Source organism: Sphingomonas sp., assembly GCF_017304635.1.
Classification (GTDB): Bacteria; Pseudomonadota; Alphaproteobacteria; order Sphingomonadales; family Sphingomonadaceae; genus Sphingomonas.
Genome location: NZ_JAFKMA010000001.1, coordinates 899,182 through 956,405 on the forward strand (window position 1 = coordinate 899,182; position 57,224 = coordinate 956,405).

Consider the following 57,224-nt stretch of genomic DNA (forward strand, 5'->3'; position numbering starts at 1 on the left):
GCCCCCGAACTGCCGGAAGCGCCGGCGATCGCCCGCATCCTGACGACGCGCGGGGTCGCCGTGCCGACCCTGCCGACGCAGCAGCGACTGATCTGGCGCAACGGCGCCTCGGTTCGCACGCGCGCCAAGGCGACGAAGCTCGACCTTGCCGCCGCCGATCTGACGCTCAAGATGCAGCCTTATATCAAGGGTGACATGGGCCCCGAGGCGCAGGCGCTGCTGGAGGCGACCCCCAACCTCACCCCCGACGCGCAGACCGAATGGCAGCAGCGCATCGCGTGGATCTATTTCCTGCAGGGCGACAATGCGAACGCGCGGTCGATGGCGGCGAAGGCGCGCGTTGGCAGCGGCGACTGGGCCGTTCAGGGCGACTGGGTCGGCGCGCTCGCCGCGTGGCGCCAGCATGACTGCGCCGCCGCCGGGGCCGGCTTCGTCGACGTCGCCGCCCGGGCGAGCGACGTCGAACTGCGCGCGGCCGGGCTATATTGGGCATCGCGCGCCGACATGCAGTGCGGCCATCCCGAGCGGGTCGAGGCGCGGCTCAAGAACGCCGCCCAGCTCGACGAAACCTTCTACGGCATGCTCGCGCGCCAGCAGCTCGGCATCCAGGATCGCCCGCGCGGCGGCGACGAGCTGATGCTCGCCGATTGGGACAAACTGTCGAACCGCCCGAACGTCCGTGTGGCGGCTGCCCTGGTCGAGATCGGCGAGACCGACCTGGCCGATGACGTGCTGCGCCAGCAGGCGAAGATCGGCCCGGCGACCGAATATTCGTCGCTGGTCCGCCTGACCGAAAGCCTCGACCTGCCCGAGACGCTGATGTGGCTGGGCAACAATTGCCCGCAAGGGACGACGCCGCCGACGATCGCGCGCTTCCCCGCGCCGAAATGGGCGCCGGACGGCGGCTGGCGCGTCGACAAGGCACTGATCTACGCCCACGCGCTCCAGGAATCGCGGTTCCGCCGCAACGTCATCAGCCCGGCCGGCGCCTATGGCGTGATGCAGATCGTGCCGGCGGCGGCGACCGATTATGCGCGCGAGCGTGGTATCACGATCGATCGCGGCGCCCTCGCCCAGCCCTCGGTCAACATGGCGGTCGGCCAGCGCACGCTCGAACGGCTGAGCACCCAGAGCTTCAGCGGCGGCCTGCTGCCCAAGGTGATCGCCGCCTACAATGCCGGCCCGCTGCCGGTGACCGAGTGGAACACGATCGTGCGCGACGGCGGCGATCCGCTGCTGTGGATCGAATCGATCCCCTATTGGGAAACGCGCGGGTACGTGACCACGGTGCTGCGCAATTACTGGATGTACGAGAAAAAGGACGGCCGCACAACCTCCGCCAGCCGTGCGGCGCTGGCGCAGGGGATGTGGCCGAAATTCCCGGGCCTGCCGGGGCCGAGCGCGGTGCGGTTGATCAAATAGGATTTCGTATTCCCGCGAAAGCGGGAATCCAGAGTCGCGTCCGATCCGCTTAGAGACCCTGGGCTCCTGCTTTCGCAGGAGCACTGAACGATGATAAGGCAGATTAGCATGCCCATCGATGAAACCCGCATCTTCCAGCCTGTCGCCATCGCCGTCCTGACCGTCTCCGACACGCGCGGACCCGACGACGATCGGTCCGGCGACACGCTGGTCGAGCGGCTGACGAGCGCCGGCCACACCCTCGCCGCCCGTGCGATCGAACGCGACGACCTCGACGCGATCGTGGATCGGCTGGCGCACTGGATCGACGAACCGGCGATCGACGTGATCCTGACGACCGGCGGCACCGGCGTCACTGGCCGCGACGTGACGCCCGAAGCGATCGAGGCGGTTGCGGAGAAGATGATCCCCGGCTTCGGCGAACTGTTCCGCTGGCAGAGCTATGCGACCATCGGCACCTCTACCATCCAGTCGCGCGCGACCGCCTGCGTCGCCGGCGGCACCTACATCTTCGCGCTGCCCGGCTCGACCGGCGCGGTGAAGGACGCGTGGGACGGCATCCTCCGCGACCAGCTCGACAGCCGCTTCCGTCCCTGCAACTTCGTCGAACTGATGCCGCGCCTGACCGAGCGGTAGGCCGCGTCAGCTCTTGGCCGGCAGAGCGCCGAGATACTGATCGACATCGCCGATCGTCGACCCCAGCCACTCGATCAGGTCGAGGAAATTCGCCTTGTTGAGGCCGCCGATCGTCGAGACGTCATGATCGAAGATCATCCGACCGTCGTCCAGCACATACGCGCGAAAGAGCCGCTTTTCGACGTTCCATTTGTTGGCGACCGCGAGCGAGAAAGTGGGATCGGTCTTGAACGTGATGCGAAACTGGATCGCCTTGCACTGCTTGTGCTCGGTACAGTCATAGAACAGGATCGCGACGTTGCGGCCCTTGATAAGGCTGTCGATCTCCGGATCGCCGTCACGGTCAACGGTCAATGCCGGCTTGTATCCCGCCGATTGCAGTGCCGCCACGATCGTTCCCGGATCACTTGCGCAGATCATGCCGGTCGGACACGTCGCGGTATCGCTAGCCGTCGCCGAACCAGCATTGCTCGCCGCCAGCGTCATCGCCAGCAGCGCGAATCGATATTTCCGTCGCATGATCCCCCCTCGATGCCGTGCCCCAACCTATCGGCAATGGAGACGACGGCAAGCGTTCCGCTAGCGCGCCGCCTGCATCGCCGCCAGTTCGTTGCCGCTCGGGTCGCGGAAGTGGAAGCGGCGGCCGCCGGGAAAGGCGAAGATCGGCTGCGTCACCGTGCCGCCCGCCGACGTCACCGCGGTCAGCGTCGTGTCGAGATCCTCGACCTCGATCACCGGCAACGGCGCCGTGGTCCATTCGGCGCGATCGCCTTGCAGCCCGAGATCGGCGGGACCGCCGCCGGTCGCGGCATAGGTCGGGCCGTAATCGGTGAAGTCCCAGCCAAACGCGCTCGCATAGAAATCCTTGGCCGTCGCGGTGCTCTGCACCGGCAGTTCGACGTAATTGAGCTTTGCCATCCTTGCCTCCCGATGTTCTTGCTATGTTCTAGAGATGCGACTAGCCTTGGGCAATGGTAAAATTCCGTCCCGTTCGCGGCGCGACCGTCAATCGCGAAAGCACGCGGTTCGGCCTGGCCGAGCGGCTGGCGGACGGCGACTGGCTCGATGCGGTCGCGGATATCGACGGCGCCCCACCGCCGCTGCGCACGACGGTGACGGTCGAGACGCCGCGCACGATCATCGCGCGGAACCAGTCGCCCGACGTGCCGTTCGATCGCTCGGTCAATCCCTATCGCGGCTGCGAGCATGGCTGCATCTATTGCTTCGCGCGGCCGAGCCACGCCTATCACGACCTCTCGCCCGGTCTCGATTTCGAGAGCAAGCTGTTCGCCAAGCCGACCGCGCCCGATCTGCTGCGCGAGGAACTGGCCAAGCCCGGCTATGTCTGCCGCCCGATCGCGTTCGGGACGAACACCGATCCCTATCAGCCGATCGAATCGCACTGGCGGATCACGCGTAATTGCCTGAAGGTACTGGCGGAGACCGATCATCCGCTGACCATCACGACCAAGTCCGATCGGGTCACGCGCGACATCGACCTGCTCGCGCCGATGGCGGCGAAGGGGCTGGTGGCGGTCGCGCTGTCGGTGACGTCGCTCGACAGCCAGATCGCGCGAACGGTCGAGCCGCGCGCGCCACATCCGGAGCGGCGGTTGACCGCGGTGCGGCGGCTGACCGATGCCGGTATCCCGACCTTCGTGTCGATCGCTCCGGTCATCCCGGCGATCACCGACCACGAGATCGAGCATATCGTCGAGCGCGCGGCCGAAAGCGGCGCGCGCGGCGTGTTCTTCCTGCCGGTGCGTCTGCCGCACGAAGTCGCGCCGCTGTTCCGCGCGTGGCTCGACGCGCATTTCCCCGATCGCGCTGGCAAGGTGATGGCGATCATCCGCTCGATCCGCGGTGGGCGGGACAACGACCCCGATTTCTTCTCGCGGATGAAGGGGCAAGGACCGTGGGCGGAACTGCTGCGGACCCGGTTCCAGATCGCGATGCGCAAGCACGGTCTCGGCAACGAGCGGATCGCGGTGCGCACCGACCTGTTCCGTTCGCCGCGCGGCGCGCAGGGCGAACTATTCTGACGGATCGAAAGACAAGTCCGCTCGTTCTGCCAAAGTCCGGACATTTCAGATACTAACCGAGATCAGGAGACCAACGTGGCTGACGACAATCAGGCCGGCGGTGCCGGCGCGCGCAACGACGACGATATGACCAACGCCGGCACGACCGGTGCGGACCAGGGCGGCCAAGGTGGTGCCGGCGGCATGGGCAGCGGTGGCGCGACGGGCAACGATTTCGGCCAAAGCAGCGGGATCGGTTCGTCGGGCGGCCAGGGTGGCGCGGACACCGGTGCCGGCAACGACATGGACGATGACGACGAGTCGAACGACGGCGACCGGGACGACATGGTCACCGGCGGCGATGGAGACAATCCCGGCGGAACGTCGGGTAGCGCCGCCGGCCAACCGGGAACCGACCGATAACGAAAGATCGGGAGCCGCCGCGCGGCGGTGGCTCCCCTTCCCCTCAAGCGGCGGTCGCCAACTTGTAATCCTTGTACCGCGCGCGCAGTTCGGTCTTGAGCAACTTGCCCGTCGCCGTGTGCGGCAAATCGTCCACGAACACGATCTCGTCGGGCAACCACCATTTGGCGACATGCTTGGCGAGGTGCGCGGTGACTTCCTGCGCCGTCACGTTGCTACCTGGCTTGCGCACGATCAGCAGCAGCGGCCGTTCGTCCCACTTCGGGTGCTGCACGCCGATCGCCGCCGCCTCCCCGACGCCAGGACAGCCGACCGCGGCATTTTCGAGATCGACCGAGCTGATCCATTCACCGCCCGACTTGATGACGTCCTTGGCGCGATCGGTGATCTGCATCGTGCCGTCCGGATGCAACAGCGCGACATCGCCGGTGTCGAACCACTGATCGGCATCGACTGCCTCGCGCTCCGCTTTGAAATAGCGCTTCACCACCCACGGGCCGCGGACCTGCAACCGGCCCGAGGTAATACCGTCGCGCGGCAGGACGGCATCGGCGTCGTCGACGATCCGAAGCTCGATGCCGAACGGAATCTGTCCCTGCTTCGACACGTGATCGAGCTGCTCGTCGCGGCTGAGATCGTCCCAGTGCGGCGGTGGCGCGCCGGCGGTGCCGATCGGCGAGGTTTCGGTCATCCCCCACAGATGCTTGACCGTTGCGCCCATTCCCATGATCCGCTCGATCATCGCGCGCGGTGCCGCCGATCCGCCGATCACGACCTGTTGGATATGCTCAGGGCGCTGGCCGGTCGCGTCGATATGCTGGAACATTGCCAGCCACACGGTCGGCACCCCGGCCGAATGCGTCACCTTCTCCTGGTTCATCAGCCGGCACAGCACTGCGGCGTCGTTGGTCGCGGCATAAACTAGCTTCGCTCCCGACAGCGCGCACGCGAACGGCAAGCCCCAGGCGGCGGCGTGGAACAGCGGCACCACCGGCAGCACCACCGCACGCGACGACAGGTTGAGGAGGTCGGGCGCCACCGCGGCCATCGCGTGGATGACGGTCGAGCGATGTTCGTATTGCACACCCTTCGGATTGCCGGTCGTCCCGCTGGTGTAACAGATCATGCACGGATCGCGCTCCGGCCCCTCGTGCCAGCGGTAGTCTCCATCCTCACCGTCGAGGATCGCCTGGAACCCCGCCGGCCCTTCATCGTCGAACGCGACATAATGCTCGATCGAGGTCCATTGCGGCTTGAGCCGATCGACCAGCGGCTGGAACTGCCTGTCGTAGAACAGCACCCGGTCCTCGGCATGATTGGCGATATAGACCAGTTGCTCGTCGAACAGCCGCGGGTTGATCGTGTGGATGACGCCGCCCATGCCGATCGTGCCGTACCAGGCGGTCAGGTGGTGGTGATGGTTCATCGCCAGCGTGGCGACGCGATCGCCCGGCACCAGGCCCTGTTTCTCCAGCCATTGCGCGAGCTTGCGCGCGTCGTGGTGGATGCCGGCCCAGTCCGTCCGCGTCTCGCGCCCGTCCGCCCAATAACTGACGAGCTCGCGTCCCCCATGTTCGCGCGCGGCGTGATCGAGCAGCCGCATCACGCGCAGCTCGAAATCCTGCATCGCCCCCAGGGTCATCGTCACTCTCCGCTCCGTGCTTATCCCGCGCACTATTCCGTGACGGCCGAGCGGTGTCTACCCTACCAGTGCGAGACGCTGTGGCGGAGCGATCGACACCTCGGCGCCGGTGACGCCGGGGATCGTGGCGAGCCGGTCGGCAAGTTCGACGTCGAGCAGGAAGTCGCGTCCCAGCAGGATCGTCGCGTGGCCACCATCCGGCAACGTCGCGGTCAGCCGCGCCTCGCCCCGCGCACCACGCGCCTCGGCCAGCAGCGCGGCGATGCCGCCGATCGCCGCAATGTCGTCGATCGCGATGGCGAGCGTCATGCGAGTCGAGGTGGCGAGGCTCTCGAACGGCTGGATTCGCTTGACCGTGACGCGCGGCGTCTCCTCACCCGCCCGGCGATCGAGCTCGACCGTCAGCAGCCCGCAGCCGCCGTTGCGCGCCGCTTCCTCCAGGTCCCCCGCGACCATGTCGTCGAAGCAGGTCACGATGAACTGGCCCGACGGATCGGACATCGTCGCCATCATGTATCGCCGCCCCTTGGCGGAGGTGCGCCAGCGCGCTTCCTCGACCAAAGCCGCCATCACCGCGCCGGCGCGCCCGCCCTCCGGGATCGGCACATCGCCCAGATCGGCGAAGCGCCGCGCGCCGTGCATCTTCGCCAGTTGCGCGAAACGATCGACCGGATGGGCGGAGAAATAGAAACCGAACGCCTCCTTCTCCTGCTCCATCCGCTCGGCCAGCGTCCAGCGCGCCGACAGCGGCAGCTTGATGTGCGTGCCCGAAGCCTCGCTCTCGCCGAACAGGCCGCCCTGCCCGCTCGTCTTCTGCTCGTGGACGCGCGCCGCCGTCGCCAGCACGGTTTCGGCACACGCGTAGATGCCGGCGCGATTGGCGTCGATCGCATCGAACGCGCCGGCCGCAGCCAGCGTCTCCAGCTGGCGCTTGTTGAGCAGGCGCGGATCGACCCGATGCGCGAAATCGTCGAGGCTGGCGAACGTGCCGCGCCCCTCGCGCTCCTCGACCAGCTTCTCCATCGCCCCTTCGCCGACCGACTTGAGGCCGGCGAGCGCATAGCGAACCGCCAATTTCTGCCCGTGCTCCTGCGGAAGCAGGAGCCCAGGGTCACTAGCGCTACGCTCCTGGCTCTGGATTCCTGCTTGCGCAGGAATACTGGCTATCTCCTGCACGTCGAACTCGGCCAGGCTGGCATTCACGTCGGGCGGTAGGATTTCGACCCCCAGCCGGCGCATGTCGTCGACGAACACCGCCAGTTTGTCGGTCAGGTGGATGTCGTAACACATGGACGCGGCAAAGAATTCCCCCGGATGATGCGCCTTCAGCCACGCCGTCTGGTACGCGAGTAGCGCGTAGGCCGCGGCGTGGCTCTTGTTGAAGCCATAGCCGGCGAACTTGTCGATCAAGTCGAACAGCTCGTTGGCCTTCGCCTTGTCGATGCCGTGCGCTTCCTTGCAGCCGGCGACGAACGTGTCGCGCTGCGCGTCCATCTCCGCCTTGATCTTCTTGCCCATCGCGCGACGCAGCAGGTCGGCGCCGCCGAGCGAATAGCCCGCCAGCACCTGCGCCGCCTGCATCACCTGTTCCTGATAGACGAAGATGCCGTAGGTCTCGGCCAGGATCGGTTCGAGCAAGGGATGCGGGTAGGTGATCGGCTCCTGCCCGTTCTTGCGCCGGCCGAAGCTCGGGATGTTGTCCATCGGGCCGGGGCGGTAAAGCGAGACGAGCGCGATGATGTCGCCGAAATTGGACGGGCGCACCGCCGACAGCGTGCGCCGCATCCCTTCCGATTCGAGCTGAAACACGCCGACCGTATCGCCGCGCTGGAGCAGCTTGTAGACGCCCTCGTCGTCCCAGGTCAGCGCGTCGAGGTCGAGCGCGATGCCGCGCTTCGCCAGCAAAGCGACCGCCTTCTTCAGCACCGACAGCGTCTTGAGGCCGAGGAAGTCGAACTTCACGAGGCCGGCGCCTTCGACATATTTCATGTCGAACTGCGTGACCGGCATATCGGAGCGCGGGTCGCGATAGAGCGGGACCAGCTCGGCGAGTGGACGGTCGCCGATCACCACGCCGGCGGCGTGGGTCGAGCTGTGTCGCGGCAGCCCCTCCAGCTTCATCGCCAGGTCGAGCAGGTGGCGTACGTCCTTGTCGCCGCGATATTCGGCGGCGAGCTCGGTCACGCCGTTGAGCGCGCGGTCGAGCGTCCACGGATCGGTCGGATGGTTGGGCACCAGCTTGGCGAGGCGATCGACCTGGCCGTAGCTCATCTGGAGCACGCGGCCGGTATCCTTGAGCACCGCGCGCGCCTTCATCGTCCCGAAGGTGATGATCTGCGCGACCTGATCGCGGCCGTACTTCGCCTGGACGTAGCGGATCACCTCGCCACGCCGGGTTTCGCAGAAATCGATGTCGAAGTCGGGCATCGACACGCGTTCCGGATTGAGGAAGCGTTCGAACAGCAGGCCGAGCTTGATCGGATCGAGATCGGTGATCGTCAGCGCCCAGGCGACCACGCTGCCGGCACCCGACCCGCGCCCCGGCCCGACCGGGATGTCGTTCGCCTTCGCCCATTGGATGAAGTCGGCGACGATCAGGAAATAGCCGGGGAAGCCCATGCTGATGATGACGTCGAGTTCGAATTCGAGGCGGTCGCGGTATTCCTGCTCCCAGCCGGGCTCACCGCCCGTGCCGAGTTCGAGGATGCGGTCGAGCCGCGCCCGTAAGCCCGCGCGTCCGGCCTCGCGCAACGCCTCGGCTTCGGCGCTCGGATCGCCGGCGAGGCTCGGCAGAATCGGCTTGCGCTTGGGTGCCGCGACCGCGCAGCGCTGTGCCACAACCAGGGTATTGGCGATCGCCTCGGGCAGGTCGGCGAACAGCGCGCGCATGTCCTTGGCTGGCTTCATCCACGCATCGGGCGAGCTTTTCGGGCGATCGTCGCTGGCGACGTAGCTTGACGAGGCGATGCACAGCATCGTGTCGTGCGCCTCGCGGAAATCCTCTTCCGCGAAGCAGCACGGATTGGTCGCGACGATCGGCAGGTTGCGCGCATAGGCTAGGTCGAGCAACTCGCCTTCCGCCTTGCCCTCGACCGGATCGAACCGCCGCGCGATCTCGATATAGAGCCGGTCGCCGAAGATCGCCTGCAACCGGTCGGCATAGGCGTGCGCCCGATCGGGCTGGTCCTCTGCGAACAGTCGCGCGAGCGCGCCCTCCCCGCCCGCGGTCAGCGCGATCAGCCCGTCCGAATGTGCGGCGAGCTTGTCGATATCCACATGCGGAGCCTGCTCGACCGGGCGGCCGAGATGCGCGTCGCTGACCAGCCGGCACAGGTTGAGATACCCCGCCTCGTCCTGCGCATAGAGCGCGAGCCAGTCGGTCTGCACCGCCGCCCCCTCGGGCAGATCAGGCCGCGCGACCCCTAGCATCGTGCCGATGACCGGTTGCACCCCGGCATCGCTCGCCGCGCCGGAGAATTGCATGGCGGCGTAGAGCCCGTTGCGGTCGGTCAGGGCGGCGGCGGGAAAGCCCAGTTCGCGCGCGCGCTTGGCGATCGCCTTCGGCTCGATCGCGCCGTCGAGCATCGTATAGGACGAAAAGATACGCAGGGGCACGAAGCCGGAATGGGGCATGCGCCGATGTTAGGGAGTGGCCGGCCCCAAGGGAAGCACCGGGGCGGCGTTATCCACAGCGTTCCGCCGGTCCGCGCCACGCTTCGGCGCGGTGAGCGACAGCCGGTCGGCCAGCCCGCCGACCGCCACGATCGCCGGCCAGAAGATGAAGCTGTTGAGCGCGGCATCGATCGCCGCGAGCAGGACAATCAGCGCGACGATGCCGACGTTGATCTTCAGGCTCCCGCGCACCAGCGCCAGCACCGGCGCCACCAGCATCGCCGCCATCATCAGCGCGAGCCCCGCCAGACCGTATTGCCCGACCGTCAGCATCGGCACACCCCACGGCCGATACCCGACCGGCATCCACCAGTCCCACCGTCCCCAGCCGAGCAGCAGATGCTGGTGGATCAGCGGCATGACCTTCTGGTCTTGCGAGATGCGCCAAAGGAACGAGCCGCGCCCGGTACTGCGGACGATCGCCAGGATGTGCTCGCCGACCGCGGTGTGACGCGCGATCCGCTCGAACGGCACGATGCCGGACACGTACAGCGCCGCCAGCGCGATCAGTCCGCCGCCCGCCAGCTTCCACCAGCGCGCCGGCACCCGGACGCGCCCGCTCCACGCCAGCACGCCGACCGCCAGCAACGCGATCGCGCCGACCGACTGGCTGGCGACCGCTGCGATCGCCAGCACGATCGCACCCGGACGCCACTTGATGTCACGCCGCACCAGCACGATCGCCGCCAGCGCCGCCATCGCGATCCAGATGCCGTACTGGTTGCCGTCCTCGAACATCGCCAGCGGACGGTGGCCGAGATAGCGCTCGACACCGTCCTTCTGGTATGGATGCCGGCCGTAGAACATCTCGTAGACGAGCGGGCCGTGGACCAGCTCGACCATCGCGACGAGCAACAGCGCCATCCCGCTCCACGCCATCCCTTCGAGCAGCGCGACCGCGCCGTCCTCGCCGGCGAAATAGAGTTTGCCGAGCAGCCAGCTCCCGCCCCATGCCGCCAGTAGATAAGCCGATTGCGTCGCGCCACCTGCGATGTCGCCCGCCACGATCGCGCGCAGCAACGGCCACGCGCACCACGCCAGGATCGCCGCGTCGAGCGGACGCCAGCGTAGCGCCAGCCAGCGGCGATGGTCGCGGACCAGGCTGACGATGCAGGTGACCATTGCGACCACCGCCGCCTTGCTGACCAGCATGTTGGCCGGCAGCACCAGCCCCATGATCTCGATCGGCGTCGCCGGCCCATGGGTGTATGGCGGGTAGGCCCCGACCGGCAGCAGCAGCCAGCCGCCGAAATAGCACCACGCCGCCGTGGCGCGCCCCGGACGCAGCACGAACCCCGCCAGCGCGAGCAGCGCGAAGGCGCCATAGACCCAGGCTATACGGTGCGTGTCGATCACCCTATTCCCCCGCCGTCCCTTTGGAGCAGTCATGAACCCCACGCAACTCGTCGGTACGATCGGCTGTGCCATGGCGGCACTCGCCTGCCTGTCGCGACGCGACCGCCGCTGGATCGCGCCGGCCTCGGTATTCATGGGCATGCTGGTCGATTTGCAACTGAACACGCGGTACGCGGTGCGGACCGCGGCGGAGAATTTCCTGTTCGCCCACGGCTTGCCGTTCGCGGAGAAGCGGCCGTTCCAGGTCGTCGTACTGATCGTCGCGGCGATCGTGCTGGTATTGGCGATCCGCTGGTTCGCGCGCGGCAAGAATGGGCTGCGCGAGGCGCGGCTCGGGGCGATCCTGATCGCGGCGCTGTGGATGATCGAGGCGATCTCGCTCCACGCGACCGATCACATCATGTGGGCGCCGGCCGGCCCGATCCTGCTCGGCGCGTGGCTCTGGCTGGCCGCCTGCGCGCTGGCGATCTGGGGCGCGCTGTTCGGGCGGCGGCGCTAGAGCAGCTTCTCGATGTCGGCGGCGATATCCTCGGGCTTGGTCGTCGGCGCATAGCGTTCGACCACCTGCCCGTCGCGCCCGACCAGGAACTTGGTGAAGTTCCACTTGATCCCCGTCGTACCCAGGAACCCCGGCGCCTGCTTCTTCAGCTCGGCAAAGAGCGGGTCGGCATCCGATCCGTTGACCTCGATCTTGGCGAAGACCGGAAAGGTCACGTCGTAGGTCGTCGAACAGAAATTCGCGATCTCCGCCGCATCGCCCGGCTCCTGAGCGCCGAACTGGTTGCACGGAAAGCCCAGCACTTCGAACCCGCGATCGGCGAAGCGGCGATGCAATGCCTCCAGCCCCTCATATTGCGGCGTGAACCCGCATTTCGACGCGACGTTGACCACCAGCAGCACCTTGCCGGCGTAAGTGCCAAGATCGGTATCGCCACCATCGGCGGCCTTCACGTGGAGGTCGGTGATCGCGGTCATGCGGCGTCTCCCTGCAACTGCCCTTCGTGCAGCCGTACCACGCGATCCATCCGCGCCGCCATCCGCTCGTTATGCGTCGCGACCAAGGCGGCCGAGCCTTCCTGCCGCACCAACCGCAGGAACTCGGCCAACACGATATCGGCGGTCGCTTCGTCGAGGTTGCCGGTGGGCTCGTCGGCCAGGATCAGCGGCGGGCGATTGGCGAGCGCGCGGGCGACCGCGACTCGCTGTTGCTCGCCGCCCGACAGCTGGGCCGGCTTGTGCGTCAGCCGCGGACCGAGACCGAGCGCGGTGAGCAATTCGTCGGCACGCGCGTCGGCCACATCCCGCTCGGCGCCGTGGATCAACTGGGGCAGCACGACATTCTCGCGCGCGGTGAAGTCGGGCAGCAGATGGTGGAACTGATAGACGAAGCCGAGCGCGTCACGACGCAACGTCGTCCGCGCGGCGGCATCGAGTTGCGACGCTTCGGTCCCGGCGATGCGGATCGACCCACCGAACCCGCCTTCGAGCAGGCCGACCGCCTGGAGCAAGGTGGACTTGCCCGAGCCCGACGGGCCGAGCAACGCGACGATCTCACCGCTCGCCACTTGCAGGTCGACGCCGCGCAGGACGTGGATCGTCGCCCCGCCTTGTTCGAACGACCGCGTGAGCCCGGTCGTCTGGAGTACCGCGCCGCCGTCGGACGCGGCCAAGCCGCGCCGGCCGTGCGTCGCTTCGCTTGCATCACTCATAACGCAACACCTGCACCGGATCGGTCCCGGCCGCCTTGAACGCCGGATACAGCGTCGCGAGGAACGTCAGCAGCAGCGCGACCAGAATGATCGCGACGATCTCGACCGGGTTGGGCTTCGATGGGAGTTCAGTCAGGAAACGGATCGACGGGTCCCACAAATTCTGCCCCGTGATCCTGCCGACCAGCGCCAGCACCTGATGCCGCACCGCCAGCGTCGCAAAGCCCAGGATCGTCCCCGCCGCCGTGCCGAGCACGCCGATCGTCGTCCCTACCGTCATGAAGATCCGCACCAGCGACCCGCGCGTCGCTCCCATCGTGCGCAGGATCGCGATATCGCGAGTCTTCGCGCGCACCAGCATGATGAGCGACGAGGCGATGTTGAACGCCGCGACCAGAATGATGATGCAGCCGATCACGAACATCACGACCTGCTCGACCGCCAGCGCCTGGAACAATTCGGTGTTCATCTCGCGCCAGTCGCGGATCACCGCGCGGCCCTGCACCTTCGGGCGCAGCGATGCGAGGATCTCGCCGACCTTGTCGGGGTTGGCCGTCTTGACCTCGATCATCCCGACCGTGTCGCTGGGCAGCAGCAGCAGTTGCTGTGCATCCTCCATCGGCATCACGACATAGGCCTTGTCGTAATCGTACACGCCGACCGTGAAGATCGCGCCGACCGTGTAGGAGATCATCCGCGGCACGGTGCCCATCGGGGTGGACTGGCCGGACGGGTTCCAGATCGTGATGTCGTCGCCGATATCGATGCCCAGCGCCTCCGCCAGGCGCGATCCGATCGCGACTCGCCCGCTGCCCGGGGTGACGCTCGCCAAGCTGCCGACGACGACGTTCTTCGCGATCGTCGGATTGGCGCGCATGTCCGCCGCGCGCATCCCGCGCAACAGGACAAATTCGACGCGACCGTTGTGCGTCGCCATAAGAGGCTGTTCGATCAGCGGCGTCGCGCTGGTGACGCCCGGCGTCGCATTGGTGTCGGCCAGCACCGACTGCCAATCGCGCAATTGCCCGCTATAGCCCTGAACGATGGCATGGCCGTTCAGTCCGACGATCTTGTCGAACAGCTCCGCGCGAAACCCGTTCATCACGCTCATCACGATGACCAGCGCCCAGACGCCGAGCAGCACCGCACCCAGGCTGAACCCGGCGACCACCGCGATGAACCGCTCGCCCTTGCCGGGCAGCAGGTAGCGCCGCGCGATCATCCGTTCGTAGCGTGACAGGAGTATGGCCCAAGTCCTTCGATCGCGTTCGCCGCCGCTCTAGGGGGCGCGGCGGCGTCAGGCAACCGAGCGGTTGCTGTGGCGGAATCGTCACAGGGTTGGGGCAATCGGAGTCGCGCCCGGCGTTTGCCGGTGACAAACCGACTGGCGATACCGTAACACCATCACATCGAAACGCAGGTCAGAGGCCGTGGTTCGGGGAATCGCTTCCAGCTCCGCTCTAAAGGGCGCGCGGGCGGAGGCACCAAGGGGGCTGACGAGCAATCGTCACGCAGGCGACCGGGTCGGGAACGATCCGGTCGTTTGCATTTGGGCGGATTAGCGACGCTAATCCGCGGTGCGCGCAGCGCATCGCCCAAATCGGCTACCGGATTGGCGTAGTCGCTCCGAGACGGCGGCTTAGCCGCCGGCGGCCTTTTCGTCCCTTCGTCATTCTCAACCGTTCCGCATGCGGGTCGACGAGTTGGTCCTCCGCTCTCAAGGAGGTGACCGGCGGTGACGGTCGATGCCGCCATCTTGAAACCCTTCGAAACCCTCCCAAATCAGTCGTGTCGCGATGCCCACATGGGGTCGCGGCGCAACCGTCATCGCTCTTCTGGAGGATTACATATGCGACAGTTCGACCTGACTCCCTATCGCCGATCGACGATCGGCTTCGACCGCCTGTTCGACATGCTCGAAGCGTCGGCGCGGCAGAGCGGGGACAATTATCCGCCGTTCAACCTCGAGCGCACCGCCGAGGATCAGTATCGCATCACGCTCGCCGTCGCCGGCTTTCGCCGCGACGAAATCGAGATCGTCGCGCAGCAGAACCTGCTGACGGTCAAGGGCAAGAAGGACAAGGATGCCGACCAGTCGGCGTTCCTGCACCTGGGCATCGCGACGCGCAGTTTCGAGCGGCGTTTCGAACTCGCCGACTTCATCCGCGTCGACGACGCGCGGCTCAACGACGGTCTCTTGACCATCGACCTGATCCGCGAAGTGCCCGAGGCGATGAAGCCCAAGAGCATCGCGATCAAGACCGGCGCACCGCTGGCCGCGATCGATACCGCGGCCGACGAAAGCAAGGCCGCGTAACCGCTACGGCGCTTTCTCCCTCCCTTGGTGAGCGCCGACGAGGCGTCCGGATCGCGAGGTCCGGGCGCCTTTATCATTGAGTGCGCGATCTTTGTGTGCGCATCACGGGGCATGACTCGCCTCCCCGTCATCGTGAACCGCAACGGCGGCACTGCCAGCAAGCTCGGCGACAAGCTGGAGGCGAGGTTGCGCGACGCGTTCGCGCCGACTGGTGCAGACGCCGACATCCAGTTGCTGGATGGCAAGGACATGCCCGACGCGATCGCCACGGGCGCGCGGCAGGGCCGCGTCGTGGTGGCGGGCGGCGACGGGACGGCGGCGTGCGCGGCGGGGCAGCTGGCGGGCGAGGATGCGGAGCTCGGGCTGCTGCCGCTCGGGACGCTCAACCATCTCGCACGCGATCTCGGCCTGCCGGACACGCTGGAGGACGCCGCGCGACTGGCCGCGACCGGCACGGCGACCGCGATCGACGTCGCCGAGGTCAACGGCCACGTCTTCGTCAACAACGCCTCGGTCGGGCTCTATCCGATGATGGTGCGCGAGCGCGAAGGGCATCAGGACGAGAAGGGCTGGCCGAAATGGCTGGCGGCGCTCCCCGCGGCGTGGGCGGCGCTGGAGCGGTTGCCGCATCATCGCCTGACGCTCGATCTCGGCAAGGGCGAGCGGACGATCGTGACCCCGCTGCTGTTCGTCGGCAACAACGTCTATTCGCTGGCGGCGGGCCGGGTCGGGCAGCGGAAGACGCTGACCGGCGGCAAGCTGTCAGTTTATGCCGTGTCGCGGCGCGGGAGGCTGGCGCTGATCTGGTTCGCGTTGCGGACCTTGGTCGGGCGGGCCGAACGCCGACTCGACTTCGAGACGCTGGGCGAATGCGAGACGCTGACGGTGCGGTCGGCCGGCGAGTCGATCGAGATCGCGCTCGACGGCGAGGTCGAGCGCCTGGAGTCGCCGCTCGAATTCCGCATCCGGCCGGGCGCGCTCAAGGTCGTGACGACACAGCCCTGACCGGCCGAACGGCGGACGCCCGAAGACACCCACCGCCAGCTATTCCATATTTCTAAAGCGGTCGCTCGGCCGAAGCGTCAGGCGATCGCCGTGCTCGTCGCCGCGGCCCGGCGGCGTAGGCTCGCGCCGACCATGCCGAAGCCCAGGATCATCATCGCCCAGGTCGCCGGCTCCGGCACTGCCGGGATCTGGCGAGTCACCGCCAGGCCGGCGAGCTTGAACCCGTCGTCGCGGCTGGTGCTGAGCACCGACGCGCTGACCAGCCAGACCTGTGAGAAGCCGGTCGAGCTGAGATCGCGATAGCCCGAGTTCGAATTGCCCAGCGTCGTCGACCAGTTGGTCGTCGGCATCGACGACAGCGCGACCGCGCCGTTCCACGTCGACGGCGTCAGCGCCGATCCGTTCCATACGCTGGCGTCGCTGTCGTCCGCATAGCCGTCGAGGCCGTACAAGTTCAGCGTGCCGCCATCGATGTGGACGGCGCTGTTGAACTGGAGGAGCACGAAATCGGTGTAGCCGCCGGTATTGTCGATCTGGTGCTGGCCGCCGCCGCCCGCGACCCACTGGTAGTTGGACCAGCCCATGTCGCCCGAGCCGGTGACGCCGAACCCGCCGGTATAGGCACCGAGATACGCCGAGGTGATCGCGCCGGTCGACTGGTTCGCCTGCCACGCGCTGATCTTGACCTTCAGGGTCGCATCGTTCTGCGCGTTCAGCGTGACCGAATTGCCGGCGGTACCGCTCAGCGACGAACTGCACGCCGCCTGTGTCGTCGAACCGCCATTCACGCAGATACCGTTGAAGGTGACACCGGCATGAGCACTGATCGGAACGAGCAGCGGCGCCATCCAAGCCACGAGCCGCGACAACTTCATCTCTTATACCCCCGTTGCCGCCTGCTTCCCCCGCAGGCCGGCGAATCGAGGACTATATTTACGATTCGTTCAGCTTTTAAAAGAGCTTCGCGAAATCGACGCTGTGCGGAAACGGGACTCGGCCGTCAGACCAGCCGGCTCTGGCGCACCGCCGCGGCGATGAAGCTGGCGAACAGCGGGTGCGGGTCGAACGGTTTCGACTTCAGTTCGGGATGGAACTGCACGCCGACGAACCAGGGATGGTCGGGCCGCTCGACGATTTCGGGCAGCATGCCGTCGGGCGACATCCCGCTGAACACGAGCCCGCCCTGCTCCAGCCGCTCGCGATAGCCGGTGTTCACCTCGTAGCGGTGGCGGTGCCGCTCGCTGATATCGGTCCCGCCATAGATCGAGGCGACGACGCTGTTCCCCGCCAGTTTCGCGTCATAGGCGCCCAGCCGCATCGTCCCGCCCAGGTCGCCCCCCGCCTCGCGCTTCTGCACGCCCTCGGCCGACATCCATTCGGTGATGATGCCGACCACCGGCTCGGGTGTCGGGCCGAACTCGGTCGAGCTCGCCTCGGCCACACCGGCCAGGTTCCGCGCGCCTTCGATACACGCCATCTGCATCCCGAAGCAGATGCCGAAATAGGGCACGTTGCGTTCGCGCGCGAACTTCACGCTGGCGATCTTGCCCTCCGCGCCGCGCTCGCCGAACGCGCCGGGGACCAGGATCGCGTGGCACGGTTCGAGCGCGGCGGCGACGTCGGCCTCGTCATGCTCGAACACTTCGGCGTCGATCCAGCGGACGTTGACCTTCACCCGGTTGGCGATGCCGCCATGGACCAGCGCCTCGTTGAGCGATTTGTAGGCATCCTGCAACCCGACATATTTGCCGACGACGCCGACCGTAACCTCGCCTTCCGGATTGGTCAGCCGGTCGGTGATGTCGGCCCAGCTCGAGAGATCGGGCTTGCCCTCGGCCGCGATGCCGAAGGCGTCGAGCACGGCCTCGTCGAGGCCCTCGGCATGGTACTGCGCCGGCACCGCATAGATGCTCTTCGCGTCGAGTGCCGGAATGACCGCGGCGGCAGGGACGTTGCAGAACAGGGCGATCTTGGCGCGCTCGCTCGCGGGCAACGGCTGCTCGCACCGGCAGACCAGCACGTCGGGCGCGACGCCCAGCGCGGCGAGTTCGCGGACCGAATGCTGGGTCGGCTTGGTCTTCAATTCGCCCGCGGCCGCGATGTACGGCACCAGGGTCACGTGGACGCTGATCGAATTGCCGCGGCCGAGGTCGTTGCGCAACTGGCGGATCGCCTCGATGAACGGCAGCGACTCGATGTCGCCGACCGTCCCGCCGATCTCGCACAGGACGAAGTCGAGGTCGTCGGTCTCGGCCAGCGCGAACGCCTTGATCGCATCGGTCACGTGCGGGATCACCTGCACCGTCGCGCCGAGATAGTCGCCGCGCCGTTCGCGCTGGATGATCTGCTGATAGATTCGGCCCGAGGTCACATTGTCCGACTGCCGCGCCGCGACGCCGGTGAAGCGCTCGTAGTGCCCCAGATCGAGGTCGGTCTCCGCCCCGTCGTCGGTCACGTAGACCTCGCCATGCTGATACGGGCTCATCGTGCCCGGATCGACGTTGAGATAGGGATCGAACTTGCGGATGCGCACGCGATAGCCGCGCGCCTGCAGCAACGCCGCGAGCGATGCCGCCATGAGACCCTTGCCAAGCGAGGAAACCACGCCGCCGGTAATGAAAATGAACCGCGCCATGGGAGGAAACGCCTAGCTTGGAAATGGGAGGGACGGCAAGCACGCGACTCCGCCGGCGCCGACAAAAATTGCCGCCGCCCGCGAGGGTCGCGCGGACCGGTTACTTCTTGGGTGCGGTGCCCTGCGGGTTGGCGGCATTTTCCTGCGGCGTCAGCGAACTGCCGAAGCTCAGGTTGCCGGTCCCCGCCGTATTGCCTGCCGCCGCATTGGCCGCATCGCCGAACGCGCCGCCCGGCGCCTGCTGCTGCGGCGCGGGTGCACGAGCCGCGGCCGGCGCAGTGCGGTTGATCGAGGTGTCGATCGACGTCGCATGCCGCGTCGCCGCCAGCACCGCGAGCACGATCGACAGCGCGACGAACGCCGTCGCCAGGATCGCCGTCATCCGCGTCAGGAAATCGGCCGCGCCGCGCGCCGACATCAGCCCGGCCGGGCTGCCGCCGCCGGTCAGTCCGCCACCTTCCGACCGCTGCACGAGAATCACCACGACCAGCCCGGCCGCGATGACGAAGTGAACGACGAGCAGGAAGGTGAACAGCATGAAGAAAGCGGCGCCTGTGATTGCGGGAGAAGGCGCGCACATAAGCGAGGCTCGGCGCGCGATCAACCTGTGCCGCCCGGCCGTCGCGGACCGCACGATCCCGAAAGCGTGGCTATTCTGTAACAATTGCCGCCAAAAACGAAACAAACCGCGACCTGCGCACGTTGTTACGGCACCGACCCGCCCCTGTTTCAGCAATGGATGCGAGCCAGACCATGAACGTCGCCGCCACTTTCGCCACTCCCCCGCTGACGAAATGGATGAACACGCTGGTCGACTATGTTCGCTCCGGCGAACCCGACCTGACCAATCGCCAGATGGCGCTGTTGCTCGTCGTGTATCTCAGTCCGGGCCCGCACACGGTGCGTGGGCTGGCGCGGGCGCTGAATGTCTCGAAACCAGTCGTCACGCGCGCCTTGAACAGACTGGGTGGCCTCGGCTATCTGCGCCGCCAGCGCGACGACAGCGACAAACGCAACATATTCGTCGCCCGCACCACCGAAGGGGCAGATTTTCTTGAAGGATTCGGACATTTTGTGGGAGAAGGCGAGTCAAGCCGAATCCGCCGCGCCACCGCATAAGAGTTTTGCGCTGACCGGACGATCGGTCGCGATCGACCCGCTGCACAACGCCGTCCGTCCCGATCTAGCCGATATCCGGCTGGCCGAATATGTCTTCGCGCCGCATTATGCTGCGCCGATGCCGTGCACACTGACGACGGCGGCAACGCTCCGCGCCGCGACGTCATCCGATTCGGAGGCGTTGGTCGAATTGCAAGCGGGCGAGCCGTTCGAATGCCTGGAGGTACTGCGCGAAGTCGCGTGGGGCGTCGCGCCCGATCGTCGGCTGGCAGGCTATGTCGATCGGCGGGCGTTGGACCGGCTGTCGTGAGCGTCCATGTCTTCATCGACGGCGGCCACGGCACGACCGGGCTGGAGATCGCCGAGCGGCTGGCCGGCCGTGACGACATCACCCTGATCGCGCTGGACGACGCGCGCCGCAAGGATGCCGGCGCGCGCGCAGAAGCACTCAACAGTTCCGATATCGCGATCCTCTGCCTGCCCGACGATGCGGCGCGCGAGGCGGTGGCGATGATCGCGAACGACCGCACGCGCGTGATCGACGCATCGAGCGCCCATCGCGTCGCCGATGGATGGACGTATGGCTTTCCAGAGCTTGGCTTCGACGTGGCGAGTGCGCGATTCGTGTCGAATCCCGGCTGCTACCCGACCGGCTTCCTCGCTCTGGTTGCGCCGCTGGTGCGCGCGGGCATCGTTCCGCGGGATTGGCCGCTGACGGTCAACGCCGTGTCGGGTTATTCCGGCGGCGGCAAGGCGCTGATCGAGCGGTTCGAAAGCGACGCGACGCTGGCCTTCCGCGATTACGGGCTCGGCCTGGAGCACAAGCATGTGCCGGAAATGCAGCGCCACGCTGGATTGGAACACGCACCGATCTTCGCGCCGACGGTCGCACGCGCCTTTCGGGGTATGATCGTTGAGGTGCCGCTGCCTCTCGCCGCCCTCCCGGATGCGCCGAGCTCGGCGGCTGTGCTCGACGCATTGGCCGTCGCCTTCGACGGCACTGCGGCGGTGAAAGTTCATGCCGACCGACCCGACGAATTGCTGTTGGCGGTCAACGAGCATCCGAACGATCGACTCGACCTCTACGTTTTCGCCGGGCCGGACGATCGGCAAGTGAGACTGGTCGCCACATTGGACAATCTCGGCAAGGGCGCGACGGGTGCGGCGGTGCAGAACCTCAACATCATGGCGGGGTTCGATCCCACCGCGGGCTTGACGCTCTGATCCTGCCGTCTAGGGCCTGTCGCCGGCCCCGTTGACCGAACGAAGGACGATCGCATGCAGACCCGCCAGCCGCTCGACAAACTGCTGCTGTTCGGGGCGACCGGCGACCTGTCGCAACGGATGCTGCTGCCGTCGCTCTACGGGCTGGACGAGGACGGGCTGCTGCCGGCCGACATGACGATCACCGGCACCGCGCGGACGGTGTTCGAGGACGACGCGTTCCGCAAGTTCGCGAAGGCGGCGCTGGAAAAATTCCTGCCCGAGGACCGCAAGGACAAGGACAAGATCGCGTCCTTCCTGAAGCGCCTCAACTACCAGGCGCTCGACGCGACCCAGCCCGATCATTTCAAGGACCTGTCCGACGAACTCGGCGACACGTCGAAGGGTCTGGCAATCTTCCTGTCGACCGCGCCCAGCTTGTTCGAGCCGACCATCAAGGGGCTGGAAAAGGCCGGCCTGGCGCATGGCAACGTCCGGATCGGGCTGGAAAAACCGCTCGGCTACGACCTCGCCTCCAGCCGTGAGATCAACGACGCGGTCGCGCGCGTCTTCCCCGAGGACCGCATCTTCCGGATCGACCATTATCTGGGCAAGGAAACCGTCCAGAACATCCTGGCGCTGCGCTTCGGCAACTCGTTCTTCGAACCGGTGTGGAACTCGCAAGGGATCGATAACATCCAGATCACGATCGCCGAGACGGTCGGGCTGGAGGAACGCGCGGGCTATTATGACGGCGCGGGCGCCCTGCGCGACATGATTACCAATCACGCGCTCCAGCTGCTCGCGCTGATCGCGATGGAGCCGCCGGCGCGCTACGACAAGGACGCGATCCGCGACGAAAAGGCCAAGGTCTTCCGCAGCCTGCACATCATGGCGCCGGAGGAAGTGCCGCATCTGACGGTCACCGGCCAGTATGGCGCCGGCGCGGTCGACGGCCAGATCGTGAAGTCGTATCAGGACGAACTCGGCAAGCCGTCCACCACCGAGACCTTCGTCGCGATCAAGGCGCAGATCGAGAATTGGCGCTGGCAGGGCGTGCCCTTCTACCTCCGCACCGGCAAGCGCATGGCGGTCCGGCGCAGCGAGATCGCGATCCAGTTCAAGCCGGTCCCGCACTCGATGTTCGCGGGGCGCGGCGGGCTGCTCCAGCCCAACGTGCTGACGATCCGGTTGCAGCCGGAGGAATATATCCAGATGCTCATCATGGCGAAGGAGCCGGGTCTGGACCGCGACGGCGTGCATCTGCGCGAAGTGCCGCTCAACCTCAGCCTCGACGCCGAATTCGCCGGCAAGCGCCGCCGAATCGCCTATGAGCGCCTGCTGCTCGACCTGATCGAGGGCGACCAGACGCTGTTCGTCCGCCGCGACGAGGTCGAGGCCCAATGGGCCTGGACCGACGCTATCCGCGCCGGCTGGGCGGCGAACGACATGAAGCCCAAGAGCTACGCCTCAGGCAGCTGGGGCCCGTCGACCTCGATCGCGCTGACCGAACGCGACGGCGTGACCTGGCAGGACGACTAACGGTCTTGTGCTCCTGCGAAAGCAGGAGCCTAGAGCCAAAAGCGAGGGCCTCCGTGGCCCTGGGCTCCTGCTTTCGCAGGAGCACGACGAGGAACCGATAATGCCGATCAACGAAGAAATCGAATGGTGGGATTATGAAGATGCCGACGAGATGGCCGAGGCCGTCGCCGGCGACATCCAGTTCATCATCGAAAGCGCGATCGACGCGCGCGGCGCGGCGGTCATCGCGCTCGCCGGGGGCAAGACGCCCCTGCCGGCCTATGCCAGGCTCAGCGAGGCCAAGCTCGACTGGAAACGGGTGACGATCATTCCCGGTGACGAGCGCATCGTGCCGCTCGGCGACCCGCTGTCGAACGTGACCTCGCTCGCGAAGACGTTCCTGCCCAAGGGCGCGCGGGTGATGCCGATCGTGCCGGCCGCGACTCCGGACTACAAGGCGGCGGGACGGTCGGCCGACGCGCTGATGCAGGACCTGCACTGGCCGCTCGACCTCTGCCTGCTCGGCGTCGGCGGTGACGGGCATACTGCGTCCATCTTCCCTGGTCCCGATTTCGACGAGGCGCTTAACGGCCCGAAGGAACGTCGCGCGCTCGGTGTGATGCCCGATCCGCTGCCGCCCGAAGCGCCGGTCGCCCGCGTGACGCTCAGCCGCGCGGCGATCGTCTCGTCAGCCGCAGTGATGATCGCCGTGACGGGCGCCGCGAAGAAGAAGGTGATCGAGGACGCGATCGCGCAGGGGCCGAGCTCACCCTACCCGATCGGCCGCGTGCTGGCGGATACCGAACTGCCGGTCGATATCCACTGGGCGCCGTAGAGCATACGTATTTGGCGCGCGGATCGTCACCCCGGGCTTGTCCCGGGGTCCACCGTGCCGCAAAGCGTGCACCCATGGGGTGTTCGGCGCAGTGGATGCCGGGACAAGCCCGGCATGACGAGGTGGGTCTATGAATCCCGCAGTTTCCAAGGTCACCGATCGCGTTGTCGAACGCTCGCGCTCGAGCCGCCGCGCCTATCTCGACCTGATCGCGCGCGAACGCGACGCCGGGCTCAAGCGGCCGATGCTCGGCTGCGCCAACCTGGCGCATGGTTATGCCGGGACCGAGGAAGACCGTGAGGCAATGAAGGCCGATCGCGGCATGAACATCGGCATCGTCAGCGCCTACAACGACATGCTGTCGGCGCATGCGGTGTACTACCGCTATCCCGAACAGATGAAGGTCTGGGCGCGCGAGGTCGGCGCGACGGCGCAGGTCGCAGGCGGCGTGCCGGCGATGTGCGATGGCGTGACGCAGGGCTATCCGGGAATGGAACTGTCGCTGTTCAGCCGCGACACGATCGCGCTGTCGACCGCGGTCGCGTTGAGCCACGGCATGTTCGAAGGAGCCGCGCTGCTCGGCATCTGCGACAAGATCGTGCCGGGCCTGCTGATGGGCGCGTTGCGGTTCGGGCATCTGCCGATGATCCTGATCCCAGGCGGGCCGATGCGGACCGGCCTCGCCAACAAGGCGAAGGCGGCGGTGCGCGAGGCGTTCGCGGAAGGGAAGGTCGGCCGCGAGGAACTGCTCGACGCCGAGATCGGCGCCTATCATTCGAAGGGCACCTGCACCTTCTACGGCACCGCCAACACCAACCAGATGATGATGGAGGTGATGGGCCTGCACATGCCGGGCGCCGCCTTCGCCAATCCGGGCACAAAGCTTCGCCAGGAACTGACCCGCGCGGCGACGCATCGGCTGGCGGCAATCGGCTGGGACGGCGACGATTACCGCCCACTCGGCCAGTGCGTCGATGAAAAGGCGATCGTCAATGCGGCGGTCGGCCTGCTCGCGACCGGGGGCTCGACCAATCACCTGATCCATCTGCCGGCGATCGCGCGCGCGGCCGGGATCGTGATCGACTGGGACGATGTCGACGCGCTCAGCCGCGCGGTGCCCTTGGTCGCCCGCGTTTATCCCAACGGATCGGCCGACGTGAACGGGTTCGAGGATGCCGGCGGCATGCCGTTCGTGATCCGCGAACTGCTCGATGCGGGACTGCTGCACGGCGACATCCTGACCGTGGCGGGTGAGTTCGCGGATTACGGCAAGCGCCCGGTGGTCGAGGATGACGGGCTGCGCTGGGAGGATCCGGGCGCGAGCGGCGACGAAACCATCCTGCGCCCCGCCGCATCGCCCTTCTCGTCCGAGGGCGGTTTTCGCATCCTGTCCGGCAATCTCGGCCGCGCCTGCATCAAAGTGTCGGCGGTGGAGCGCGAGCGCTGGGTGATCGAAGCGCCGGCCCGCGTGTTCGACGACCAGGGGCAGGTGCAGGCGGCGTTCAAGGCCGGCGAGCTCGACCGCGACGTCATCGTGGTCGTCCGCTTCCAAGGTCCACGCGCCAACGGCATGCCCGAACTTCACAAGCTGACCCCGCCGCTCGGCGTGCTCCAGAATCGCGGGTTCAAGGTGGCGCTCGTCACCGACGGCCGCATGTCGGGCGCGTCGGGCAAGGTACCGGCGGCGATCCATTGCTCGCCCGAAGTGCTCGGCGGCGGCCCGCTGGGCAAGCTGCGCGACGGCGACGTGGTGCGGCTCGACGCCGAGCGCGGGACGCTCGACGCACTGGTCGCGACCGAGGATTGGGCCGCGCGGCCGATGGCCGGCGCCCCGCCCGCGGCCGAGGGCATGGGCCGCGAACTGTTCGGCCTGTTTCGCGGTGCCGCCGACGAAGCGGAAAAGGGCGCATCGGCGATCTTTGCGGGAGCGGGTTTGTGATGGAAGTCGTTGCGGTCGATATCGGGGGCACGCATGCCCGCTTCGCCATCGCCGAGGTGGCGGACGGCAAGATCGTGTCACTCGGCGACGTCGTCACGCAGAAGACCGCCGAGCATGCCAGTTTGCAGACCGCGTGGCAGGATTTCGGGCGTCAGGCCGGCCGCCCCCTGCCCCGCGCCGCCGCGCTGTCGGTCGCCTCGCCGATCGGCGGCGAGGTCATCAAGCTGACCAACAATCCCTGGATCATCCGCCCCGCGCTGATCCCGGAACGGCTCGGCGCCGATACCTACGTCATCGTCAACGATTTCGCCGCGGTGGCGCATGCCGTGGCGCAACTGCCCGATGCGGATTTCCTCCACATCTGCGGTCCCGATCGTCCGCTGGCGCGCGACGGCGTGACGTCGATCTGCGGCCCTGGCACCGGGCTCGGCGTGGCGGGCGTGCTGCATACCGGCGGCACCTATCATGTGCTGCCGACCGAGGGCGGGCATGTCGATTTTGCTCCGCTCGATGCGTTCGAGGATGCGATGATCGCGCGGTTGCGCAAGACCTTCACGCGCGTGTCGGCCGAGCGCGTGTGCGCCGGGCCGGCGATCGTCGCGATCTACGAGACGCTGGCGGAGATCGAGGGCAAGGCGGTCCGCCACCTCGACGACAAGGCGATCTGGGGGCTGGCGTTCGACGGCAGCGATACGCTGGCGCTCGCCGCGCTCGACCGGTTTGTGCTCGCGCTCGGCGCGTTCGCGGGCGACCTGGCGCTCAGCCACGGCGCGAAGGACGTCGTTATCGCCGGCGGTCTCGGGCTCAAGCTCAAGGATCACTTTTCGCGGTCGGGTTTCGCCGAGCGCTTCACCGCCAAGGGCCGCTTCCAGCAATTGATGGCTGCGATTCCGGTCCGCCTCATCACCCATCCGCAGCCCGGCCTCTACGGCGCCGCGGCGGCGTTCGCGCAGGAGCATGCTCAATGACCGGTATCGAACAGATCATGCGCGCGGCGCCGGTGATCCCTGTGATCGTGATCGAGGACCTGGCGCGAGCGCGACCGCTGGCCGAGGCGCTGGTCGCCGGCGGCCTGCCCGCGCTCGAAGTAACGTTGCGCACGCCGGTCGCGCTGGAAGCGATCCGCGCGATGAAGGAAGTGCCCGGCGCGATCGTCGGCGCCGGCACGGTCGTCAACACCGAGCAGTTCGAACAGGTGATGGACGCCGGCGCCGAGTTCATCGTCTCCCCCGGTCTCACCGAACGGCTGGCCGATCCGATCATCGCGAGCGGCGTTCCGTACCTGCCCGGCATCGCCAATTCGGCCGACATCATGCGCGGGCTCGACCTCGGCCTCACCCATTTCAAGTTCTTCCCGGCCGAGGCCAATGGCGGGCTGAAAGCGCTCAAGATGCTCGCCGCGCCGTTCTACCAGTGCCGCTTCTGCCCGACCGGCGGCATCAGCGAGGCGAACGCAGCGGAATGGCTGGCATTCGACCCGATCCTGTGCGTCGGCGGCAGCTGGGTATGCATCGGCGCTCCGCAAGAAGTCGAGGCGAAGGCGCGGGCAGCGAGTTCGCTCAAACGGTGATGTCGCCTTGCAGCGGATGCGGCGGTGGCTTCCCCGAAAGTGATGGACCGACGCACCCGTATATGCTGTCGTCGCCCGGTTGTTGGGCCGCCTATGGCGCCTTGCTTGAACGGGAATATAGCGACCCGGAACTGTTCGCCGCGTCGCATCGGCTGACGGTCGATGCCTATGCCGTACAGCATCCCGGGCTCGCGACCGATCGTCGCGCGGTTCAGTCGGTGACGATCCACTTCGCGTCGTTGCACGCCATCCTCGAACTCGGCTGGAGCCACGCCGATGCTCGCGCTCATTTGCAACGCCTTGCCGGCCGTGACTATGCTTCGCTACCCGCGGCGCTGCGCTTCGACCTGACGCTGGCCGACCTCGACGGCTTGCCGGTCGGCCAACATCGCGAGCGGGTCGAACAATGGGCCATCTCCGCTTATCGAGCGTGGCGCCCGCTTCTATTGTCAGTCGTCGAGCCGCTCTTCGCCTAGATCCCGTGCTCCGCGCGATACGCGCGCCACTTGGCGACGTTGGCGTTGTGCTGTTCCAGCGTGTCGGCGAAGACGTGGCCGCCCGATCCGTCCGCGACGAAATACAGCGCCTGCGAATCCGCCGGGTGCAGCACCGCATCGATGCTCGCGCGGCCCGGATTGGCGATCGGTCCGACCGGAAGCCCGGTCATCGCATAGGTGTTGTAGCCGTTCTTCGCCTCGATCTCCGACTTCAGGATGCGTCGGCCAAGCGGCTTGCCCTTGGTGATCGGGTAGATGATCGTCGGGTCGGCCTGGAGCATCATCCCCTTCTTCAGCCGGTTCGAATAGACCGCCGCGACCATCGCACGCTCGCTCGGCTTGCCGGTTTCCTTCTCGACGATCGACGCGAGGATCAGTGCCTCGCGCGGGGTGTGGACGACCAACCCCGGCGCGCGCTTGGCCCAGGCGGCGGCGAGGTACGCGTCCATCGCCTGCTGCATGCGATCGACGATCGACTGGCGCGTGGCTTCGCGATCATAGCTGTAGCTGTCGGGCAGCAGCGAGCCTTCCGCGGGGACGTCGATGCTGCCGGTCAGTTCGGGTGCCGCCATGATCCGCTCCTGCGCCAGGATCGACGGCCACCCCTCTGGGATCATCACGAACCGCTGCAACGTCCGTCCGCCCTGCAACAGCTTCAGGATGTCCGACTGGCTCAGGTGTGCGGGGATGCGATATTCGCCCGCCTTGATCCCCTCGCCGCCGCCCAGCAACTTGGCGAGCAATGTGAAGCGGCCGGCCGAGCGAATCGCGCCGATCTTCTGGAGTTGCTCGGCCGTCTTCGCCAGCGTCGCACCGGGTTGGACGCTAACCGTCAGGTTCTTCGACGCGGGGCCGGGGCCGCCCCAATCGTGCACGCCCCACGCCGCGATCGCGACGAGCGCGGCCAAGACGACCACCCCGAGACAGCCGAAGCGGCGCATGTCAGGCGTCGACCGCCTTCATCACCAGGCTGGCGTTGGTCCCGCCAAAGCCGAACGAATTGTTGAGCACAGCGCGGACCTTACGCTTCTTGGCGGTGTGCGGCACCAGGTCGACGCCGGCACAATTGTCGCTCGGATTGTCGAGGTTGAGAGTCGGCGGGACGATCTGGTCGCGCATCGCCAGGATGCAGAAGATCGATTCGACCGCGCCCGCACCACCCAGCAGATGCCCGATCGCCGACTTGGTCGACGACATCGAGATATCGCCCAGCGCATCGCCGAACAGCCGCCGCACCGCACCCAGTTCCAGCTCGTCGCCGAGCGGAGTCGAGGTGCCGTGCGCATTGATATAGTCGATGTCGGTCAGGGCGAGGCCCGACTTCCGCATCGCCATTTCCATCGATCGGAACGCACCCGACCCTTCGGGATGCGGCGCGGTCACGTGATAGGCGTCGCCCGACAGGCCGTAGCCGACGACTTCGGCGTAGATCTTTGCGCCGCGCGCCTTGGCATGCTCATATTCCTCGAGCACGAGGACGCCCGCGCCCTCGCCCATCACGAAGCCGTCGCGATCCTTGTCGTACGGCCGGCTGGCGCGCCACGGCTCGTCGCGGAAACCCGTCGACAGCGCGCGCGCCTGGCCGAATCCGGCGATCCCGATCGGACAGATCGCGCTTTCGGCGCCGCCCGCCAGCATCACGTCGGCATCGTCCATCGCGATCATCCGCGCGGCATCGCCGATCGAGTGAGCGCCGGTCGAGCAGGCGGTGACGACGGCATGGTTCGGACCCATCAGCCCGTACTTGATCGAGACCTGGCCCGAGATCAGGTTGATGAGGCGGCCATGGACGAAGTGCGGCGACACGCGCTTCGGCCCCTTCTCAGCCAGCACCAGCGATTCGCTTTCTATGCCCGGCAGGCCACCGATGCCCGATCCGATCGAGCAACCCGCGCGATACCGCTCCACCTCGTTCATCTCGGTCAGGCCGGCATCCTCGAGCGCCTGGCCCGCGGCGTCGATGCCGAACACGATGAAGGGATCGACCTGGCGCTGGATCTTGTGATCGACGCGCTTGTTCGCATCGAAGCCGTATTCGTGGTCGGCCGGTTTGACCTCGCAGGCGTAATTGCTCTGGAAATCGGTCGCGTCGAAGCGCGTGATCGTGCCGGCGCCCGATTTGGCGGCGATCAGATTGGCCCATGCCGTTTCGACATCGGCGCCCAACGGGGTCACCAGGCCCAGGCCGGTCACGACTACGCGCCGCATGGCAAGCTCCACTTCCTTGGTCGTCAGTTGCAGGTCGTCAGAATGCGAAACGGCCCCCCGCCCTGGATCGTCCGGGGAACGGGGAGCCGCTCTTCAGTCAAGCCGCGGCGGACCGCCACGGCGGGGCTCAGCCCTTGTTCGCGTCGATATAGGTGATCGCGTCGTTCACGGTGGTGATCTTCTCCGCCGCATCGTCGGGGATCTCGACCCCGAACTCTTCCTCGAACGCCATCACCAGCTCGACGATGTCGAGGCTGTCGGCACCCAGATCGTCGATGAAGCTCGCCTCGGGCGTGACCGCGCTGGCCTCGACGCCCAAGTGCTCGACCACGATCTTCGTCACCCGGTCGGCAGTATCGCTCATTCGTCAGCTTCCCTCTATTGTCGGGGGCGCCCCCCGGTAATTCCTGAACGCACGTAGAACGCGGTTGGAGCCCGCGCAAGGGGGCGAGCGGTGGGACAGGCACGCCATGCCGTTCACGCGGCGGCGAATTCGCTCATGCTGGTTTCGAGCCCGGCCAGCGCGGCCAGGAACATCCAGACGCGCAGCCGCACCGCCTTGTCTGCCGACGCGGTGTCGACGACCGCCATCGCCGCCGGGCTCATCTGTGCGAGGTAGCTGCGGCGATCCGCCGGAGCCAGTCTGGCCAACCCGATCGCGAGCCGTGCGGAATCAATGCCGTCGCGGCGCAACGCCGCCTCCGCGCCCATTCGCGTCGCGCGGGCCTGGACGTAATCCGTGGCCGCGCTGACCGCGGCGGGCGACCAATGGTTGGCCGAACGACACGCCTCGCGCGCCGCGAGCAGCGCGTCGCGGTCGGTATCGAGCGAGCGCGCCGGGTTGCCGGCGTGCTCCAATTGCACGATCACGCCGTCGCCGATCCGCTGGAGGACGGTCGAGCCCAGTTTCGTCGCGATACAATCGACCGACCCGCTCGCCGCCAGCGCCGGTGCCGGCGTCAGCAGGGCCAACAGCGCGAGCGCGCGCCTCACAGCATCGCCATCCCGCCATTCACGTGCAGCGTCTGGCCAGTGACGTAACCCGCTTCCCTCGAGGCGAGATAGACGACCGCCGCGCCGATGTCCTCGCCGCTGCCCAGGTCGCCCGCGGGGATTCGAGTCAGCAGCGCGGTCTTCTGCGCTTCGGGCAGCACGTCGGTCATCGCCGAGCGGATGAACCCCGGCGCGACGCAATTGACGGTGATGTTGCGGCTGGCGAGTTCCTGCGCCAGCGCCTTCGACATGCCGACCAGCCCGGCCTTTGACGCGGCGTAATTGGCCTGCCCCGGATTGCCCGTCGCGCCGACCACGCTGGTGATCGAGATCACCCGCCCGAACCGTGCCTTCATCATCGGCTTGGCGGCGGCGCGGATCAGGCGGAAGGCGGCCTCCAAATTGACGCGGATGACCTGGTCCCACTCCTCGTCCTTCATCCGCATCGCGAGGTTGTCGCGCGTGACCCCGGCATTGTTGACCAGGATGTCGAGCTTGCCGCCCAGCGCCTCGACCGCCTGCGGCACCAACGCATCGACCGCGGCGCCATCGGACAGATTGCAGGGCAACGCGACATGATCGCCGCCGAGCGAGGCGCGGAACGACCCCAGCTTTTCCGCATTCGACCCCGAGACCGCCAGCCGAGCCCCCTGCCCCGCCAGCGCCTGCGCGATTGCCGAACCGATGCCGCCGGAAGCACCAGTCACCAGCGCGGTCATGCCTGTCAGGTCGAACATCTGTTTGGTCTCGCTCGTTGGATCGTGAGCGAGCGCCTTATCGGAGTGGGTGCGCGCCCGTCACGAAAAAATCGGCAGATAGAGCGGCGCGGTCAGCTTCGCCGCGTCGACCGACAAATGGTTGTGGTCGAAGAACATCGGCCGCCCGCGCGACTCGATCGGACATAGGTCGCGCTGGCAGAGCGTATCGGTCGGCCAGACGAACGTCACGCCGGGACGACGGATGCGGGCGAAGATCGCCAGGATATTCTGATGACGGCGGCGATAGTCGGCCAGCTTGATCGGGCTCGCGCTGCCGGCCATGCCGAACTGCTCGACGAACAGGCGCTGCGGCACGTTGAAGGCGGGTTCGGGCAGCGGGCCGACGATCGTCACGCGCTTGCCGGCCGCGACCAGCGTATCGACCAGCTTGCGGAAGCCGCGCTCGAAGATCGTCGCGTTGCCGGCGACCGAGGTCGCGACGCCGGTGTCGTCACGCAACCGGATGTCGACCTTCGACTCGGCCGGATTGGCCGGCTCGCCGATCCGCCAGTTGGTCCAGCGCGACGACAACACGACGTCGCGGATCGACGGTGTCGCCAGCGCGATCCGCAGCATCTCGGCATTGTATCGCGCGCAGAAGCGGTAGGACGGCGTCTCGGTCAGCGCCTTCTCGGTCCCGGTATCGATCGCGAAGCCGATCCCGACCGGGCAGTCGGCGGTGGCGGCGAACAGGAACGCGCCATGCCGCGCCTGCGCCGCCGCCTCCAGCGCGGTCGCGGTGACCATCGCGTGCGAATCGCCCCAGAGCAACGCGGTCGGCGTGACACCCGGCGTGCCGAGGCGACAGGCATTGGCGGGCTCGACGATCGTGTCACCGACGCTCAGGCACTCGCGATGGACGCGATCCTTGTCGCGCGCAGCATCGACCAGCATCGCCCCGCGCGGCCCCAGCCGCGACGGCAACCCATGCGTCGTCGCGACCACGCCCGAGACCGCCAGCACCACCGCCATGCCGATCAATCCGGCCGTGACCGGGCTCCAGCGCCGCTCGGCGCGGGCGATCCGGAACGGCATCTCGATCCAGCGATAGCTCGCCCAGGCCAGCACGAAGCTGAGCGCGATCATGCCCGCCGCCAGCCCGAGGCCCATCTCCGCACCGGTCAGGTACACCGCGAACGCGAAGACCGGCACGTGCCACAGATAGAGCGAATAGGAGATGCGTCCGATGAAGGTCATCGGCGCAGTGCCGAGCAGCCGGGCGACCGTGGGTACATGCTCGGCCGCTCCGCTCCAGATGATGAGTGCCGCGCCGAGCACCGGCGGCAGGGCACTGACGCCGGGAAAGACGGTATGCGACGTGAAGAGGAATACCGGCACCAGGATCAGCAGCAGCCCGACCATGCCCGCAAGGCTGCGCGTCCGCCGGCCGCCGATCGTCGGCGGCGCGATCGCCAGCAACGACCCCAGCATGAGTTCCCACGTCCGCGTGACCGGCAGGTAGAACGCCGCGCTCGGCTTACGATAGACCAGCACCGCGGCGATCGCGAGCGACGCGACGGCGATCGTCGCGAGTACCGGCACCACCCACGTCCGTCGCTTCTTCGCCAGCAGCGCGAACAGCGGCGGGAAGAAGATGTAGAACTGTTCCTCGACCGCCAGCGACCAGGTGTGCAGCAACGGCCGGATCGCCTGCGCATTGTCGAAATAGTCGGCCGATTTCCAGAAATAGAAATTCGACACGAACGCCGCGACCGCGACCGCGCTCAGGCCGAGCTTCTCATATTCCTCCGGCGTCAGCACCAGCCAGCCGAGCACGAGGCAGGTCAGGACGACGGCCACCAGCGCCGGGAAGATGCGCCGGATTCGCCGCCGGTAGAAATTCGCGATGCTGTAGCTGTCGCGGTCGATATCCCTGAGCAGGATACCGGTAATGAGAAAGCCGGAGATGACGAAGAACACGTCGACGCCGACATAGCCGCCGCCGAATCCGGCCAGCCCGGCGTGGAACAGCACCACCGGCAGCACCGCGATCGTGCGCAGTCCGTCGATATCCGGCCGATAGCCGGGTGCGCGTGCCGTCATTCGTTCCCCCGATCGCATCCTCGACGGCTGCGAAGTCCCCTTGATCGCCATCGCCCCGAACGTGAACGGGCATCGCCACGACCTCTGGTGAAAGAACGCGCGAGACCCCAGTCCAGCCGGGCGACGGTGATCCAGGGCGTCGTTACAGCGACTTGGTTAATGCTTCGATGTCGTCCATCGAGATCACGCTGACCGCGTCGACGTCGGGGGCGATGCGCTTGACCATCGGCGCCAGCACCTTGCCGCCGAACTCGACGAAGCGCTCGACGCCGGTGTCGGCCATGTTGATGACCGACTCCCGCCAGCGGACCATGCCGGTGACCTGCTCGACCAGCAGGCGGCGGATCGTATCGACGTCGCTGACGGGCTGCGCGGTGACGTTGGCGAAGACCGGCACCAGCGGCGTGTCGATCCGCGCCTCGGCCAGCGCCTTTTCCATCGCGTCGGCGGCCGGCTGCATCATCGGGCAATGAAACGGCGCCGATACCGGTAGCGCGATCGCGCGCTTGGCGCCATGATCCTTGGCAATGACGATCGCGCGATCGATCGCCGCCTTGGCGCCCGAGATTACGACCTGCGACGGATCGTTGTCGTTGGCGACGGTGCACACTTCTCCCTCGGCCGCCGCGTCGGCGATCCTCTGTGCCGTCGCGAGATCGGCGCCGAGCAACGCCGCCATGCCGCCCTCGCCCACCGGCACCGCCGCCTGCATCGCTTCGCCGCGATGGCGCAGCAGCAGCGCGGTGGTCGCGAGGTCGAGCGCGCCCGCCGCGCACAAGGCGGTATATTCCCCAAGCGAGTGGCCCGCCACGTAATCGGCCTTGTCGGCGAGCGAAATGCCGCCCTCCTTCTCCAGCACGCGCAACGTCGCGATCGCGTTCGCCATGATCGCCGGTTGCGCATTGGCGGTCAGCATCAGCTCGTCCGCCGGCCCCTCGAACATCAATCGCGACAGATGCTGGCCGAGCGCTTCGTCCACTTCCTCGAACACCGCCCGCGCGACCGCGCTGGCATCGGCCAGCGCCTTCCCCATGCCGACCGCCTGGCTGCCCTGCCCCGGGAAGATGAATGCGCGCATCGTGATGACCTCGATTGTCGAAAAACGAGGCGGCGTACCGTCGCTATGTCACCGCTGGCAAGGGTGCTCGCCGGATTTCGCTATTTGCGACCAAACGCGCGACCAGGATCCCGAACATCCCGAAATGAGACACTTTATATCAAATTATTTGATAGATTCGATATATTGCAAATTAACGATGTTTTCAGGCATGCAGGGGTTGCGGTTAACGAGGGCAATCCAACTCGACCGCGCAGAGGGGGTGACATGAAAAACGCAATGCTTCTCGCGCTCGCCGGTGCGACGTTCCTGTCGACGACGGCGCCGGCCTTCGCCGGCGAAATCTACTATAACGCCCAGAGCCAGATCATCGGCCAGACGTCGACCAACAGCTCCACGCTGGGTGGTGACTCGCGCTATTTCGCGACCGATTCCAAATATAGCAGCGTCGTGTCGCTCATCATGAAATATGCCGACGGCACCGGTGCGATCTGTTCGGGGTCGCTGCTGTCGGATCGGCAGTCGGTGCTGACGGCGGCGCATTGCGTCAGCCATGGCCAGGGCACCGCCGCGCCGGTCAAGACCACCGCTTATTTCTACAACGGCACCGACCCGGACAAGATCCCGAGCTTCGGCGGCGACGGCGTGACGGCCATCGACGTGTCGAAATACTTCGTCAATTCGGGATATACCGGCGAAATCATCGATCAGAACGACATCGCCGTACTCCGCCTGGGCGATCTCGCGCCGAGCTATGCCACGGGATACGACCTCTATACCGGGCCGATGAGCGGCCAGACGTTCAATGTCACCGGGTATGGCGGGCGGTCGTCGGTCGGCGGCGCGGTCGGCACCAACGTCGGGACGGGCGTGCGCCGTCAGGGCTACAACACCTACGATTATCAGATCGGTGATTCCGCGTTCAACGGCGGACTGGAGTCGTTGCTGCGCGGCACGACGAAGACCGCGCAGACGTCGTCGATCTGGCTCGCCGACTTCGACAACGGCACGACGCTGAACGATGGCGGGTGCAAGCTCGCCGGCTATTACGGCGTCACCGGCAGCCCCTATTGCGGCACTGGCCTGGGCGCGAGTGAAGTCATCACCGCTCCCGGCGATTCGGGCGGGTCGAGCTTCATCGACGGCAAGATTTCGAGCGTCACGTCGTTCGGCATCACGTTCGGCATCAATTACGGCGACTTCGACAACAAGCAGGACCAGAGCTGGGGCGAGTTCAGCGGCCTGGTGCCGGTCAACATCCATTCGCAGTTCATCCTGAGCTCGATGGTGGCGTCGGTGCCCGAGCCGCAGAGCTGGGCGATGATGATCGTCGGGTTCGGCCTGATGGGCGGTTCGATCCGGCGCTCGCGGCGCCTGCGGACGGCTGCGGCCGCCTGACGCGGACGATTCGGGAGAGGCCGGCGCTACCCAGCGCCGGCCTTTTCGCGTGATCGGCGATACAGAGTTTCGCGCGAGACTTGCCTTTCGCGGGGTTTTCCGCCAAAGGCCAGCGCTTCCGAACAACGGAAAAGACGATAGCCGGAGGGGCGTCGCACGGTGCGGCGTCAGCGATCGGCCAACAGTGAGACAGACGCATGGCTCTTTACGAGCACGTGTTCCTTGCGCGCCAGGACCTGGCACAGGCGCAAGTGGACGCCCTGGCGGAAGCCGCCACCAAGATCGTCGAGGACAACAATGGCAAGGTCGTCAAGACCGAGACCTGGGGTCTTCGTTCGCTCGCCTATCGCATCGCGAAGAACCGCAAGGCGCATTACGTGATGCTCGAGATCGACGCGCCGGGCGCCGTCGTCGCCGAGCTGGAGCGCCAGACCCAGATCAACGAGGACGTGATCCGCTACATGACCGTCAAGGTCGACGAGCACGAGGCCGGCCCGTCGGTGATGATGCGCAAGGGCGAGCGCGACCGTGAGCGCAGCCGTGACCGGGGCGACCGTCCCGATCGTGACAACCGCGGTCCCCGCGGCGGCTTCGACGGCGAGTAAGGAGTTTTAGACATGGCACGACCCTTTTTCCGCCGCCGCAAGAGCTGCCCCTTCTCTGCGAAGGACGCCCCCCGGATCGACTATAAGGACGTCCGGCTGCTGCAGGGCTTCGTTTCGGAGCGTGGCAAGATCGTCCCGTCGCGCATCACCTCGGTGAGCGCGAAGAAGCAGCGCGAGCTCGCCCAGGCGATCAAGCGCGCGCGTCACCTGGGCCTGCTGCCCTACCTCGTGAAGTAAGGAGCAGACACGATGGATGTCATTCTGCTGGAACGCGTCGAGAAGCTCGGCGCCATCGGCGATGTCGTGAAGGTCAAGGACGGGTTCGCCCGCAACTTCCTTCTGCCGAACAAGAAGGCGCTGCGCGCCAACGAGGCAAACCGCAAGGTCTTCGAAGCCAACCGCGCCAAGATCGAGGCGGACAACGCCAATCGTCGCGGCGAGGCCGAGAAGGAAGCCACGTCGTACAAGGACGTGTCGGTGACCCTGATCCGCCAGGCGTCGAACACCGGCCAGCTCTACGGCTCGGTCGCGGTGCGTGACCTGGTCGAGGCGCTGGAAGCGGACGGCCACAAGGTCGCCAAGAGCCAAATCGTGCTCGACAAGCCGATCAAGGCGATCGGCCTGTACGAAGTCCGCGTGCAGCTGCACCCCGAAGTGTCGATAACCGTCAAGGTGAACGTCGCGCGTTCGCCCGAGGAAGCCGAGATGCAGAGCCAGGGCGTCGACGTCATGGCGCAGATGTTCGAGGAAGGCCGCGATACCGCCGGCTTCACCGAAGATTACGATCCGAACGCCGAGCCGGGCGCGACCGCCGAGGTCCAGGCTCCGGCCGCCGAGGCATCGAACGCCTGATCGGGTCGACCGACGTTATGAAAAAGGGCCGTCCGGCGACATGCCGGGCGGCCCTTTTTTCATGCCTCTGCGTCCCTTCAGTAAGTCGAGACGCAGGCGCTGACGACGGCGACGAGCGGTATCAGCGCGAAGATGACGGGCATGGCTTTCATGACGGCCTCCTCAAGATGTTGTCGATCACTTCACCGCTATAAATGCGCACGCTGCCGCATTGTTTCCAGAAGATGAACGAATTTATTTGCAATCCGTACCGGAACGGGATCGGCATTCCCGCTCGCGTGATTCGAATTGTCGCAAGAATCAGCGACGACCGAACAGTTTTTCGATATCGCCGTGCGCCAGTTTCACCCAGGTCGGGCGGCCGTGGTTGCACTGGCCCGATCGCGGCGTGATCTCCATCTCGCGGAGCAGCGCGTTCATCTCTGCGACCGACAACACGCGACCGGCGCGGACCGAGCCATGGCACGCCATCGTCACGGCGACATGGTCGATCCGTTCCCTGAGGCTGAGCGTATCGTCGAACGCCGCGAGTTCGTCGGCCAGGTCGGTGACGAGTCCGGCGACGTCGCCCGCCCCCAGCATCGCCGGCGTCGCGCGGACCAGCATCGCGCGCGGGCCGAAGCGTTCGAGTTCCAGCCCGAAATCGGCCAGTTCGGCGAGACGCGCTTCGAGCCGGTCGCAGGCGGGTTCGTCGAGCTCGACCACGTCGGGCAGCAACAGCGCCTGGCTGGCGACCCGTCCCCCCGCCAGTGCCGCACGCATCCGTTCGAGCACCAGTCGCTCGTGCGCGGCATGCTGGTCGACCAACACCAGTCCGTCCTCGGCCTCGGCGACGATATAGGTCTTCGCCACCTGCCCTCGCGCTACGCCGAGCGGGTGCGCGACGGTGTCCGGTGGCGGCGCGTATGCCGGTTCGGCTCTAGCTTGCGGTGGCGGCGTGAAGAAGACCGGACGGCGCTCGTGCACCGTCGCCCCGGCGAAGGCCGGGGCCGCTGGCGTGTCGAATAACGGCCAGCGATCCCGGCCTTCGCCGGGATGAAGATCTTGCGTCGGCTCGCTCTGCCACCCCGCCATCGCCGCTTGGTCCGGCCGCTGTGCGCTGCGATGACCGGCCTCTTCCAGCGCGCGCCGTAAGCCACTGACGATCATTCCGCGGATCAGTTGCGGCTCGCGGAAGCGGACCTCGGTCTTGGCCGGGTGAACGTTGACGTCGACCTCGCTCGCCGGCAGGTCGAGGAACAGCGCTACCACTGGATGGCGGTCGCGCGCCAGCATCTCGGCATAGGCGCCGCGGATCGCGCCAATCAGCAGGCGGTCCTTAACCGGCCGCCCGTTGACGAACAGATATTGGTGATCGGCGACCCCGCGACTGAAGGTCGGCAACCCCGCCACCCCGCCCAGCCGCACGCCCTCGCGCACGAAATCGACCGCGACGCTGTTCTCGGCCAGCGCGCGATCGGTCAGCGCGGCGACCCGCGCCGGACGATCCTCGCCGCCGGTGGTGGACAGCGCACGGCGGCCGTCATGCTCGACCGAAAAGGCGATGTCCGGCCGCGCCATCGCCAACCGTCGGACGATATCGAGGCTGGCGCCATATTCCGCTCGCGCCGAGCGCAGGAACTTGCGCCGCGCCGGCACTCGCGCGAACAGTTGTTCGACCAGCACCCGCGTCCCGGGGGGCAGCGCTGCCGGTCCCTCCTCGACCAGCGCGCCGTTATCGACCACCCGTCGCCAGCCGTCACTCCCGCGCACCCGGCTTTCCAGCGTCAGCCTCGCGACGCTGGCGATCGACGGCAGCGCCTCGCCGCGAAAGCCAAGCGTCGCGACCTCGTCGATCGCCTCGTCGGGGAGTTTCGAGGTCGCATGCCGCTCCAACGCCAGCGCCATGTCGGCCGGCGTCATGCCGCAGCCGTCGTCGACCACTTCGATAAGGTTAATGCCGCCGCCCGCCAGCCGCACCGCGATCCGCGAGGCCCCCGCGTCGATCGCGTTTTCGACCAGTTCCTTCAACGCGCTGGCGGGTCTTTCCACCACTTCACCGGCGGCGATGCGATTGACCAGATGCTCGGGCAGACGCCGTATTGACATGGATGTGACTCTAGCCCAAGCGGCCCCATCCCGCGACCGCTAATGCCAAGCAAACCGGAGCCCGGATTTGGCTTTGGCGAGGGGGGACAGCAACCTTGGCGTGCCGCGTTCGGCGGCGAATTTCGGAAAACGGTCTCTATGGTCTTCGGGCGTTTCTTCAAGCTGATGTCGCATGACATGGCGATCGATCTCGGGACGGCGAACACCGTCGTCTACCTGCGCGGGCGCGGCGTCGTGCTCAACGAGCCGTCGGTGGTGGCGGTCGAGACGATCAACGGCCAGAAGAAGGTGAAGGCGGTCGGCGACGACGCCAAGCTGATGATGGGCAAGACCCCCGACAACATCCAGGCGATTCGCCCCTTGCGCGACGGCGTAATCGCCGACATCGACGTGGCCGAGCAGATGATCTCGCACTTCATCCGCAAGGTGCATGGCGGCCAGCGCCGCTTCATGCGTTGGCCCCAGATCGTGATCTGCGTGCCGTCGGGCTCGACCAGCGTCGAGCGCCGTGCGATCCGCGACGCCGCGCAGAATGCCGGCGCGTCGCAGGTCTGGCTGATCGAGGAGCCGATGGCCGCCGCGATCGGTGCCGACATGCCGGTGACCGAACCGATCGGCAGCATGGTCGTCGATATCGGCGGTGGCACGACCGAAGTCGCGGTGCTCTCGTTGCGCGGCCTCGCCTACACCACGTCGGTCCGCGTCGGCGGCGACAAGATGGACGAGGCGATCGTCTCCTACGTGCGCCGCAACCACAACCTGCTGATCGGCGAAGCGACCGCCGAGCGGATCAAGCAGGAGGTCGGCACCGCCAAGCCGCCCGCGGACGGCATCGGCCTGACCATCCACATCAAGGGTCGCGACCTGGTCAATGGCGTGCCCAAGGAAATCCAGATCAACCAGGGCCAGATCGCCGAGGCGCTGAGCGAACCGGTCGGCACGATCGTCGAGGGCGTGCGTATCGCGCTGGAAAACACGGCGCCGGAACTCGCGGCGGACATCGTCGATCAGGGCATCGTCCTGACCGGCGGCGGCGCGCTGCTCCACGGCATCGACGAAGTGCTGCGCGACGAGACCGGCCTGCCGGTCACGATCGCCGAGGATCCGCTGACCTGCGTCGCGCTCGGCACCGGACGCGCGCTGGAGGATCCGATGTTCAAGGGCGTGCTGCACACGGCGTGATGCCGGGCGGCTCCCGCGAGGAATAATATCGGCCCGCGCCTTTCGACCGGCTTGCCCGGCGGAAAGCGCGGGCCGATGGTGCGAATGGAGTGTTAGGGACACAGGATGGCGGCGCCACGCAACCGGCGCCCGGGTTTTTCGCGGCGGGCGCAATATAGTCAGTTCCTGGCCTACGTGATTGCGGTCGCGGGGGGCTTGGTCGGTGCTGTACTGTTGCTGCTCGCCCGGTTCGACCCGCCGGCCTTCTCCGCCTTCCGCTCGGGCGTCGCCGAGATTACCGCGCCGGTCAGTTGGGCAGCGGGCGGAGCGTGGAGCACGATCGCCTCGATTCCCGTATCGATCGGCAGCTATTTCGGAGTCCATGCGGAAAATGCCCGGCTGAAGGATCAGGCGGCGGCTGATCGCAAGCAGTTGCTGCGGGCCCGCGCAATCGCGTTCGAGAATGTCCGGTTGAAGAAACTGCTCGGCGTGCGCGAGCCGGCCGCCGACGTGATCGCCACCGCTCGCCTGGTCAGTTCGACCGCATCGAGCAGCCGGCGGATCGCCCTGCTCTACGGCGGCCTCGCCCAGGGGGTGCATGCCGGCATGCCGGTGCTGGCGCCGGACGGGCTGGTCGGGCGCATCCTGGAGGCTGGACCAGACACCGCGCGCGTGCTGATGCTGATCGATCCGGACAGCATCGTCCCCGTCCGCCGCACGCGCGACGGCGCCGCGGGGTTCGTCACCGGACGCGGCGACGGCCTGCTGGACGTCAAGCCGATCGCGCTCAACGCCGATTTCGCGGTCGGCGACGTGCTGGTGACGTCGGGTGCGGGTGGCATCTTCCCGCCCAACATCCCGGTCGGCAAGGTCACCAGCCGCGACAGCGCGAGCACGCTCGCGACGCCGTTCGCCGCGCCGGATGCGTTCGATTACGCGCAGGTGCTGCGCGCCTACCTGCCGACGCCGCCCGCCGTCGCGCCGGACACGCGGCCATGAGCCCGGCGAACAGCGGCCCCTTTGCCGAGGACGTGCCCGAGCTGCGCACGCGCGCCATCCCGATCGTGTCGGTGATGGCCGGCTCGCTCGTCACGATCATCCCGCTGATCGCGACGTTTCCGGTGCTGCCGCCGTTCGGGCTGATGGTGCTGCTGGCGTGGCGGTTGCAGCGGCCGGAGACGGTGCGGATCTGGGCGCCGGTCTTGTTCGGCCTGTTCGACGATCTCATCAGCGGCCAGCCGATGGGCAGCGCGATCCTGCTCTGGACGATGGGTTTCGTCGCAGTCGACATGCTCGACCAGCGGCTCGTGTCGCGCGATTTCTGGCAGGACTGGATGCTCGCGATCGGCGCTATCGTGCTGGCCCTGGTCGGCGGACGCTTGATCGCGACGCCGCTCCGGGCGCATGTCGACGTGCTGATCGTATTCCAGGGAATCGCCGCCGTGCTGCTCTACCCCTTCGTCGCCCGGCTGGTGGCATGGCTCGACGCGAAACGGGGCCACGCTTGACCAAGCCCCCGCGCCTGACGACCGAGGCGACGCAGTCCTACAGCTTTTCGCGTCGGGCGATGATGGTCGGCGCGATCCAAGGCACCGTGGGGCTGGCGCTCGCCGGCCGGATGACGTGGCTCGCGGTGTTCGAGAACGAGCATTACAAGCTGTTGTCGGAGAGCAATCGCGTCAATTTGACGATGATCCCGCCGCGCCGTGGCTGGATCATCGATCGGTACGGCCGGCCGATCGCCAACAACCGCACCGATTTCCGCGTCGACATCATCCCCGACCGCTTGCCCGAGGCCGAGCGACCGCGCGTCTTCGCGTTGCTCCAGAAGCTGCTCGCTCTCCCGCCCGAGCAGATCACGCGAATCCAGAACGACCTCAAGCGCGCACCCGGCTTCCAGCCGGTACAGGTGGCGGAGAATATCGACGCCGATCGCTTCGCCGCCGTTCAGCTCCGCGTGCCCGAACTGCCCGGCGTCGCGCCGACCGCGGGCTATTCGCGCAATTACCCGACCGCGCAGGCCGTCGCGCATTTGACCGGCTATGTCGGCGCCGCCTCGGCCGAACAGTATCAGAAGACCAAGGACCCGCTGCTCATCACGCCAGGGTTCAAGATCGGCAAGGACGGCCTGGAAAAGACGCTGGAGAACGAACTCCGCGGCCAGGCCGGTGCCAAGCGAGTCGAGGTCACCGCGCACGGCAAGCTGGTCCGCGAGCTCGCGACTCGTCCGGACATCGCCGGCAAGCCCGCGCGGTTGACGATCGACGTCGGCTTGCAGGAATATGCCGCGCGCCGGCTCGGCACCAATTCGGGCTCGGCCGTCGTCATCGACATCACCAACGGCGACGTGCTCGCGTTCGTGTCGATGCCCGCCTACGATCCCAACAGCTTCTCCGACGGGATCAGCCATCTCGAATGGAAGATGCTCAGCGACAACGACCACGTGCCGCTGATGAACAAGATCCTGCAGGGGCTGTACCCGCCGGGATCGACGGTCAAGCCGATGAACGGCCTCGCGTTGCTGTCGAACGGAATCGGCGCGAACGACCGCGTCGTGTGCACCGGTGCGCTGAAGGTCGGGACTGGCGTGTTCCACTGCCACAAGCGCGGCGGGCACGGTGCGCTCGACCTCAAGCACGCCATCATGCAGAGCTGCGACATCTATTTCTACGAGATGATCCGCCGGCTCGGCTACGATCACGTCGCCCCGGTGGCGCGGACGATGGGGCTCGGTCAGAAGTTCGACATCCCTTTCCCCACCCAGCGCTTCGGCACCGTGCCCGACAGTGCGTGGAAGAAGCGCCGCTACAAGGCCGACTGGACCGTCGCCGATTCGCTCAACGCGTCGATCGGCCAGGGATACGTCCTTGCCAATCCGCTCCAGCTGGCGATGATGGCGGCGCGGATCGGGTCGGGCCGGTCGCTGGTGCCGCGCCTGCTGATGAACAAGCCGGCCGTCGCTGCCGCCCCCCTGCCCTTCGCCGCCGACCAGCTCGCGCTGATCCGCGACGCGATGTACGGCGTCGTCAATGAGGGCGGCACCGGCGGCGCGGCGCGGCTCAACATCCCCGGCATGTCGATCGGCGCCAAGACCGGCACCGCGCAGGTCCGCCGCATCACCATGGCCGAGCGCGCCCGCGGCGTGCTCAAGAACGCCGCCCTTCCCTTCAAGATGCGCGACCACGCGCTGTTCGTGTGCTTCGCGCCGGTCGAGAATCCGCGCTACGCCGCCGGCATCGTGCTCGAACATGGCGGGCACACCGTCCGCAACCTCGACACGCCGGGAATCGGTCGCGACATCATGACGTACCTGCTCGACCGTGAGCGTGCGCTGAAGTCGCTCGCCGAGCTCGAGCCTACCTGGGGCGGCGACATCGCGACTCGCGCCGCCGCCGAGGAGGCCGCCTATCGCGGCCAGATATCCGCGGTGCAGGCGGTGCAGACCGAGACCGACGCCACCGCGCCGACCGAAGCCCCGGCGGTCGAGGCCGCGACCGACGCCGCCAACAGCTCGGCCGCCGCGATCGCCAACACCGCCCTCCCCGCCGAACAGGGCTCGCACGAGGTCGAACAATGAGCCGCCGCCCGCAGCGTGGCTCCGCCATGTCGCTTGGTTTCGTGCCCGAGCCGCTGGCGCAGCTGCCGTGGCTCATCATCCTGCTGCTGATCGGGATCGGCTGTTTCGACCTGCTCGTCCTCTATTCGGCGGCAGGCGGCAGCATGCGCTGGGCGATGAAGCAGGGCATTCTGTTCTTCGTGTTTCTGGGCGCGGCGATGGGCCTGTCGCGCGTCCGGGCTGAGACGTGGGGCATGATAAGCCTGCCCGCCTACACGGTCACGCTGGTGATGCTGGTCGCGGTCGAGGTGCTGGGCAAGATTGCCGGCGGCGGTCAGCGCTGGATCGAGCTGGGTTTCATCCGGTTGCAGCCGTCCGAGCTGATGAAGCCGTTCATCGTGCTGGCGTGCGCGCGCTTCTACGAATTGCTGCCGCTCAGCGAGATCCGCAAGTTCGTCGCGATCTGGCCGGCGCTGCTGCTGATCGGCCTGCCCGCGGGACTGGTGATGAAGCAGCCCGATTTGGGCACCGCGCTGATGATTACCGCGGGGGGCATCGTCGTGATGTTCCTGGCCGGCATCCCGCTCCGCCTGTTCATCGGCGCGGCGCTGGCCGCACCGGTACTCGGCACGATCGCGTACAATTACGTGCTGCACGATTACCAGCGCCACCGCATCTCGATCTTCCTCGACCCCGAAAGCGACCCGCTCGGCACCGGCTATCACATCAGCCAGTCGAAGATCGCGATCGGCTCCGGCGGTTTCTGGGGCAAGGGATTCCTGAACGGGACGCAGAGCCACCTCGATTACCTCCCCGAAGGCCATACCGACTTCGCGCTGGCCACGATGATGGAGGAATGGGGACTGGCCGGCGGCATCGCGCTGGTGCTGGCGTGGGGGGCGATCATCTGGTGGGCGATCCGCGTCGCACTGGCGGCGGAGGGGCGGTTCGCGCGGCTGACCGCGGCCGGCCTCGCCGCGACCCTGTTCTTCTATGTATCGATCAACATGGCGATGGTGATGGGCCTGGCGCCGGTGGTCGGCGTGCCGCTCCCCCTCATCAGCTATGGCGGATCGTCGCAGATGACCGTGATGCTGTGCCTCGGCATCCTGATGTCGATCGACCGCCAGAATCGCCAGAAATCGCGCTGGTAGGTTTCGGCGCGCCGCCGCACAAAAAGTGTTTGCAAAGCGCGGCCACGATGCTAACCGCCGCGCTCCCCGATCGGGGACGCCGCTTTCGAGCGGCACGCCGCCCAGCCGGCATGGACGCATAGCTCAGTTGGTAGAGCAGCTGACTCTTAATCAGCGGGTCCTAGGTTCGAGCCCTAGTGCGTCCACCATTCCTCTTGTGGATCACCCGACCGGCGGGCAGGACGGCGCGATGAGGCTGTTGATCGTCGAGGACAATGTCGAACTGGCCGAAGCGGTGCGGTCGGCGTTCGAGCGCAAGCACATCCGGTGCGACGTCGCGCATATCGCCGAGGATGCGGCGATCCTGATCGAGACCACGACCTACGCGCTCGTCATCCTCGACCTCGGGCTGCCCGACGAGGACGGCATCGCGCTGCTGCGCCGGTTGCGGGGGGCGCAGCGGCGGGAGCCGATCCTGATCCTTACCGCCCGCGGTGCGGTCGAAAGCCGGATCGACGGCCTGAGCGCCGGCGCCGACGATTACATGACCAAGCCGTTCCATTTCGACGAACTACACGCCCGGGTGCAGGCCGTGTTGCGGCGCGGATCGACCTATCAGGAGCATGTGCTGCGTGCCGCCGGGCTCGAACTCGATATCGAGACGCGGCAAGTGACGATCGACGGCAAGGCCGCCGACATGTCGTTGCGCGAGGTCGAATTGCTCGAACTGCTGCTGCGGCGGATCGACCATGTCGTCCCCAAGCGGCTGCTCGAGGATCAGTTGTTCGGGGCCGGCGACACGCTGGGGTCGAACGCGGTCGAGGTCTATATCCATCGCATCCGCCGCCGGTTGCAATCGACCGGCCTGCCGCTGACCGTGCAGACCGTGCGCGGGGTCGGTTACATGCTGATGCAGGCGTGAGGCGGCTCTGGCCGCGTTCGCTGTTCGGACAGCTGGTGCTGTCGCAGCTGACGTTGCTGTTGATCCTGGCGCTGCTGCTGCCGGTGCTGGTGCTGGTGATCCTGCACCGGACGGCGAACGAGTATGACGCCGCCCAGCTGCGCCACGACGCCGATGTCGTCGCCGTCGCCGCGGTCGCCGGACCGAGCGGAACGGACGTCGCCGCGGGGCAGCTCGGGCCGCTTTATGGCGAGCGCGGCAGTCGCGCCTATCGCGTTTCCAGCGCGTCGGGGCGGATCATCGCGCAGGGTGGCGCGACCGGTGCGTTGCCGCCCAGCCGGGACCGGGACGCTGAGCTCGGTTACTCCCAAACCGGCAAGTACGATACCTACCGGCGCGCGGTGGACTTGCCCGGCGGCCGCGCGATCGTCGAAACGGCGCAGGACCGCACCCGGCCGGAGGTGATCGTCGACGACGTCGTCGCCGCGTTCCTGGAGCGTGCGTTCTGGATCATCCCGGTCATCCTGGTCGCGTCGGCCGCGCTGACGCTGCTGCTGGTCGCGCGGGTGACACGACAGCTACGCGGCGTGTCGCGACAGGCCGACCGCATCCGCCCGGCGACCTTGGGGACGAGGCTCGACACCACCGGCCTGCCGATGGAAGCGCAGGGACTGGCCGCGGCGACCAACCGTGCGCTCGACCGGGTCGAGGCCGGGTATCGCCGTCAGAGCGAGTTCGTCTCGAGCGTCGCGCACGAACTGCGCACGCCGCTGACGCTGGTGGCACTGCGCTGCGACGCGTTGCCCCCCTCCCCCGAGCGCGACGCCTTGCGCCAGGCGATCGACCAGGCGTCGCATGTGGTCGCGCAGCTGATGGAACTGGCGTCGATCGAGGGACTTCCGCCGACGATAGAACCGATCGACCTGCAAGCGGTCGCGGAAGCCGCGGTCGCGGCGATGGCACCGATCGTCTTCCGCTCGGGCCGATCGATCGAGATGAGCGATCGTCGCGCGCCCGTGCCCGTGCTCGGCCATGCGGGGCTGCTTCACATCGCGATCGCCAACCTGATCGACAACGCCGTGCGCCACACGCCGCCGGGGACCGCGATCACCGTCGAGACCGGGCGCAGCGACGTCACCATCGTCGATGACGGCCCCGGCATCGTCATCGAACGCAAGGAGGACAGCGCGCGCTATCGCAGCGCTGGGCAGCAGCGCAGCGACAGCGCGGGGCTCGGCCTGTCGATCGTCGCGCGGATCATGGAAGCGATGGGCGGGCGGCTGGACGTGGCGTCCAATGCTCCCGGCGCGCGCGTCGTCCTGCACGTCGCAGCGGCGGACTAGCTGCCCGTCGCCCCGACCGGCGTGCCGCACGCCTGATACAAGGCGACCGTATCGACCAGACGCGCTGCGCTCGCCTGCAGCCGCTGGAGACGGGCCTGCGAGGCGGCGGCCGAGGCGTTGAGCAAGGCAAGCGTGCCGACTCCGCCGAGCTGGACCTGCCGCCGTGTCATCGTCAGCGTGCGTTGCGCAGCATCGTCGGCGCGCGCCGCCGCCGCCAGCGCGTCGCCATCGGTGCGCAGGCCCGACAGCGCATCGTCGACGTCGAGGAACGCCTGGATCGCGGCGGCGCGATATTGCGCCTCGGCCTGCTGCAACGCCGCTTCGGCCGCGTGCTGCTGATGGCGGAGCTGACCCGAATGGAACAGCGGCTGGGTGACGCCGCCGATCAGTGAGAAGAACGGATTGCCCGTCGCGAACATGTCGAGGAAATGGCTGGCTGCGCCGCCCGCCGTGCCGCTCAGCTGGAACGACGGCAAACGAGCGGCGATCGCGCTGCCGAGGTCAGCGGCGGCGCCCCGCATCTGCGCTTCGGCCGCGCGCACGTCGGGCCGCGCCGCGACGATCGCGGCGGGTAGCGCGACCGGCACGGTACCGGGCAGGACGAGTTCGCTCATCGCCGGCAGGTCGGGGACGACCCCGCCCGCCGGCCGTCCGAGCAACGACACGATCAGCGCCGCCTGATGATCGCGCTGTCGTTCGAGCGGGGGCAGCGCGGCCTGCGCGGTGGCGAGCACGGTCTGCTGCGCGGCGACGTCCGCCTCGCCGACATCGCCCAGCGCGCGGCGGCGTTCGAGCAGGGTGACGAGATCGGCGTCGTCGCGGATCGTCGCCTGCGCCGCCTCGATCTGCGCCGACAGCGCGGCATGCTGGATGACCGCCACGACCAGATTGGCGACGACCGTCGAGCGCGCGGCATCGCGCCGGGCCGCCGCCGCGTCCGCCGCAGCACGCGCCGAGCGCACTTTCGCGCGTCCCCCACCGAACACGTCGAGCGGATAGGCCACGGTCAATTGCGCGGTGTGGAGCGTGTAGAGATAGTCGCTGGGGTCGGCGAGCGGGGTCGACAGCGCGGCCGAGACACGCGCGCGCTGCGCTTGGTAACTGGCGTCGAGCTGCGGCCCCTGCCCGCCCGCCGCGGCGCGGGCCAGTTCCCGCGACTGGCGCAATGCCGCATCGGCGGCGGCGATGTCGTTGTTCGTCGCCAGCGCCTGCGCGACCAGCGCGTCGAGCTTCGCGCTGCCGAAGGCATGCCACCATGCCGCCTGCACCGGTGCGCCGACCACAAGTTGCTGCGCGGGGGCGTCGGGCGGCGTGACGGTTGTCGAGGTCCGCGCCGGCGGCAATGTCAGGTTCGGGTGCGGCTGCGGCGTGGTGGCGCAGCCGGCGAGCAGCAGCAACGGCGCGAAGCGAAGACGTCTCACAGCGGGGACTCCATCGGCGTGCCGTCGGCGTGATGACGGCGCAGCGCATGGCGATGCCCGCCGCGATGGCGCGAGAAGCGCGCGATCAACACGGGCAGCACCAGCAGGATCAACACCGGCGCCAGCGTCATGCCCCCGACCACGACCAGCGCGAGCGGCTTCTGCACCTGGCTGCCGATCCCGCTCGACACCGCCGCGGGCAGCAGACCGATCGCCGCCGCCAGACAGGTCATCACCACCGGCCGTAGGCAATGCCGCACCGTCACTGCCAGCGCCGCCTCCGGCTCCAGGTCGTCGTTCACCTGCTGGTTGAACGTCGCGACCATCAGGATACCGTCCATCACCGCGATCCCGAACAAGGCGACGAAACCGATCGCGGCAGAGATGCTGAACGGCGTTCCCGTCACCGCCAGCGCGATCACCCCGCCGATCAGCGCCATCGGGATCACGCTGAACGCCAACAACGTGTCGCGGATCGACCCGAAATTGGCGAACAGCAGCACTAGGATCAGCAACAGGCTGACCGGCACTACGACCTCCAGCCGCGCGACCGCGTTGGTCAGATTGCCGAGCTCGCCCGCCCATTCGAGGTGGTAGCCCGGCGGCAACGCGACGTTGCGCGCGATCCGTGCCTTCGCCTCGTCCACCGTGCTGCCCAGATCGCGCCCGCGCACGCTGAACTTGATCGGCACGTAGCGTTCCTGGTGCTCGCGATAGATGAACGACGCGCCCGAGGTGAGCCGGATCTTCGCGACCTGCGACAGCGGCACCTGGATCGTGCCGTTGCCGGTCGGCGACGGCGCGCCGATCGTGATGCGCGAAATCTGCTCGATGCCGTTGCGCTGGTCGGGGTTGAGCCGGACCATGATCGGGAAGTGGCGGTCGGTGCCCTGTTCGTAGAGGTCGCCGGTCGATTGCCCGCCGATCGCGGCGGCGACGGTCTGGTTGACGTCGTCGGGCGTCAGGCCGTAGCGCGCCGCCGCCAGCCGATCGACGTCGATCCGCACTGTCGGCTGACCGAGCGAATTGGACACGCCGAGGTCGGCGATCCCCTGCACCTGCGCCATCTGCGCCTTGATCGCCGCCGCCAGCCGTTCGAGCGTCGCGAGGTCGCTGCCGAAGATCTTGAGCGAATTGGCGCCCTTCACGCCCGACGAAGCCTCGTCGACATTGTCCTCGATATATTGCGAGAATTCGAAATCGACGCCGGGGAAGCGCGCCTGCAACCGCCCCTGCAATTCGGCGGTCAGCTTTTCCTTGTCGACGCCGGCCGGCCATTGCTCGGCGGGTTTGAGCGGCGCGTAGAATTCGGCGTTGAAGAAGCCGGTGGCATCGGTGCCGTCGTCGGGCCGGCCATGCGTCGACACCACCCGCTCGACCTCCGGATAGCTCGCCAGGATGCGACGGATCGCGTTGACGGTCGGTTGCCCCGCCTCCAGCGAGATCGACGCCGGCAGGGTCGCGCGGACGTAGAGGTTGCCTTCCTCCAGATGCGGCAGGAACTCGACGCCGAGCGAACGCACCGCGACCATCGACACGACCAGCATCACTGTCGCGATCCCGACCGTCAGCACGCGATTGGCGAGCGCGAAGGCGACCGCCGGCTCGACCGCGCGGCGCAGGTGGCGGACCACCCACGTATCGACCTCCGCGAGCTTGTCGGGAAGCAGCAGCGCCGACAGCACCGGCGCGACGGTGAACGCCGCGACCAGCCCGCCGGCGATCGCATAGGCATAGGTCTTAGCCATCGGCCCGAAGATGTGCCCCTCGACACCGGTCAGCGTGAACAGCGGCAGGAAGCTGGCGATGATGATCGCAGCGGCGAAGAAGATGCCGCGGCTGACGTCGCTCGACGCGTGCAGGATCGCCGAGAAGCGATTGGCGTGGCTGGCATGGATGCGCCCGCTCGCAATGTCGTGCGATCGATCGACCATCCGCCGGAACACCGCCTCGACCATGATGACGCTGGCATCGACGATCAGCCCGAAATCGAGCGCGCCCAGCGACAGCAGATTGGCGGACTCGCCCTGCAACGTCAGCACCAGCACCGCGACCGCCAGCGCGAACGGAATCGTGACCGCGACGATCAGCGCGCTGCGCAGATTGCCGAGGAACAGCCATTGCAGCGCGAAGATCAGCAGCACGCCGACGATCAGATTGTGCATGACGGTATGCGTCGTCACCCCGATCAAATCCGACCGGTCGTAGATCCGCTCGAGCCGGACGCCGGGGGGCAGCACGCCGCCGGCGTTGATCTCCGCCACTTCCTGCTCGACGCCCTTGATCGCGGGCATCGACTGCGCGCCGCGCTGCATCAGCACGATGCCCATGACGATGTCGTCGTCGGCGCCCCCGCCCGCGATGCCAAGCCGCGGCATGTTGCCGATCGTCACCGCGCCGACGTCGCGCAGCAGGATCGGCATGCCGCCCGCCGTCCCGACCATCACGTCGCGAATCGCATCGACCGACTGGATCAGCCCGACGCCGCGCACGATCGCCGCCTGCGCGCCGAAATTGACCGTCTGGCCGCCGACATTGCCGTCGCTCTTGCCGATCGCGGCGAGCACTTGCGGCACCGTCACGTTATGCGCGGCCAGCTTGTCGCGGTCGAGATGGACTTCGTAGGTACGCAGCTTGCCGCCCCAGCCGGTCACGTCGACCACGCCCGGAATGCGCTTGAACCGGCGTTGCAGCACCCAGTCCTGCAACGTTTTCAGGTCCATCGGCGAGTAACCCGGCGGACCCGTGAGGCGATAGCGATAGATCTCGCCGATCGGGCTGGTCGGGGAAATGACCGGCTGCGCGTTGTTCGGCATCGGCGGAATCTGCGACAGGCGGCTCAGCACCAGTTGTTCGGCTTCGCGGAAGCTGACGTCGTAGCTGAACTGGATGCGGACGTCGGACAGGCCGAACAGCGAGATCGAGCGCACCGCGGTCAGATGCGGCAGCCCGGCGATCGCCACCTCGATCGGGGTCGTGACGTTGCGCTCCATCTCCTCGGCGGAGACGCCGTTGCTCTGGGTCAGCACTTCGACCATCGGCGGCACCGGGTCGGGATAGGCTTCGATGTTGAGCCCGGCGAACGCGACCGCACCCGCCAGCACGACGCCGACCAGCAGCGTCAGCACCAGCATGCGCTGGCGCAGCGCCAGTTCGACCAGCCGGTTCACTGCTCTAGGCCCGCCTCGTTGACGAACAGCGCGCCCGACGTGACGACTCGGTCGCCGGAGCGCAGGCCGGCGGTGACGTGCGTCATCCCGCCTTCGGTATCGCCCACCTGCACCGCGCGCGCGTAGAGCAGGCCGTCGGGCGCGAGCACCCAGACGCGGGCGGTGTCGCCCTCATGGATCACCGCCTGGGCCGGGACCAGCAGGCTGTTGCCGCCAGTCGTGAGCCGGCGGCGGATATCGAACGACGCGAACATCTGCGGCTTCAAGGCGCCGTCGGGATTGTCGATCGTCGCGCGCACCGGCAGGCGGTGCGTCGCCGGATCGAGCGCCGCGCCGACATAGTCGATCCGCGCGGTGAAGCGCCGGCCGGGCAGCGCGGGCGTCGTCACCGTCACCTGGTCCCCGACCCGCGCGTCGGCCGCCTCGCTTTCCGCCAGTTGGGCGACCAGCCAGACCCGCGACGGGTCGGTGATCGTCATCAGCGGCGTGCCGTTGCCGGCGGCGATGAACTGGCCGGGCGCGACGCTGCGATCGGCGATCAGGCCGCCCACGGGCGCGCGGAACACGGTCGTCGGCGTACCGCCGCCGCTGGTCCCCGCCCCGGGCCCGAAGATCGCGAGCCGGCCGCGCGCCGCCTGCACCGCCGACTGCGCCGAGCGGACGGCCGATTGCGCCGCGACCAGATCGTTCTGCGCTTGCGCGTAATCCTTGAACGCGCCGCCGGCGGTCTCGTAGATCGCCTTCTGCCGCGCGGCATTCTGTTGCGCGAGGGTCAGTGCCTGGGCGGCGGTACGCGCCTGCGCGGTCGCCGTCGTCAGTGCGTTGCGCGCATCGACCACGTCGGGCGAGGCGATGCGGAACAGGGGCTGACCCTTGGCGACGCCCTGGCCTGCGACCACCATAACGTCGGTGACTTGCCCCGCGAACGGCAGCAGGATCGGCGTCGAGTGATCCGCATCCGCCGCGATCGACCCACTGGCCTGCAACAGATCGGCATCGGCACCGTAGCGCACCGGCGAGATCGTCAGTTGGCGTAGCTGCTCGGCGGTCGGGCGGAACGCGCCGGGCGGCAGCTTTTCGGGCGCCGCCGGCGCGGCGGCGAACAATCCGCTTATTAGCCATGCCAGCATGGCGACGGCGACGATGCCGATCCCGACCAGCCCGACGATGCGATATTGCGCGGCGACCGGCAGGGCGCGCGCGGGAGGCAGCGCCGCCACGGAAGAATCGTGCTCGTTCACGTAACCACGTCGCCTTGTGAAAACCCCTGTCCGCCGTCCCGGACGCTGGCCCGCTACCCGCCCCCGCTTACGGTAACATTACACCTGCGCGTGTCCCGGTGTCGAGCACATCGCCTCTTGCCAATCGATTGCCGGGAAGCGCTAGATGGGCCGATGCGGTACAAGGATGGCATAGCGGGTCTGTGCGTCGCCGGGCTGATGTTGCCGGAGGGCGTCGCCTATGCCGGTATCGCCGGCCTGCCGCCGCAGCGCGCGATCATGGCGGGGATCGCCGGGTGCATCGCCTATGCGATTGTCGGGCGCAGCCGGTTCGCGATCGTATCGGCGACATCCTCCTCGGCCGTCATCCTGGCGGCGACGCTGGCCGCCATGCCGGGCACGGTCGCGGACAAGGCGATGCTGGCGACGATCGTCGTCGCGATGACCGGCGCGATGTTCCTGGTCGCGGCGATCGCGCGGCTGGGCGCGCTGACCGGGTTCATTTCCCGCCCGGTACTGCGCGGGTTCGCGCTCGGCATCGCGATCACCATCATCGTCCACCAGTTGCCGATCGTGACCGGAGTCGCGGCGCACGGCGGCAACATCGCGAGCTTCGTCGCCGACCTGATCGGTATGGCATCGCGCTGGCATCCGGCAAGCATCGCGACGGGCGCGGTCGCGCTGGGCGTGCTGCTGGCCTTGCGGCGCTTTCCCGCGTTGCCGGGAGCGCTGGTCGTCCTGGTGGCCGGTATCGCCGCAACGCAATTGCTCGGCCTGCCGCAGCGCGGGGTCGCGGTGGTCGGCCGAATCGACACCGCGATCGCCTGGCCCAGCCTGCCGCAGCTCGGGTGGGGCGACTATTCGCGGCTGGCGCAATTCACCGTGCCATTGGTGCTGATCCTGTTCGCCGAATCGTGGGGTACGATCCGCACGCTGGCGTTGCGGCACGGCGACATCGTCGAGCCGAACCGCGAGCTCGGCGCGCTCGGCCTCGCCAATCTCGCCGCGGCGGCGGTGCAGGGCATGCCGGTCGGCGCCGGCTTCTCGGCCGGGTCGGCGAGCGAGGCGGCCGGCGCGACGTCGCGTGCGACCGGTCTGGTCGCCGCCGCGGGCCTGATCCTGTTGCTGCTGTTCGCGATGCCGCTGGTCGCGCTGGTGCCGGAGTCGGTGCTCGCCGCCGTCGTGATCGCCGCGTTGGTCCACGCGCTCGATCCCTCGCCGTTCGTCCGACTGTGGCGGCTCGACCGCGACCAGTATGTCGCGATCGGCGCGGCGGTCGGCGTGCTGGCGTTCGGCGTGCTCGACGGCATGCTGATCGCGATCCTGCTGTCGCTGGCGGCGTTGGTGCAGCGGCTGGCTGCGCCACGCGTCGCCCGGCTCGGACGGCTGGCTGGCGGGCACGATTATGTCGATATCGCGCGGCACGGCGACGCGGTGGCGCCGCCGCACATCGCGATCTGGCGACCGACCGCCCCGTTGTTTTTCGCCAATGCCGACCGCATGCTCGCGCTGGTCGCGACCGGATCGCGCGCCGATCCGGCGATCCATGGAATCGTCCTGAGCCTCGAGGAAAGCTACGACCTCGACAGCACGGCGCTCGACGCCCTGATCGCGTTCGACCAGGCGATGACCAAAGCCGGCCTGCGCGTACAACTCGCCCGCCTCCACGACCGCGCGCGCGACCTGCTCGCAGCCGCCGGGGAAACCGACCTCGACCAGCGCAGCAGCTACAGCGTCGACGACGCCGTCATCGCGCTCGACCAATTCCTGTCCGACGGAAAGAACCGCTCATGAAAGAAGACTTCGCCCCGGTGCTCCATCCGATCGCGATCGCCGACCTGCGCCCGACCCAGATGACGGTCGGCTACCGCGAGGTCGCGCGCAAGCGCGCCGAGTGGCGAAGCCGGGCCGAACGCGACGGCGGCGAGTTTCTGGGCCACCACATGATTCCCGCGGTGCTCGGCCCCGACGCGACGCCCTACATCATCGATCATCATCACCTCGCCCGCGCGCTGTACGACGAAGGGGTGACGCAGGTGCTGGTCAGCGTGATCGCCAACCTCGGCCTCCTGAAGAAGTCGCAATTCTGGACCTTCCTCGACAATCGCAACTGGGTGCATCCGTTCGATGCCGAGGGCGAGCGCCGGACACACCGCGACCTGCCCCGGCATGTCGGCGGAATGGCGGACGATCCGTATCGTTCGCTTGCCGGCGAGCTGCGCCGGGCGGGCGGCTATGCCAAGGACAACACGCCCTACTCGGAGTTCCTGTGGGCCGATTTCCTGCGGCGGCGGGTGCGGGCGAAGCTGGTCGAGCAGCATTTCGAACGCGCCGTCGTCAAGGCGCTCGACCTCGCCAGGGGGCATGACGCCTCGTACCTGCCCGGCTGGTGCGGTCGGTCGGACGACACCAATCGCTAGGCGTTACAGCCAGGCGAGCGTCGCGAGCAACACCCCGCCCGCCGCCGCCAGCCCGGCCGCCCCGAACAGCCAGCGCCGCCGCGTCAGCGCGGTGATCGACGCCAGCGCGATCGCGATCTGAAGGAAGGTCATCGCGATCGACAGCTTCAGGTGCGGGCGCATCGCATGCCCGGACTCGGCGTCGGCGGCCTCCGACTGACGATCCAGCGCTTCGGCCTGGTTGCGCAACGCGGCGCTCTTCGTCGCGTAATCGGCCGCACGCTTTACCGCCGCCGGATCGTTCCCGCCGGTCGCGAGATAGATGTGCCGCTTCACCTCTTCGGCCTGGTAATAGGACCATTGGTCCGACGCGCGCGCCTTCAACAGCACCGCTTCGTTCTTGTAATAGAGCGCGTCATGCTCGGTATGTCCGCCGAGCAGGCTGACCACGGCGCCCAGCGTCGCCAGGATGGCGGAGAACAAGGCGATCTTCTGCGCCAGCGGCTCGCCATGTTCGGCGTGATGATCGACCGCATCCTCGTGCGCGCCGCGAACCTCGAACTCTTCCGCCATATCCCGCTCTCTCACCCCGTCGACCACAAAAAAAGGCCAGCACGACGGCATGTACGCCGGCGCGCTGGCCAAAGATACCGGATGCAGCCGAGGGGGCCCGGCGCTCCGTCAATCACGCAGGCTCCAATATCGTGGTGGCCGAACACGCGGGGAACGGCCTGAAAGGCCACCGCTTCGAATGCGACTGAAGGAGGATTACAGCCGCTGCCGCCAAGATGTCCGAGGACTCCCGCGTAAATACTCAGTGCAAAGGGGGTTGCACGCGACTCTACATGCGCTCGCAAGCTGACGCGAACCTTACAGGGGAGCGGCCTATGCGTATTTCGTGCGCGTAATGCCCGTGTAAGCCGCCGGCCATAGTCGGACGACGGGCCGTACCATCGGTGGGCGGCCCGGTCCGATTCTGGGGAACCTCGTCATGCCCGTGTGGGGAACCGTATCCGGCAAGATCGCGCTCCATGCCGGGCTGCTGATCGCGACCGGACGGATCGATCTGGATACGGTCAGGATGACGCTCGATCCGTCGCTGCCGGTCTCCGCCGTCGATGTCCCGGTCGCGCGCAAGCTCGGCGTATCGGTCGACGTGCGGACGCCCCAGGATCTGCCGCGCGATCGCGAGATCGGGCTCGGCACGCATGCCGCTCGGCTGCGGCGCGTGGTGGTCGACCCGGCGCTGGCCAGCGGGATGGCGGTCGGTACTGACATCCTGCGCCTGATGCCGGTCGCGATCGATCTGCGCGGGTGGCGGATGACGAGCGGGTCGTGGCGCGACCTTCCGGTCCTGACGGCGCGGATGCACCCGGTCCATGCGACGGTGACCGAC

Annotated in this window: 53 protein-coding genes and 1 tRNA gene (2 of these 54 only partly in view); 31 read left to right on the forward strand and 23 right to left on the reverse strand. The window is 67.5% G+C overall.

Annotation, left to right across the window (positions count from 1 at the left end; genetic code table 11):
* Both J0I47_RS04565 and moaB read left to right on the forward strand, forming a co-directional pair.
* Positions 1-1,422: the 3' portion of a lytic transglycosylase domain-containing protein gene (locus tag J0I47_RS04565; protein ID WP_294045246.1), read on the forward strand. Its footprint begins 321 nt before the window's first position; only the last 1,422 of its 1,743 coding nucleotides appear in the window; the start codon falls outside the window, past its left edge; the stop codon is at positions 1,420-1,422.
* A 108-nt stretch (positions 1,423-1,530) separates the two neighbouring features.
* Entirely contained in the window at positions 1,531-2,058 is a 528-nt protein-coding gene (moaB, locus tag J0I47_RS04570) for a molybdenum cofactor biosynthesis protein B (protein WP_294045247.1), read from the forward strand.
* Positions 2,059-2,064: 6 nt separating this feature from the next.
* Here the strand turns inward: moaB and J0I47_RS04575 are convergent, their stop codons facing one another.
* Both J0I47_RS04575 and J0I47_RS04580 read right to left on the reverse strand, forming a co-directional pair.
* Complete coding sequence (locus J0I47_RS04575; RefSeq protein ID WP_294045248.1) at positions 2,065-2,577, reverse strand: YbjN domain-containing protein; 513 nt, start codon at positions 2,575-2,577, stop codon at positions 2,065-2,067.
* A 60-nt stretch (positions 2,578-2,637) separates the two neighbouring features.
* Complete coding sequence (locus J0I47_RS04580; RefSeq protein ID WP_294045249.1) at positions 2,638-2,976, reverse strand: VOC family protein; 339 nt, start codon at positions 2,974-2,976, stop codon at positions 2,638-2,640.
* Between the two features lie 53 nt (positions 2,977-3,029).
* Here J0I47_RS04580 and J0I47_RS04585 point away from each other — a divergent pair, with 53 nt between their 5' ends.
* Positions 3,030-4,100 carry a PA0069 family radical SAM protein gene (locus J0I47_RS04585; protein ID WP_294045250.1) on the forward strand — a complete coding sequence of 357 codons (1,071 nt, stop codon included), beginning with the start codon at positions 3,030-3,032 and terminating at the stop codon, positions 4,098-4,100.
* Positions 4,101-4,175: 75 nt separating this feature from the next.
* The gene (locus J0I47_RS04590; protein ID WP_294045251.1) at positions 4,176-4,502 is read left to right on the forward strand and encodes a hypothetical protein; all 327 of its coding nucleotides are present in this window, start codon (positions 4,176-4,178) and stop codon (positions 4,500-4,502) included.
* A 43-nt stretch (positions 4,503-4,545) separates the two neighbouring features.
* Here J0I47_RS04590 and J0I47_RS04595 read toward each other — a convergent pair whose 3' ends face one another.
* Genes J0I47_RS04595 through J0I47_RS04605 form a run of 3 tightly spaced genes read right to left on the reverse strand, consistent with a single transcriptional unit; the run spans position 4,546 to position 11,172 of the window.
* Positions 4,546-6,144, reverse strand: coding sequence for a long-chain fatty acid--CoA ligase (locus J0I47_RS04595; RefSeq protein ID WP_294045859.1), 1,599 nt, complete (start codon positions 6,142-6,144; stop codon positions 4,546-4,548).
* Positions 6,145-6,201: 57 nt separating this feature from the next.
* Positions 6,202-9,777: a DNA polymerase III subunit alpha gene (gene dnaE, locus J0I47_RS04600; protein WP_294045252.1), complete on the reverse strand. Its 3,576-nt coding sequence runs from the start codon at positions 9,775-9,777 to the stop codon at positions 6,202-6,204.
* Between the two features lie 9 nt (positions 9,778-9,786).
* A complete protein-coding gene (locus J0I47_RS04605) occupies positions 9,787-11,172 on the reverse strand; it encodes a hypothetical protein (protein ID WP_294045253.1) in 1,386 nt (461 codons plus the stop codon).
* 31 nt (positions 11,173-11,203) lie between these two features.
* On the opposite strand from J0I47_RS04605, the gene J0I47_RS04610 reads away from it, so the two are divergent.
* On the forward strand, positions 11,204-11,671 hold the full coding sequence (locus tag J0I47_RS04610; RefSeq protein ID WP_294045254.1) for a hypothetical protein: 468 nt from the start codon (positions 11,204-11,206) through the stop codon (positions 11,669-11,671).
* Here the strand turns inward: J0I47_RS04610 and J0I47_RS04615 are convergent.
* Genes J0I47_RS04615 through J0I47_RS04625 form a run of 3 tightly spaced genes read right to left on the reverse strand, consistent with a single transcriptional unit; the run spans position 11,668 to position 14,127 of the window.
* Positions 11,668-12,147, reverse strand: a complete 480-nt coding sequence (locus J0I47_RS04615; protein ID WP_294045255.1) for a glutathione peroxidase — start codon at positions 12,145-12,147, stop codon at positions 11,668-11,670. The genes J0I47_RS04610 and J0I47_RS04615 overlap by 4 nt on opposite strands.
* Positions 12,144-12,881, reverse strand: a complete 738-nt coding sequence (locus J0I47_RS04620) for an ABC transporter ATP-binding protein (RefSeq protein WP_294045256.1) — start codon at positions 12,879-12,881, stop codon at positions 12,144-12,146. The genes J0I47_RS04615 and J0I47_RS04620 overlap by 4 nt, the downstream gene beginning before the upstream one ends.
* Positions 12,874-14,127, reverse strand: a complete 1,254-nt coding sequence (locus J0I47_RS04625) for a lipoprotein-releasing ABC transporter permease subunit (protein ID WP_294045860.1) — start codon at positions 14,125-14,127, stop codon at positions 12,874-12,876. The genes J0I47_RS04620 and J0I47_RS04625 overlap by 8 nt, the downstream gene beginning before the upstream one ends.
* A gap of 603 nt (positions 14,128-14,730) precedes the next feature.
* Here J0I47_RS04625 and J0I47_RS04630 point away from each other — a divergent pair.
* Together J0I47_RS04630 and J0I47_RS04635 are read left to right on the forward strand one after the other, a co-directional pair.
* Entirely contained in the window at positions 14,731-15,198 is a 468-nt protein-coding gene (locus tag J0I47_RS04630) for an Hsp20 family protein (protein ID WP_294045257.1), read from the forward strand.
* A 111-nt stretch (positions 15,199-15,309) separates the two neighbouring features.
* Positions 15,310-16,203 (forward strand): diacylglycerol kinase family protein, encoded by an 894-nt coding sequence (locus tag J0I47_RS04635; RefSeq protein WP_294045258.1) that lies wholly within the window; start codon positions 15,310-15,312, stop codon positions 16,201-16,203.
* Positions 16,204-16,280: 77 nt separating this feature from the next.
* On the opposite strand, the gene J0I47_RS04640 is transcribed toward J0I47_RS04635, so the two are convergent.
* The 3 genes from J0I47_RS04640 to secG all read right to left on the reverse strand — a co-directional run bounded on the left by J0I47_RS04640 (position 16,281) and on the right by secG (position 19,373).
* Positions 16,281-17,072, reverse strand: coding sequence for a PEPxxWA-CTERM sorting domain-containing protein (locus J0I47_RS04640; protein ID WP_294045259.1), 792 nt, complete (start codon positions 17,070-17,072; stop codon positions 16,281-16,283).
* A 131-nt stretch (positions 17,073-17,203) separates the two neighbouring features.
* On the reverse strand, positions 17,204-18,838 hold the full coding sequence (locus J0I47_RS04645; RefSeq protein ID WP_294045260.1) for a CTP synthase: 1,635 nt from the start codon (positions 18,836-18,838) through the stop codon (positions 17,204-17,206).
* 100 nt (positions 18,839-18,938) lie between these two features.
* The gene (gene secG, locus J0I47_RS04650) at positions 18,939-19,373 is read right to left on the reverse strand and encodes a preprotein translocase subunit SecG (protein ID WP_294045862.1); all 435 of its coding nucleotides are present in this window, start codon (positions 19,371-19,373) and stop codon (positions 18,939-18,941) included.
* A gap of 263 nt (positions 19,374-19,636) precedes the next feature.
* Between secG and J0I47_RS04655 the strand changes: the two genes are divergently transcribed.
* The 9 genes from J0I47_RS04655 (at position 19,637) to J0I47_RS04695 (ending at position 27,501) form a co-directional block, all read left to right on the forward strand.
* A complete protein-coding gene (locus tag J0I47_RS04655; protein WP_294045864.1) occupies positions 19,637-19,957 on the forward strand; it encodes a MarR family transcriptional regulator in 321 nt (106 codons plus the stop codon).
* The gene (locus tag J0I47_RS04660) at positions 19,893-20,267 is read left to right on the forward strand and encodes an SH3 domain-containing protein (RefSeq protein ID WP_294045261.1); all 375 of its coding nucleotides are present in this window, start codon (positions 19,893-19,895) and stop codon (positions 20,265-20,267) included. The genes J0I47_RS04655 and J0I47_RS04660 overlap by 65 nt, the downstream gene beginning before the upstream one ends.
* Positions 20,264-21,181, forward strand: coding sequence for an N-acetyl-gamma-glutamyl-phosphate reductase (gene argC, locus J0I47_RS04665; RefSeq protein ID WP_294045262.1), 918 nt, complete (start codon positions 20,264-20,266; stop codon positions 21,179-21,181). The genes J0I47_RS04660 and argC overlap by 4 nt, the downstream gene beginning before the upstream one ends.
* A 54-nt stretch (positions 21,182-21,235) precedes the next feature.
* Entirely contained in the window at positions 21,236-22,702 is a 1,467-nt protein-coding gene (gene zwf / locus J0I47_RS04670) for a glucose-6-phosphate dehydrogenase (RefSeq protein WP_294045263.1), read from the forward strand.
* Positions 22,703-22,802: 100 nt separating this feature from the next.
* Complete coding sequence (pgl, locus tag J0I47_RS04675) at positions 22,803-23,516, forward strand: 6-phosphogluconolactonase (RefSeq protein ID WP_294045264.1); 714 nt, start codon at positions 22,803-22,805, stop codon at positions 23,514-23,516.
* A 130-nt stretch (positions 23,517-23,646) separates the two neighbouring features.
* Positions 23,647-25,455 carry a phosphogluconate dehydratase gene (gene edd, locus J0I47_RS04680; RefSeq protein ID WP_294045265.1) on the forward strand — a complete coding sequence of 603 codons (1,809 nt, stop codon included), beginning with the start codon at positions 23,647-23,649 and terminating at the stop codon, positions 25,453-25,455.
* A complete protein-coding gene (gene glk / locus J0I47_RS04685) occupies positions 25,455-26,423 on the forward strand; it encodes a glucokinase (RefSeq protein ID WP_294045865.1) in 969 nt (322 codons plus the stop codon). Before edd ends, glk begins: the two co-directional genes overlap by 1 nt.
* On the forward strand, positions 26,420-27,025 hold the full coding sequence (gene eda, locus J0I47_RS04690; RefSeq protein ID WP_294045266.1) for a bifunctional 4-hydroxy-2-oxoglutarate aldolase/2-dehydro-3-deoxy-phosphogluconate aldolase: 606 nt from the start codon (positions 26,420-26,422) through the stop codon (positions 27,023-27,025). Before glk ends, eda begins: the two co-directional genes overlap by 4 nt.
* On the forward strand, positions 27,025-27,501 hold the full coding sequence (locus tag J0I47_RS04695) for a DUF5946 family protein (RefSeq protein WP_294045867.1): 477 nt from the start codon (positions 27,025-27,027) through the stop codon (positions 27,499-27,501). The genes eda and J0I47_RS04695 overlap by 1 nt, the downstream gene beginning before the upstream one ends.
* Here J0I47_RS04695 and mltG read toward each other — a convergent pair.
* The 7 genes from mltG to fabD form a co-directional block, all read right to left on the reverse strand.
* Positions 27,498-28,463 (reverse strand): endolytic transglycosylase MltG, encoded by a 966-nt coding sequence (mltG, locus tag J0I47_RS04700; protein WP_294045267.1) that lies wholly within the window; start codon positions 28,461-28,463, stop codon positions 27,498-27,500. The two genes, J0I47_RS04695 and mltG, sit on opposite strands and share 4 nt — an antisense overlap.
* A gap of 1 nt (position 28,464) precedes the next feature.
* On the reverse strand, positions 28,465-29,730 hold the full coding sequence (fabF, locus tag J0I47_RS04705) for a beta-ketoacyl-ACP synthase II (RefSeq protein WP_294045268.1): 1,266 nt from the start codon (positions 29,728-29,730) through the stop codon (positions 28,465-28,467).
* A 127-nt stretch (positions 29,731-29,857) separates the two neighbouring features.
* The gene (locus tag J0I47_RS04710) at positions 29,858-30,094 is read right to left on the reverse strand and encodes an acyl carrier protein (protein ID WP_294045269.1); all 237 of its coding nucleotides are present in this window, start codon (positions 30,092-30,094) and stop codon (positions 29,858-29,860) included.
* Between the two features lie 113 nt (positions 30,095-30,207).
* Positions 30,208-30,723, reverse strand: a complete 516-nt coding sequence (locus J0I47_RS04715) for a hypothetical protein (protein ID WP_294045271.1) — start codon at positions 30,721-30,723, stop codon at positions 30,208-30,210.
* Entirely contained in the window at positions 30,720-31,460 is a 741-nt protein-coding gene (gene fabG, locus J0I47_RS04720) for a 3-oxoacyl-[acyl-carrier-protein] reductase (RefSeq protein ID WP_294045272.1), read from the reverse strand. Before fabG ends, J0I47_RS04715 begins: the two co-directional genes overlap by 4 nt.
* A gap of 60 nt (positions 31,461-31,520) precedes the next feature.
* Entirely contained in the window at positions 31,521-33,524 is a 2,004-nt protein-coding gene (locus J0I47_RS04725; protein WP_294045273.1) for an acyltransferase family protein, read from the reverse strand.
* 142 nt (positions 33,525-33,666) lie between these two features.
* Entirely contained in the window at positions 33,667-34,602 is a 936-nt protein-coding gene (gene fabD, locus J0I47_RS04730; RefSeq protein ID WP_294045274.1) for an ACP S-malonyltransferase, read from the reverse strand.
* A 246-nt stretch (positions 34,603-34,848) separates the two neighbouring features.
* Between fabD and J0I47_RS04735 the strand changes: the two genes are divergently transcribed.
* The 4 genes from J0I47_RS04735 (at position 34,849) to rplI (ending at position 37,436) form a co-directional block, all read left to right on the forward strand.
* Positions 34,849-35,979, forward strand: a complete 1,131-nt coding sequence (locus J0I47_RS04735) for a trypsin-like serine protease (RefSeq protein ID WP_294045275.1) — start codon at positions 34,849-34,851, stop codon at positions 35,977-35,979.
* Positions 35,980-36,176: 197 nt separating this feature from the next.
* A complete protein-coding gene (gene rpsF, locus J0I47_RS04740; protein WP_294045276.1) occupies positions 36,177-36,584 on the forward strand; it encodes a 30S ribosomal protein S6 in 408 nt (135 codons plus the stop codon).
* A 12-nt stretch (positions 36,585-36,596) separates the two neighbouring features.
* The gene (rpsR, locus tag J0I47_RS04745) at positions 36,597-36,821 is read left to right on the forward strand and encodes a 30S ribosomal protein S18 (protein ID WP_066583513.1); all 225 of its coding nucleotides are present in this window, start codon (positions 36,597-36,599) and stop codon (positions 36,819-36,821) included.
* Positions 36,822-36,833: 12 nt separating this feature from the next.
* A complete protein-coding gene (rplI, locus tag J0I47_RS04750; protein WP_294045277.1) occupies positions 36,834-37,436 on the forward strand; it encodes a 50S ribosomal protein L9 in 603 nt (200 codons plus the stop codon).
* A gap of 300 nt (positions 37,437-37,736) precedes the next feature.
* Here rplI and mutL read toward each other — a convergent pair whose 3' ends face one another.
* Complete coding sequence (mutL, locus tag J0I47_RS04755; protein ID WP_294045278.1) at positions 37,737-39,524, reverse strand: DNA mismatch repair endonuclease MutL; 1,788 nt, start codon at positions 39,522-39,524, stop codon at positions 37,737-37,739.
* Between the two features lie 138 nt (positions 39,525-39,662).
* On the opposite strand from mutL, the gene J0I47_RS04760 reads away from it, so the two are divergent.
* The 8 genes from J0I47_RS04760 (at position 39,663) to J0I47_RS04795 (ending at position 47,618) form a co-directional block, all read left to right on the forward strand.
* Positions 39,663-40,706: a rod shape-determining protein gene (locus J0I47_RS04760; RefSeq protein WP_294045279.1), complete on the forward strand. Its 1,044-nt coding sequence runs from the start codon at positions 39,663-39,665 to the stop codon at positions 40,704-40,706.
* Between the two features lie 105 nt (positions 40,707-40,811).
* Positions 40,812-41,684, forward strand: a complete 873-nt coding sequence (gene mreC / locus J0I47_RS04765) for a rod shape-determining protein MreC (protein WP_294045280.1) — start codon at positions 40,812-40,814, stop codon at positions 41,682-41,684.
* Positions 41,681-42,193, forward strand: a complete 513-nt coding sequence (gene mreD, locus J0I47_RS04770) for a rod shape-determining protein MreD (RefSeq protein WP_294045281.1) — start codon at positions 41,681-41,683, stop codon at positions 42,191-42,193. Before mreC ends, mreD begins: the two co-directional genes overlap by 4 nt.
* Positions 42,190-44,262, forward strand: coding sequence for a penicillin-binding protein 2 (gene mrdA / locus J0I47_RS04775; RefSeq protein ID WP_294045282.1), 2,073 nt, complete (start codon positions 42,190-42,192; stop codon positions 44,260-44,262). The genes mreD and mrdA overlap by 4 nt, the downstream gene beginning before the upstream one ends.
* The gene (gene rodA, locus J0I47_RS04780; protein WP_294045283.1) at positions 44,259-45,395 is read left to right on the forward strand and encodes a rod shape-determining protein RodA; all 1,137 of its coding nucleotides are present in this window, start codon (positions 44,259-44,261) and stop codon (positions 45,393-45,395) included. Before mrdA ends, rodA begins: the two co-directional genes overlap by 4 nt.
* 112 nt (positions 45,396-45,507) lie before the next feature.
* Positions 45,508-45,583, forward strand: a tRNA-Lys gene (locus J0I47_RS04785).
* A gap of 41 nt (positions 45,584-45,624) precedes the next feature.
* Positions 45,625-46,296 (forward strand): response regulator, encoded by a 672-nt coding sequence (locus tag J0I47_RS04790; RefSeq protein ID WP_294045285.1) that lies wholly within the window; start codon positions 45,625-45,627, stop codon positions 46,294-46,296.
* Entirely contained in the window at positions 46,293-47,618 is a 1,326-nt protein-coding gene (locus tag J0I47_RS04795) for an ATP-binding protein (RefSeq protein WP_294045287.1), read from the forward strand. Before J0I47_RS04790 ends, J0I47_RS04795 begins: the two co-directional genes overlap by 4 nt.
* Here the strand turns inward: J0I47_RS04795 and J0I47_RS04800 are convergent.
* Genes J0I47_RS04800 through J0I47_RS04810 form a run of 3 tightly spaced genes read right to left on the reverse strand, consistent with a single transcriptional unit; the run spans position 47,615 to position 53,429 of the window.
* The gene (locus tag J0I47_RS04800) at positions 47,615-49,039 is read right to left on the reverse strand and encodes an efflux transporter outer membrane subunit (protein ID WP_294045289.1); all 1,425 of its coding nucleotides are present in this window, start codon (positions 49,037-49,039) and stop codon (positions 47,615-47,617) included. The genes J0I47_RS04795 and J0I47_RS04800 overlap by 4 nt on opposite strands.
* Entirely contained in the window at positions 49,036-52,209 is a 3,174-nt protein-coding gene (locus tag J0I47_RS04805; protein ID WP_294045290.1) for a CusA/CzcA family heavy metal efflux RND transporter, read from the reverse strand. The genes J0I47_RS04800 and J0I47_RS04805 overlap by 4 nt, the downstream gene beginning before the upstream one ends.
* Positions 52,206-53,429, reverse strand: coding sequence for an efflux RND transporter periplasmic adaptor subunit (locus tag J0I47_RS04810; RefSeq protein WP_294045291.1), 1,224 nt, complete (start codon positions 53,427-53,429; stop codon positions 52,206-52,208). Before J0I47_RS04810 ends, J0I47_RS04805 begins: the two co-directional genes overlap by 4 nt.
* Positions 53,430-53,603: 174 nt before the next feature.
* On the opposite strand from J0I47_RS04810, the gene J0I47_RS04815 reads away from it, so the two are divergent.
* Both J0I47_RS04815 and J0I47_RS04820 read left to right on the forward strand, forming a co-directional pair.
* Positions 53,604-55,223, forward strand: a complete 1,620-nt coding sequence (locus J0I47_RS04815) for a SulP family inorganic anion transporter (protein ID WP_294045292.1) — start codon at positions 53,604-53,606, stop codon at positions 55,221-55,223.
* Positions 55,220-55,849 (forward strand): ParB-like protein, encoded by a 630-nt coding sequence (locus J0I47_RS04820; RefSeq protein WP_294045294.1) that lies wholly within the window; start codon positions 55,220-55,222, stop codon positions 55,847-55,849. The genes J0I47_RS04815 and J0I47_RS04820 overlap by 4 nt, the downstream gene beginning before the upstream one ends.
* A 3-nt stretch (positions 55,850-55,852) precedes the next feature.
* Here J0I47_RS04820 and J0I47_RS04825 read toward each other — a convergent pair whose 3' ends face one another.
* Positions 55,853-56,401 carry a DUF4337 domain-containing protein gene (locus J0I47_RS04825; protein ID WP_294045295.1) on the reverse strand — a complete coding sequence of 183 codons (549 nt, stop codon included), beginning with the start codon at positions 56,399-56,401 and terminating at the stop codon, positions 55,853-55,855.
* A 418-nt stretch (positions 56,402-56,819) separates the two neighbouring features.
* Here J0I47_RS04825 and J0I47_RS04830 point away from each other — a divergent pair, with 418 nt between their 5' ends.
* A protein-coding gene (locus J0I47_RS04830) for a hypothetical protein (RefSeq protein WP_294045296.1) crosses the window boundary here: on the forward strand, positions 56,820-57,224 show its 5' portion. Its footprint extends 237 nt past the window's final position; only the first 405 of its 642 coding nucleotides appear in the window; it begins with the start codon at positions 56,820-56,822; the stop codon falls past the right edge of the window.

Bases quoted from the DNA above. Each gene is read 5' to 3' on its own strand.
- J0I47_RS04655 (WP_294045864.1), top strand. From the start codon at position 19,637: ATGAACACGCTGGTCGACTATGTTCGCTCCGGCGAACCCGACCTGACC.
- moaB (WP_294045247.1), top strand. From the start codon at position 1,531: ATGCCCATCGATGAAACCCGCATCTTCCAGCCTGTCGCCATCGCCGTC.
- J0I47_RS04580 (WP_294045249.1), bottom strand. From the start codon at position 2,976: ATGGCAAAGCTCAATTACGTCGAACTGCCGGTGCAGAGCACCGCGACG.
- rpsR (WP_066583513.1), top strand. From the start codon at position 36,597: ATGGCACGACCCTTTTTCCGCCGCCGCAAGAGCTGCCCCTTCTCTGCG.
- J0I47_RS04585 (WP_294045250.1), top strand. From the start codon at position 3,030: ATGGTAAAATTCCGTCCCGTTCGCGGCGCGACCGTCAATCGCGAAAGC.
- mreD (WP_294045281.1), top strand. From the start codon at position 41,681: ATGAGCCCGGCGAACAGCGGCCCCTTTGCCGAGGACGTGCCCGAGCTG.
- rodA (WP_294045283.1), top strand. From the start codon at position 44,259: ATGAGCCGCCGCCCGCAGCGTGGCTCCGCCATGTCGCTTGGTTTCGTG.
- J0I47_RS04790 (WP_294045285.1), top strand. From the start codon at position 45,625: ATGAGGCTGTTGATCGTCGAGGACAATGTCGAACTGGCCGAAGCGGTG.
- pgl (WP_294045264.1), top strand. From the start codon at position 22,803: ATGCCGATCAACGAAGAAATCGAATGGTGGGATTATGAAGATGCCGAC.
- glk (WP_294045865.1), top strand. From the start codon at position 25,455: ATGGAAGTCGTTGCGGTCGATATCGGGGGCACGCATGCCCGCTTCGCC.
- zwf (WP_294045263.1), top strand. From the start codon at position 21,236: ATGCAGACCCGCCAGCCGCTCGACAAACTGCTGCTGTTCGGGGCGACC.
- mreC (WP_294045280.1), top strand. From the start codon at position 40,812: ATGGCGGCGCCACGCAACCGGCGCCCGGGTTTTTCGCGGCGGGCGCAA.
- J0I47_RS04595 (WP_294045859.1), bottom strand. From the start codon at position 6,144: ATGACCCTGGGGGCGATGCAGGATTTCGAGCTGCGCGTGATGCGGCTG.
- J0I47_RS04695 (WP_294045867.1), top strand. From the start codon at position 27,025: ATGTCGCCTTGCAGCGGATGCGGCGGTGGCTTCCCCGAAAGTGATGGA.
- J0I47_RS04820 (WP_294045294.1), top strand. From the start codon at position 55,220: ATGAAAGAAGACTTCGCCCCGGTGCTCCATCCGATCGCGATCGCCGAC.
- mltG (WP_294045267.1), bottom strand. From the start codon at position 28,463: ATGCGCCGCTTCGGCTGTCTCGGGGTGGTCGTCTTGGCCGCGCTCGTC.
- J0I47_RS04620 (WP_294045256.1), bottom strand. From the start codon at position 12,881: ATGAGTGATGCAAGCGAAGCGACGCACGGCCGGCGCGGCTTGGCCGCG.
- J0I47_RS04725 (WP_294045273.1), bottom strand. From the start codon at position 33,524: ATGACGGCACGCGCACCCGGCTATCGGCCGGATATCGACGGACTGCGC.
- J0I47_RS04575 (WP_294045248.1), bottom strand. From the start codon at position 2,577: ATGCGACGGAAATATCGATTCGCGCTGCTGGCGATGACGCTGGCGGCG.
- J0I47_RS04735 (WP_294045275.1), top strand. From the start codon at position 34,849: ATGAAAAACGCAATGCTTCTCGCGCTCGCCGGTGCGACGTTCCTGTCG.
- J0I47_RS04610 (WP_294045254.1), top strand. From the start codon at position 11,204: ATGAACCCCACGCAACTCGTCGGTACGATCGGCTGTGCCATGGCGGCA.
- dnaE (WP_294045252.1), bottom strand. From the start codon at position 9,777: ATGCCCCATTCCGGCTTCGTGCCCCTGCGTATCTTTTCGTCCTATACG.
- J0I47_RS04645 (WP_294045260.1), bottom strand. From the start codon at position 18,838: ATGGCGCGGTTCATTTTCATTACCGGCGGCGTGGTTTCCTCGCTTGGC.
- J0I47_RS04630 (WP_294045257.1), top strand. From the start codon at position 14,731: ATGCGACAGTTCGACCTGACTCCCTATCGCCGATCGACGATCGGCTTC.
- fabF (WP_294045268.1), bottom strand. From the start codon at position 29,730: ATGCGGCGCGTAGTCGTGACCGGCCTGGGCCTGGTGACCCCGTTGGGC.
- rpsF (WP_294045276.1), top strand. From the start codon at position 36,177: ATGGCTCTTTACGAGCACGTGTTCCTTGCGCGCCAGGACCTGGCACAG.
- fabD (WP_294045274.1), bottom strand. From the start codon at position 34,602: ATGCGCGCATTCATCTTCCCGGGGCAGGGCAGCCAGGCGGTCGGCATG.
- J0I47_RS04815 (WP_294045292.1), top strand. From the start codon at position 53,604: ATGCGGTACAAGGATGGCATAGCGGGTCTGTGCGTCGCCGGGCTGATG.
- J0I47_RS04825 (WP_294045295.1), bottom strand. From the start codon at position 56,401: ATGGCGGAAGAGTTCGAGGTTCGCGGCGCGCACGAGGATGCGGTCGAT.
- mutL (WP_294045278.1), bottom strand. From the start codon at position 39,524: ATGTCAATACGGCGTCTGCCCGAGCATCTGGTCAATCGCATCGCCGCC.
- J0I47_RS04635 (WP_294045258.1), top strand. From the start codon at position 15,310: ATGACTCGCCTCCCCGTCATCGTGAACCGCAACGGCGGCACTGCCAGC.
- rplI (WP_294045277.1), top strand. From the start codon at position 36,834: ATGGATGTCATTCTGCTGGAACGCGTCGAGAAGCTCGGCGCCATCGGC.
- J0I47_RS04710 (WP_294045269.1), bottom strand. From the start codon at position 30,094: ATGAGCGATACTGCCGACCGGGTGACGAAGATCGTGGTCGAGCACTTG.
- edd (WP_294045265.1), top strand. From the start codon at position 23,647: ATGAATCCCGCAGTTTCCAAGGTCACCGATCGCGTTGTCGAACGCTCG.
- fabG (WP_294045272.1), bottom strand. From the start codon at position 31,460: ATGTTCGACCTGACAGGCATGACCGCGCTGGTGACTGGTGCTTCCGGC.
- J0I47_RS04615 (WP_294045255.1), bottom strand. From the start codon at position 12,147: ATGACCGCGATCACCGACCTCCACGTGAAGGCCGCCGATGGTGGCGAT.
- J0I47_RS04760 (WP_294045279.1), top strand. From the start codon at position 39,663: ATGGTCTTCGGGCGTTTCTTCAAGCTGATGTCGCATGACATGGCGATC.
- eda (WP_294045266.1), top strand. From the start codon at position 26,420: ATGACCGGTATCGAACAGATCATGCGCGCGGCGCCGGTGATCCCTGTG.